The sequence below is a fragment of the Flavobacterium bizetiae genome, from assembly GCF_902804475.1.
GTDB lineage: Bacteria > Bacteroidota > Bacteroidia > Flavobacteriales > Flavobacteriaceae > Flavobacterium > Flavobacterium bizetiae.
The window spans coordinates 1-42,587 of record NZ_CADCSU010000021.1; the positions used below are offsets into that span (position 1 = coordinate 1).

The 42,587-nt window shown below is 35.1% G+C and carries 34 protein-coding genes and 1 tRNA gene; 9 read left to right on the plus strand and 26 right to left on the minus strand.

Going from position 1 to position 42,587, the window contains the following annotated elements:
• Positions 1-136 precede the first annotated feature (136 nt).
• The 5 genes from pyk to FLACOL7796_RS00495 all read right to left on the minus strand — a co-directional run bounded on the left by pyk (position 137) and on the right by FLACOL7796_RS00495 (position 4,667).
• Positions 137-1,567, minus strand: coding sequence for a pyruvate kinase (pyk, locus tag FLACOL7796_RS00475; protein ID WP_173968721.1), 1,431 nt, complete (start codon positions 1,565-1,567; stop codon positions 137-139).
• Between the two features lie 5 nt (positions 1,568-1,572).
• On the minus strand, positions 1,573-2,061 hold the full coding sequence (locus FLACOL7796_RS00480) for an IPExxxVDY family protein (RefSeq protein ID WP_173968723.1): 489 nt from the start codon (positions 2,059-2,061) through the stop codon (positions 1,573-1,575).
• Between the two features lie 125 nt (positions 2,062-2,186).
• Positions 2,187-2,927, minus strand: coding sequence for a ribonuclease III (rnc, locus tag FLACOL7796_RS00485; RefSeq protein WP_173968725.1), 741 nt, complete (start codon positions 2,925-2,927; stop codon positions 2,187-2,189).
• Between the two features lie 9 nt (positions 2,928-2,936).
• Positions 2,937-4,190, minus strand: a complete 1,254-nt coding sequence (fabF, locus tag FLACOL7796_RS00490) for a beta-ketoacyl-ACP synthase II (RefSeq protein ID WP_173968727.1) — start codon at positions 4,188-4,190, stop codon at positions 2,937-2,939.
• Between the two features lie 240 nt (positions 4,191-4,430).
• A complete protein-coding gene (locus FLACOL7796_RS00495; RefSeq protein ID WP_007137004.1) occupies positions 4,431-4,667 on the minus strand; it encodes an acyl carrier protein in 237 nt (78 codons plus the stop codon).
• A 175-nt stretch (positions 4,668-4,842) separates the two neighbouring features.
• Between FLACOL7796_RS00495 and purN the strand changes: the two genes are divergently transcribed.
• Both purN and rnhA read left to right on the plus strand, forming a co-directional pair.
• Positions 4,843-5,406, plus strand: a complete 564-nt coding sequence (gene purN, locus FLACOL7796_RS00500) for a phosphoribosylglycinamide formyltransferase (RefSeq protein ID WP_173968729.1) — start codon at positions 4,843-4,845, stop codon at positions 5,404-5,406.
• A gap of 87 nt (positions 5,407-5,493) precedes the next feature.
• Positions 5,494-5,970 (plus strand): ribonuclease HI, encoded by a 477-nt coding sequence (rnhA, locus tag FLACOL7796_RS00505; RefSeq protein WP_173968730.1) that lies wholly within the window; start codon positions 5,494-5,496, stop codon positions 5,968-5,970.
• 57 nt (positions 5,971-6,027) lie between these two features.
• Here rnhA and FLACOL7796_RS00510 read toward each other — a convergent pair whose 3' ends face one another.
• Positions 6,028-6,375, minus strand: a complete 348-nt coding sequence (locus FLACOL7796_RS00510; RefSeq protein ID WP_173968732.1) for a DUF6249 domain-containing protein — start codon at positions 6,373-6,375, stop codon at positions 6,028-6,030.
• A gap of 614 nt (positions 6,376-6,989) precedes the next feature.
• On the opposite strand from FLACOL7796_RS00510, the gene FLACOL7796_RS00515 reads away from it, so the two are divergent.
• The 4 genes from FLACOL7796_RS00515 (at position 6,990) to FLACOL7796_RS00530 (ending at position 11,100) form a co-directional block, all read left to right on the plus strand.
• Positions 6,990-7,574: an RNA polymerase sigma factor gene (locus FLACOL7796_RS00515; RefSeq protein WP_173968734.1), complete on the plus strand. Its 585-nt coding sequence runs from the start codon at positions 6,990-6,992 to the stop codon at positions 7,572-7,574.
• A complete protein-coding gene (locus tag FLACOL7796_RS00520) occupies positions 7,561-7,956 on the plus strand; it encodes a hypothetical protein (RefSeq protein ID WP_173968736.1) in 396 nt (131 codons plus the stop codon). The genes FLACOL7796_RS00515 and FLACOL7796_RS00520 overlap by 14 nt, the downstream gene beginning before the upstream one ends.
• A gap of 239 nt (positions 7,957-8,195) precedes the next feature.
• Positions 8,196-9,119 carry a PfkB family carbohydrate kinase gene (locus tag FLACOL7796_RS00525; protein WP_173968739.1) on the plus strand — a complete coding sequence of 308 codons (924 nt, stop codon included), beginning with the start codon at positions 8,196-8,198 and terminating at the stop codon, positions 9,117-9,119.
• Between the two features lie 82 nt (positions 9,120-9,201).
• A complete protein-coding gene (locus FLACOL7796_RS00530) occupies positions 9,202-11,100 on the plus strand; it encodes an amidophosphoribosyltransferase (protein ID WP_173968741.1) in 1,899 nt (632 codons plus the stop codon).
• 799 nt (positions 11,101-11,899) lie between these two features.
• Here FLACOL7796_RS00530 and FLACOL7796_RS00535 read toward each other — a convergent pair.
• The 4 genes from FLACOL7796_RS00535 to FLACOL7796_RS00550 form a co-directional block, all read right to left on the minus strand.
• The gene (locus tag FLACOL7796_RS00535) at positions 11,900-12,511 is read right to left on the minus strand and encodes a superoxide dismutase (RefSeq protein WP_191408266.1); all 612 of its coding nucleotides are present in this window, start codon (positions 12,509-12,511) and stop codon (positions 11,900-11,902) included.
• 138 nt (positions 12,512-12,649) lie between these two features.
• Positions 12,650-13,324, minus strand: a complete 675-nt coding sequence (gene pth / locus FLACOL7796_RS00540) for an aminoacyl-tRNA hydrolase (RefSeq protein ID WP_173968742.1) — start codon at positions 13,322-13,324, stop codon at positions 12,650-12,652.
• A gap of 597 nt (positions 13,325-13,921) precedes the next feature.
• Entirely contained in the window at positions 13,922-14,533 is a 612-nt protein-coding gene (locus tag FLACOL7796_RS00545; protein WP_173968744.1) for a 50S ribosomal protein L25/general stress protein Ctc, read from the minus strand.
• Between the two features lie 72 nt (positions 14,534-14,605).
• The gene (locus FLACOL7796_RS00550; RefSeq protein ID WP_173968746.1) at positions 14,606-15,547 is read right to left on the minus strand and encodes a ribose-phosphate pyrophosphokinase; all 942 of its coding nucleotides are present in this window, start codon (positions 15,545-15,547) and stop codon (positions 14,606-14,608) included.
• 230 nt (positions 15,548-15,777) lie between these two features.
• Between FLACOL7796_RS00550 and FLACOL7796_RS00555 the strand changes: the two genes are divergently transcribed.
• Together FLACOL7796_RS00555 and FLACOL7796_RS24610 are read left to right on the plus strand one after the other, a co-directional pair.
• Positions 15,778-15,857 (plus strand) — tRNA-Leu (locus FLACOL7796_RS00555).
• A complete protein-coding gene (locus FLACOL7796_RS24610) occupies positions 15,821-16,045 on the plus strand; it encodes a hypothetical protein (protein WP_232067254.1) in 225 nt (74 codons plus the stop codon). The genes FLACOL7796_RS00555 and FLACOL7796_RS24610 overlap by 37 nt, the downstream gene beginning before the upstream one ends.
• Positions 16,046-16,205: 160 nt before the next feature.
• Here FLACOL7796_RS24610 and FLACOL7796_RS00565 read toward each other — a convergent pair whose 3' ends face one another.
• From FLACOL7796_RS00565 to FLACOL7796_RS00630, 14 genes are all read right to left on the minus strand, one after another.
• Positions 16,206-16,475 carry a type II toxin-antitoxin system Phd/YefM family antitoxin gene (locus FLACOL7796_RS00565; RefSeq protein ID WP_173968751.1) on the minus strand — a complete coding sequence of 90 codons (270 nt, stop codon included), beginning with the start codon at positions 16,473-16,475 and terminating at the stop codon, positions 16,206-16,208.
• Positions 16,476-16,536: 61 nt separating this feature from the next.
• The gene (locus FLACOL7796_RS00570) at positions 16,537-17,001 is read right to left on the minus strand and encodes an OsmC family protein (RefSeq protein ID WP_173968753.1); all 465 of its coding nucleotides are present in this window, start codon (positions 16,999-17,001) and stop codon (positions 16,537-16,539) included.
• A 238-nt stretch (positions 17,002-17,239) separates the two neighbouring features.
• Positions 17,240-18,424 (minus strand): aldose epimerase family protein, encoded by a 1,185-nt coding sequence (locus tag FLACOL7796_RS00575; RefSeq protein WP_173968755.1) that lies wholly within the window; start codon positions 18,422-18,424, stop codon positions 17,240-17,242.
• Between the two features lie 296 nt (positions 18,425-18,720).
• Positions 18,721-20,229 carry an L-arabinose isomerase gene (araA, locus tag FLACOL7796_RS00580; RefSeq protein WP_173968757.1) on the minus strand — a complete coding sequence of 503 codons (1,509 nt, stop codon included), beginning with the start codon at positions 20,227-20,229 and terminating at the stop codon, positions 18,721-18,723.
• A gap of 84 nt (positions 20,230-20,313) precedes the next feature.
• Positions 20,314-21,015, minus strand: coding sequence for an L-ribulose-5-phosphate 4-epimerase (locus FLACOL7796_RS00585; protein WP_173968759.1), 702 nt, complete (start codon positions 21,013-21,015; stop codon positions 20,314-20,316).
• Positions 20,999-22,690 (minus strand): ribulokinase, encoded by a 1,692-nt coding sequence (locus tag FLACOL7796_RS00590; protein ID WP_173968761.1) that lies wholly within the window; start codon positions 22,688-22,690, stop codon positions 20,999-21,001. The genes FLACOL7796_RS00585 and FLACOL7796_RS00590 overlap by 17 nt, the downstream gene beginning before the upstream one ends.
• Before the next feature lie 168 nt (positions 22,691-22,858).
• A complete protein-coding gene (locus FLACOL7796_RS00595; RefSeq protein WP_173968763.1) occupies positions 22,859-24,844 on the minus strand; it encodes an alpha-L-arabinofuranosidase C-terminal domain-containing protein in 1,986 nt (661 codons plus the stop codon).
• Between the two features lie 422 nt (positions 24,845-25,266).
• The gene (locus FLACOL7796_RS00600) at positions 25,267-27,252 is read right to left on the minus strand and encodes a glycoside hydrolase family 127 protein (RefSeq protein WP_173968765.1); all 1,986 of its coding nucleotides are present in this window, start codon (positions 27,250-27,252) and stop codon (positions 25,267-25,269) included.
• 15 nt (positions 27,253-27,267) lie between these two features.
• The gene (locus FLACOL7796_RS00605; protein ID WP_232067255.1) at positions 27,268-28,248 is read right to left on the minus strand and encodes an arabinan endo-1,5-alpha-L-arabinosidase; all 981 of its coding nucleotides are present in this window, start codon (positions 28,246-28,248) and stop codon (positions 27,268-27,270) included.
• Between the two features lie 113 nt (positions 28,249-28,361).
• Complete coding sequence (locus tag FLACOL7796_RS00610) at positions 28,362-29,318, minus strand: glycoside hydrolase family 43 protein (RefSeq protein WP_173968767.1); 957 nt, start codon at positions 29,316-29,318, stop codon at positions 28,362-28,364.
• A gap of 217 nt (positions 29,319-29,535) precedes the next feature.
• Positions 29,536-31,158 carry an arabinan endo-1,5-alpha-L-arabinosidase gene (locus FLACOL7796_RS00615; protein ID WP_173968768.1) on the minus strand — a complete coding sequence of 541 codons (1,623 nt, stop codon included), beginning with the start codon at positions 31,156-31,158 and terminating at the stop codon, positions 29,536-29,538.
• 10 nt (positions 31,159-31,168) lie between these two features.
• Positions 31,169-32,716: an alpha-N-arabinofuranosidase gene (locus tag FLACOL7796_RS00620; RefSeq protein WP_173968770.1), complete on the minus strand. Its 1,548-nt coding sequence runs from the start codon at positions 32,714-32,716 to the stop codon at positions 31,169-31,171.
• Positions 32,717-32,866: 150 nt separating this feature from the next.
• Complete coding sequence (locus FLACOL7796_RS00625) at positions 32,867-34,429, minus strand: RagB/SusD family nutrient uptake outer membrane protein (protein ID WP_173968772.1); 1,563 nt, start codon at positions 34,427-34,429, stop codon at positions 32,867-32,869.
• A gap of 31 nt (positions 34,430-34,460) precedes the next feature.
• Positions 34,461-37,517, minus strand: a complete 3,057-nt coding sequence (locus FLACOL7796_RS00630) for a SusC/RagA family TonB-linked outer membrane protein (protein ID WP_173968774.1) — start codon at positions 37,515-37,517, stop codon at positions 34,461-34,463.
• 555 nt (positions 37,518-38,072) lie between these two features.
• On the opposite strand from FLACOL7796_RS00630, the gene FLACOL7796_RS00635 reads away from it, so the two are divergent.
• The gene (locus FLACOL7796_RS00635) at positions 38,073-38,762 is read left to right on the plus strand and encodes an NUDIX hydrolase (protein ID WP_173968776.1); all 690 of its coding nucleotides are present in this window, start codon (positions 38,073-38,075) and stop codon (positions 38,760-38,762) included.
• A gap of 427 nt (positions 38,763-39,189) precedes the next feature.
• Here the strand turns inward: FLACOL7796_RS00635 and fsa are convergent, their stop codons facing one another.
• Both fsa and FLACOL7796_RS00645 read right to left on the minus strand, forming a co-directional pair.
• Positions 39,190-39,846 carry a fructose-6-phosphate aldolase gene (gene fsa, locus FLACOL7796_RS00640; protein WP_173968778.1) on the minus strand — a complete coding sequence of 219 codons (657 nt, stop codon included), beginning with the start codon at positions 39,844-39,846 and terminating at the stop codon, positions 39,190-39,192.
• Positions 39,847-39,855: 9 nt separating this feature from the next.
• On the minus strand, positions 39,856-41,910 hold the full coding sequence (locus FLACOL7796_RS00645) for a transketolase family protein (protein ID WP_173968780.1): 2,055 nt from the start codon (positions 41,908-41,910) through the stop codon (positions 39,856-39,858).
• Positions 41,911-42,587: the final 677 nt, after the last annotated feature.

Here is a 42,587-nt window from a genome sequence, read left to right on the forward strand (position 1 = left end):
AAAACGCTTGCAACGGGTTAAAAAATCCTGTTACAAGCGTTTTTTTAATTCTCTAAAAACCAATCCCAATCAAAATAAGAGGTGTTTTTCAGTGCCCTCATATTGTCGAATGGCTTTTTTATATAATAATAAAGTCTTAGTCTATTTCAGAAACTCTCATGGTATTTACCATTCCTTTATCTTTAATTGGCATAGCTGCAAGATTAATTAAATAATCACCTTTTGTAGCATATCCTTTTTCAACTGCAATTGCATTTACATCAGTTACAGTATCATCTGTACTTACATCTTTATCATAGAAGTATGATTTAACTCCCCATAATAAATTCAATTGTGTTAAGATTCTTCTGTTTGAAGTGAACACTAAAATATGAGCAGATGGTCTCCATGCTGATACCTGGAAAGCTGTATATCCACTATTTGTTAATGTACAAATTGCTTTTGCTTTGATTTCGTTAGCCAATAAAGCTGCCTGGTGACAAACTGTTTTAGTAACAAAACGTTTCGTTTTAATTTGTGGTGTATTTTGTGGAACCTGAATTAGCGGAGAATCCTCTACAGCTTCACAAATTTGTGTCATTCTTTGAATAACTTGTACTGGATAATTTCCTGTAGCAGTTTCTCCAGACAACATTACAGCATCAGCTCCATCCATTACAGAGTTTGCAACGTCATTTACTTCAGCTCTTGTTGGTGTAAGACTTGTAATCATTGTCTCCATCATTTGTGTAGCAACGATAACAGGAATTCTGGCGATTTTAGCTCTACGGATCAAATCTTTTTGAACTAATGGTACTTCGTGTGCAGGAAGTTCAACTCCTAAATCTCCACGAGCAACCATTAAAGCGTCGCAATATGCTACAATTTTATCCATGTTCTCTAAAGCTTCCGGCATTTCAATTTTAGCCACAATCGGAATTTTATATTCAGAATGTTTAGCGATCAATTCTTGTAAGTCTTGTAAATCGCGAGGTGTTTTTACAAACGAAAGTGCGATCCAGTCTACTTTTTGCTCGATAGCAAAAATAGCATCTGCAATATCTTTTTCAGTTAAAGCTGGTAAAGAAATTTTAGTGTTTGGAAGATTAACTCCTTTTTTAGATTTTAATTCTCCACCCTGAATTACTTTAGCAACAACTTCAGTCTTTTTATCAGTAGAAATAATTTCGAAAATCAATTTACCATCATCAAGCAAAATACGCTCTCCCGGGTTCACATCATTTGGAAAATTTTGGTATTTCATGAACACTTTTTGAGCTGTTCCTAAAATATCTTCTGCTGTTGTAAAAGTGATTAAATCACCATCATGAACAACAGTTCCTTCTTCCATCACACCAACTCTAAGTTTTGGTCCTTGCAAATCTCCAAGGATTGCAGTTGTGTAACCAAACTCTTCATTTAGACCTCTAATAATATTAATTTTCTCTTTTACACCTTCGTAATCAGCATGCGAAAAATTAACTCTAAACACATTAACCCCTGCATCGATCATATCTTTGATGATCTCTCTCGTACCACATGCAGGACCAAGTGTAGCGACAATTTTGGTTTTTTTGTTTGTTAACATTTTTTTTAAAAAATTAGATTGTTTTTTGATTTTATTTTATCAGTATCTACAGCATAAATAGCCGCAATACTCTCGATGGTATTTAATTGTTGTTGAATTTCTGAAAAATCAATAGTCTCTTCACTATTCTCTATTTTCAGGAAAAAATCTACTTTTTTGAATTCAGGAAGTAAATGAATTGTTGTTGAAACCTCACTTGTTTCATTGGAAAACAAATCCTGGGAATCATTTCTACTCGTTGAAATGATTTCATTTTTATTCTGAATTAAATTCCATGAAACTGTTTTTTCAGCATCATAATAATAGAATCTCGAGAAATTTGCCTCGCCTTCTTTAGTCTGAGCATGGATCTCGTTTTTGCTCTTACTTAAGTTTATCGGAAGGTTTTTATTGATAAAATAGGCCAATCTATAATCTTCTAATGAAGTATGAATTGCCATTAAATAATAATCAATTTCGTCAAATTCGTCTAAATCCAATCTATGAATAGCCATGTCATGAAAAATCAAGGTGTAAATATACTATTTCTAGCGGAGCTTAAATAGTTAAGATGTGCTTGTTTTTATTAATTTATAAACGAAAACGTTATAGCTTTAAGATACTTACAACAAAATTGTAGCTATTTCTTGTCTATTTTTTCCTGAAATGCAAAATATGCTCTTTGTGAAGCTTTCTCTTCTGCTTTCTTTTTTGAAGTGGCTCGCGCTCGTGCGATTACTTTATCGTCTATACTTAATTTAACGCCAAATAAGCGCTGACCGTCAATACCGTTATCTTCAAAAATGTCGTAATGAAAGACTCTCTTTTCTTTCTGACACCATTCGATAACCAAACTTTTATAACTAATTACTTTGCCTTCAAGTCGTGCAATATCAACATAAGGAGCTACAACTCGTTTTTGAATAAACTTTTCGCAAAACGAATATCCTTTATCCAGATAAATTGCACCCACAAGTGATTCGAAAATATTACCATGAATATTTTCTCCAAAATGCTGAATTGGCACTTTGCTTTCTACAAAACGAACCAGGTTTAAATCTTTACCAAGCTCATTCAAATGTTCGCGGCTTACAATTTTCGACCTCATTTTAGTCAAATATCCTTCGTCGCCATTTGGTGCTTTATTAAATAAATGTGCTGCAATTACGGCACTTAACATAGCATCTCCTAAAAACTCTAATCGCTCATAATTTATGGGATGTCCTGATTCGTCGAGCTTATTAGAAGACCTGTGTGTGAAAGCTTTCTTATAAAATTCGATTGTAGCAGGCTGAAAACCAAGTATTTTCTGAATAGTGTCAAAAAAAATCCCGTCTTCTAGAGAACGGGATTTAGAAAATATTTTTTTGATAAAATTCATATACAGAAATTAGTCAACTAATTTTTTAAACAATACGCAAGCATTGTGTCCACCAAAACCAAAAGTGTTACTCATAGCAACATTTACTTCTCTTTTTTGAGGTTTGTTTAAGGTAAGATTCAATGATGGATCAATGTTTTCATCTACTACCGTATGATTGATAGTTGGAGGAACAATACCATATTTCATTGCCAGGATAGAAGCAATAGCCTCAATAGCTCCTGCTGCACCTAATAAGTGTCCTGTCATTGATTTTGTAGAGTTGATGTTGATGCTTTTTGCATGATCACCAAAAACAGCGCTGATTGCTTTTAATTCAGCAACATCTCCTAACGGAGTAGAAGTTCCGTGAGTATTGATATGATCAACATCTTCAGGGTTCATTCCGGCATCTCTTAATGTATTTTTCATTACTGCAATAACTCCAATTCCTTCCGGATGTGGTGCAGTTAAGTGGTAAGCATCTGATGACATTCCGCCACCGCCAATTTCGCAATAAATTTTTGCTCCTCTGGCTTTAGCATGTTCGTATTCTTCAAGAACCAAAGCTCCTGCTCCTTCTCCTAAAACAAAACCATCTCTGGTTGCATCAAAAGGTCTTGAAGCCGTTTCCGGACTTTCGTTTCTTGTAGATAAAGCGTGCATAGAGTTAAAACCTCCCATACCTGCAATAGTAATGGCAGCTTCTGAACCACCTGATACAATAACATCACACATTCCTAAACGAATGTAGTTGAAAGCATCAATTAATGCATTTGCAGAAGATGCACATGCAGAAACAGTAGTATAATTTGGACCCATATAACCATTACGCATCGAAATGTGTGCTGGAGCAATATCGGCAATCATTTTAGGAATAAAAAACGGATTGAATTTTGGTGTTCCGTCTCCTTTTGCATAATAAATAACTTCATCCTGAAAAGTCTCTAAACCACCAATTCCAGCTCCCCAAATAACACCAACTCTTGTTTTGTCGATATTATCATCAGTAAGTCCGGCATCTTTAATAGCTTCATCACTTGCAGCAACAGCATATTGAGCGAATTTATCTAATCTTCGAGATTCCTTGCGATCCATGTAATCTTCAATATTGAAGTTTTTTACTTCACAGGCAAATTTCGTTTTATGCTTCTCTGTATCATAATACGTGATAGGAGCGGCTCCGCTAACTCCATTCACAAGTGCCTCCCAATAATCCTGAATATTATTCCCGATCGGAGTAAGAGCACCTAATCCTGTTACAACAACTCGCTTTAACGTCATAAATATGTATTTTGTACTTTAAACAAATAAAACCCACGCTTTCTTAACAGTATTGTTACTTAAGAGCCATGGGCATTACAATATAAATATATCTTTTTGATTGAAAACCAATCGAAATTTAAATTTTAAAAAAATAATAACACCCGATTTTTTAAAATTCCAATTTTTTAAAAAACAAATCCCAATTTTGGAATTTGGGTATTCAAAGTTGGAATTTTAAAAAATTCGGGTGCAGTATTATTATTTTTTAGCTTCTTCGATATAAGAAATAGCTTGACCAACAGTAGCAATGTTTTCTGCTTGATCGTCTGGAATTTGAATATCAAATTCTTTTTCGAATTCCATAATAAGCTCAACAGTGTCTAATGAGTCAGCTCCCAAATCATTAGTGAAGCTTGCTTCTGTTACAACTTCGTTTTCGTCAACACCTAATTTGTCTACGATAATCGCTTTTACTCTTGATGCAATGTCTGACATAATCTTTAATTTTAGAATTTAATTTGTTGGCAAAAATAAAAAACTTTATTTTAAAACCACGATTTAGTTTATAAATGTAACACTAATTTATAAAATTAATTTCAAGAAAGCCCTTTTAATACTATTTATTTTGGATTTTTATTCCGTTTTTTGCATTCTAAAATTACATTCGATTATGAAAAAAATTATTGTTTTTGCCTCAGGATCAGGAACTAATGCTGAAAACATCATAAAATATTTTGCGAAAACCAAAATTGCAAAAGTCGTTTCGGTTTTTACGAATAATGCTGCGGCAAAAGTCATCGAAAGAGCAAAAAATCATCAAATTCCAACCGAAATCTTCTCAAAAACCGAACTTTTAGAAAGTAACCTCTTACAAAAAATACAAGAAATCGACCCGGATCTGATAGTTCTGGCTGGTTTTTTATTGAAATTCCCGGATCATATAATCGAGAAATATCCTAATAAAATAATCAACATACATCCGGCGCTTTTACCAAATTATGGAGGTAAAGGAATGTACGGCATGCACATACACAGGGCTATAGTAAATAATAAAGAGAAAGAAACCGGAATTTCTATTCATTATGTAAACGAACATTATGATGAAGGCGGTATCATTTTCCAGAAAAATGTAGCACTAACAGAAGAAGATACGCCGGAAACTGTCGCCGAAAAGATTCACGAACTGGAACAAAAGTATTTCCCGGAGATTATTTCGAGACTATTAGAGGATTAGACTTTAGATTTTTTAGATATAAAAATCTAAGAAATCCAAAAACAAAAATCTAAGAAGTCTAACAATCTAAAATCTAAGAAGTCTAAAATGAATCACGAAGTACATATATATACTGATGGCGCTGCGAAAGGAAATCCCGGAAACGGAGGATATGGTGTAGTGATGGAACTGGTGGGAACGCCACATAAAAAAGAATTTTACGAAGGCTTTCGTTTAACTACTAATAATAGAATGGAGCTTCTAGCTGTAATTGTGGGTCTTGAAAAATTAAAAAACCCAAATATGAAGGTTTTAGTAGTTTCAGATTCTAAATACGTTATTGATTCTGTGGTTAAAAAATGGGTTTTTGGCTGGGAGAAAAAAAACTATGCCGGAAAAAAGAATCCGGATTTATGGAAACGTTTTTTAATTATTTACCGCAAACATCAGGTTGATTTTAAATGGATCAAAGGTCATAACAACCACCCTCAAAACGAACGCTGCGACGAACTGGCCGTTATGGCATCAATGCAAAAAAATCTTTCTATAGATGTTTATTACGAAACTATAGGATCTAAATCATAAAAAAAACGCGTCAGAAACATTTGTTCTGGCGCGTTTTTCATTTTCATTACAATTTTTTTATTCTTTATCTAAATCTTTAGCTCTGTGAAATCCTACAAGCAAACCTACTCCTGACATTGTAATAATAGTTGCCGGATAAATCACATCTGAATTCATTTGTGTATAAGTAGAAAGAAATAAAGCAATAAAAAAACCAAGTCCAATACCGATTAAAAGAAAAGCCGTGTTTAAAATAAGGATTTTCCAGGCCGGAACCCCATTAGTTCTTCCTTTTAAAAAGATACTTGCATCGACTCCTTTTTCTATAAGTGCTAAACGTTCTCTGTTTCTTGTTGAATAAATAAGATAGACTATTCCGAAGATCATTAAGAAAAGACTGATTGGTACTAAAATTTGTGCTCCCATAATTTTTATGTTTTTATAATTGATTGATACTCCATATGACGACATGTTTTGAATTGAGGTTACAACTTTTTATAAAAAATTTCAATTTTTAAATTCCATCCCGAAGCCTCGGGACCAAAACTTGCTGATTATGAGTTAATTTTGAGTTTAAAATTATTTTCGAGAAACGATAAATCTTTTATATAAAGTAACCATAATACTGTTATTTAGTTTTTTTAGGAGCTAATCCCGCTATTCGTTCCAATCTTTTGTGGCGAACACCGCCACAAAAGGATTTCCACTTCTATCGGGGCTAGGGCAATCATTTTCATAACAAGCTTTTCGTGTAGTTTGTCATCTCGACGAAGGAGAGATCACACACGAAACTCGACAACGATTGGTGATTTAGTTTGCGGAGTTTCTATTGTGATCTCTCCTTCGTCGAGATGACAAGATTGCGCATAATGTAACGTCGCCGTAATCTTTGTCAAAGTTTAAAACTTTGACAAAGTTCTATACATATATAGATTAAAATTTAAACCATACATTTCAGTTGGAATTTGGAATTTTAAAAATATTGGAATTTATTTTAAAAATCTTGTAACCTAAACGCAAAACGTGTCGTCTTACATAATATGAGCACAATAACTGATCAACATTATATCGATAAAATTCTGCAGGGTGATGCGAATGCTTTTGCCGTGCTGGTAGATCGTTATAAAGATATGATCTTTACATTGTCTATAAAAATGATCAAAAACAGAGAAGAGGCTGAAGAGGTTGCTCAGGATACTTTTATTAAAGCGTATAATTCTTTAGTAAAATTTAAAGGAGATTCTAAATTTTCAACCTGGATTTATAAGATTGCTTATAATACGTGTTTGGATCGTTTAAAGAAAAACAAAAAAGAAGACAACAATACATCTATCGATGAATTTTCGGCTCATTTAATAAAAACAATGGATAATGCTTTGAGCGCTTTAGAGGATAAAGAGCGAAAGCAAACCATTCAGAATTGTTTGAATTTATTACCGAGTGAAGAGAATTTCTTGCTAACTTTATTTTATTTTGAAGATCAGAGTTTAGAAGAAATAGGAAAAGTCATGAACATTAATGCTAATAATGTAAAGGTAAAATTATTTAGAAGCCGACAGAAATTAGCTGTAATTTTGAAAAAGCAATTAGAACCAGAAATAATAGAATGTTATGAAAGAAAATGATAAAGAAATAGAAAATCTGATTGAAAAAATGATGAGCGAAAACACTTTGGAAACGCCATCTTTCGACTTTACTTCAAAAATAATGTCTCAGGTTTTAGTTGCTGAGAAAAGCAAAATCAAAGCTTACAAACCGTTGATCTCTAAATCGACCTGGATATTTATTGGTATCAGTTTAGCTGCTTTAACGGCTTATGCTATTTATTTCAATAACGACATTTCTAATTTTGAAATAGCTAAAACATATTCTGATAAAGCTTCTGCTCTATTTTCAGGAATTCATTTTTCTACAAATGTGCTTTACGCTTTATTGGTCGTTCCGTTTATGGTTTTAATTCAGATTGGGGTTTTGAAAAATTATTTTGATAAAAAGTATGAGTTGTAGAATTTATTTGAAAGAATCTTCTAACTAAAATCTTCAATGCTTTTTTCAAAAATAAATATTGTATTTTAAATCCAAAAAACATATTTTAAGCACTCAGGGCAATCAATTTTAATTCATTCATTTACAACAGTTTTAGCTCCGCAAACGATATTCTTTTTTTATGAAAATTTTGCGAACCTAAACCGTTGCAATATTGTAACTTATGAAGTATCTTTGCACCCTAATTCGAAATTCATAAAATGAATAAATTATTGATTGTTGGAACGGTTGCTTTCGACGCGATTGAAACTCCTTTCGGAAAAACAGATAAAATATTAGGTGGCGCTGCAACGTACATTGGTTTATCAGCATCATTTTTTAACTTACAATCGGCCATTGTTTCTGTAGTTGGCGACGATTTTCCTCAAGAACATTTAGATCTTTTAACTTCAAGAAATATTGATATCTCTGGTATCGAAATTGTAAAAGGCGGAAAAACCTTTTTCTGGAGCGGTTTATACCACAACGATCTTAACTCTAGAGACACATTGGTAACGGAGTTAAACGTTTTGGCTGATTTTCAACCAAAGGTTCCTCAAAACTATAAAGATGCTGATGTTGTGATGTTAGGAAACTTACATCCTTTAGTACAAAGCAGTGTTTTAGATCAATTAGAGAAAAAACCAAAATTAGTAGTTTTAGATACTATGAACTTTTGGATGGATTGCGCTTTACCAGAATTACTAGATGTAATTAAACGTGTAGACGTTATCACAATCAATGATGAAGAAGCAAGACAACTTTCTGGAGAATATTCATTAGTAAAAGCTGCCAACAAAATCCAGGAATTGGGACCAAAATATGTGGTGATCAAAAAAGGAGAACACGGAGCGCTTTTATTCCACAACAGAGAAGTTTTCTTTGCACCGGCTTTACCATTAGAAGATGTTTTTGATCCAACAGGAGCAGGAGACACTTTTGCAGGTGGTTTTTCAGGATTTATTGCACAAAGCGAAAACATTTCGTTTGGCAACATGAAAAACGCAATTATTTACGGATCTAATTTAGCTTCATTTTGTGTAGAGAAATTTGGAACCGAAAGGATGGAAACATTAAGCAAAGCAGAAGTAGCGATTCGATTACAACAATTTAAGTCGTTAACTCAGTTTGACATAGAAATATAATGCCCTGAAGCCTCGATAAAACGGGGCTTTTTTATTACGTTATTACGCACAACTTACAACAACAACACAAATACAAAAAACAATGAGCGACGCTTTAAAACACGAATGTGGTATAGCCTTAGTTAGACTTCTTAAACCGCTTGAATATTATAAAGAAAAGTACGGAACTGCTTTCTACGGAATTCAGAAAATGTACTTAATGATGGAAAAACAGCACAACCGCGGACAAGATGGTGCTGGTTTTGCAAGCATTAAACTAGATGTTGAACCAGGACAACGTTACATAAGCCGAGTTCGTTCAAATCACTCGCAGCCAATACAAGATGTTTTCAAACAAATCAACGAAAGAATCAGTGAAGAGCTAAAAGCAAAGCCAGAAATTGGTGATGACGTTGCTAAAATAAAATCTGAAATTCCGTATGTTGGCGAATTATTTTTAGGACACGTTCGTTACGGAACTTTCGGAAAAAACAGCATCGAAAGTGTACACCCATTTTTACGTCAGAGTAACTGGATGCACCGTAACTTAATTTTGGCAGGAAACTTTAATATGACGAATGTTAAAGAGCTTTTCGAAAATTTAGTAGAACTTGGACAACACCCAAAAGAAATGGCCGACACTGTAACGGTGATGGAAAAAATTGGTCACTTCTTAGACAAAGAAGTAATGCAATTGTACCAGGATTGTAAAGCCGAAGGTTATTCTAAAAGAGAAGCCTCTCCGGTAATCGCAGACCGATTGGATATTGCTAAAATACTAGGACGTTCTGCTAAAAACTTAGACGGAGGTTATGCAATGGCCGGATTACTTGGTCATGGTGATGCTTTTGTTTTTAGAGATCCAGCAGGAATTCGTCCAGCTTACTTTTATCAGGATGATGAAGTAGTGGTTGTAGCTTCTGAAAGACCGGTTATTCAAACTGTATTCAATGTACCTTTTGAAAGTGTTCAGGAAATTGATCCGGGAAATGCTTTGATTATCAAGAAAAGCGGAAAAGTTTCGATGGAACAAATTTTAGAACCAACGGTTAAAAAAGCGTGTTCTTTTGAAAGAATTTATTTCTCAAGAGGAAGTGATGCTGAAATCTATCAGGAACGTAAAAACTTAGGTAAATTAATTTTACCTGCAGTTTTAGATTCTATTGACAGCGATACAGACAATACTGTTTTCTCTTATATTCCTAATACTGCCGAAACTTCATTTTATGGTTTAGTCGAAGCAGCTCAGGATTTCTTAAATCAGAGAAAAAACAATTATATTTTAGCTAACAGAAATACACTTACAGCCGAAACTTTACAAGAATTATTAGCAGTAAAAATACGTACTGAGAAAGTTGCTATTAAAGATGCTAAACTTAGAACCTTTATTACTGAGGATAGTAGCCGTGATGATCTTGTTGCACACGTTTACGACGTTACTTACGGAGTGATCAAACCAACAGACAACCTTGTTATCATCGATGATAGTATTGTTCGTGGTACGACGCTTAAAATGAGTATTATAAAAATGATGGATCGTTTAAATCCTAAACGTATTGTAATCGTTTCATCAGCGCCACAAATACGTTATCCTGATTGTTACGGAATCGACATGGCTAAGTTAGAAGGTCTTGTTGCTTTTAGAGCAGCTTTAGCTTTATTAAAAGAAAGAAATCTATATCATATTGTTGATGAAGTTTACGCAAAATGTAAAGCACAGGAAAACTATTTAGATAGTGATGTTGTGAATTATGTTACGGCAATTTACGATCAGTTTACTCCTGAAGAAATTTCAGATAAAATTGCTGAAATGTTGAGTTCTCCTGAAATCAATGCCGAAGTAAAAATCATTTTCCAAAAAGTAGAAGATTTGCATATTGCCTGTCCTAAAAATTTAGGTGATTGGTACTTTACAGGAGATTATCCTACACCAGGAGGTAATCGTGTTGTAAACAGGGCTTTCATGAATTTCTACGAGGGAAAAGACGCAAGAGCATATTAAAAAAATACTAACAAAAGGTTAATTTGTGCATTTCATCGGTTTTTTTTGCCGTTCATCCTATATGTTTGGTAAAATTGAAAAGCTACAATACTTTTGAGATACCATAACATTAGTAGGTTAAGTTTATGGTAGATTTGGGGCAAAAAGGGTGGAAGCAATTCCACCTTTTTTATTGAAATAAACTCAAGTATTTCAATTTAAAACCATTATCTTCTTTTGGTCGGATATATTGACCATTCATCTGAAAAGTTTTTTAAACAAGAATAGCTATCATACATTTACTGAACCATAACAATAGTAGGTTAAGTTTATGGTAGATTTGGGGCAAAAAAGGTGGAAGAAATTCCGCCTTTTTTATTTTCTTTTTTTAGAGAATAGATTATAGAACATAGAATATAGACTCTACCCTCTTTGTTGAGTAATCTTTACTCTATTCTCTATTTTCTATTTTCTATTCTCTTATTCTATTCTCTATATTCTATATTCTTTTCTCTATATTCTATAATCTTTCCTCTATTTCGCTATCTTTCTCTTACTTAGTCGGATATATTTGCCATTCGTCTAAAAAGTTTTTTTCATAAGAACAGCTATCATACATTTACTAAACCATAACATTAGTAGGTTAAGTTTATGGTAGATTTGGGGCAAAAAAGGTGGAAGAGATTCCGCCTTTTTTATTTTCTCTTTTTTAGAGAATAGAAGATAGACTATAGAACAAAGACGAAAAATATAACGACAAAAAAAAGACGAGTACCATTTGGCACTCGTCTTTTTTATATAATCTTTACTCTATTTTCGACTATTTGTCTAAAGCAAATCTTCTTGCAACTTCTGTCCAGTTAATTACACTGAAGAAAGCTTCAATATAATCTGGTCTTCTGTTTTGGTAGTTTAAGTAGTAAGCATGTTCCCAAACGTCCATTCCTAAGATTGGAGTTCCACCGTTACCAGCAACTTCCGGCATTAATGGATTGTCTTGATTTGGAGTACCAACAACTTCTAATTTCCCTCCTTTTTGAACTGTTAACCAAGCCCATCCTGAACCAAATTGAGTTGCTCCGGCTTTAGCAAATTTAGCTTTAAATTCTTCGAAAGTTCCAAAAGAAGCTTCGATTGCTGCTAATAAATCACCTGTTGGTAATCCGCCACCGTCTGGAGACATTACAGTCCAGAATAAATTGTGGTTGTAGAAACCTCCACCATTGTTACGAACTGCTGCGTTTGTTTTATCTAAGTTAATTAAGATATTTTCTATTGTCTTACCTTCTAAATCTGTTCCTGCAATTGCAGCGTTAAGATTTGTAGTATAAGCATTGTGGTGCTTTGTATGATGGATTTCCATTGTACGAGCATCAATATGTGGTTCTAATGCATCATATGCATAAGGTAATTGTGGTAATTCAAAAGCCATGATATTATGATTTTATGATTTATAATAATTTATTTCAAATTTAGACATTTAACTTTGGAATAGAAAATACTATTTCGTTATAATTGAATATAATTAACTGATAATTTGATTATTTAACAGTTAAACAGCTGTAATTCTTTACTTTCCGTTAAATGTAGTCATCGTATTTTCTAAACCGGCGGTTCCAAATGATTTGATAATTTCTGAAGAAACTTCTAAACGTTCCGGCAATTTTGCTTTTTCTTCTTCATCCCATTCTCCTAAAACGTAATCAATTTGCTGTCCTTTTTTGAACTGATCGCTGATGCCAAATCTAAAACGGGTGTAATTTTGAGTATTTAAAACCAAGTTGATATTCTTTAAGCCATTATGACCTCCGTCGCTTCCTTTTGGTTTGATACGAATGGTTCCGAATGACAGGTTTAAATCGTCTGTAATGACCAGAATATTCTCTAAAGGTATATTTTCCTTGTCCATCCAGTATTTTACCGCCTTGCCGCTTAAATTCATGTAAGTGTTTGGCTTAAGCAGGAAGAAAGATCTTCCTTTGAATTTGTATTCGGCCAAAGCGCCCAGTTTTACGGTTTCGAATGAAAGCCCTTCTTTTTTAGCTAAAAAGTCCAGGACTTTAAATCCTATATTATGTCTTGTATTTACGTATTCGGCACCAATATTACCAAGTCCTACGATTAAATATTTTTTACTCACGCTTTTTATATTGTTTTTTGGGTGTTCGTGAACCTCCGGTTTCATATTGTCTGTGTTCTCTTCTTTTTGTATTGATGAAAACAGTTTTGTTATCCATTTTATCATGCTTGCAAAAATAGGGTTAATTAGGGAATGTGCCAATTGGTTGATTAGATAATTATTCTTAACCGCAAAGTTCGCAAGGGTTTTACGCAAAGCTCGCTAAGAAAAAGTTTCTCGCAGATTTTGCAGATTTTTTATCCACATTTTTTGTCAGGCTGAGCGAAGTCGAAGCCCGCGCAAAGTATTTCATTGTAGATTGTAGAGCTTCTGGTCGGGGCTTCGACTTCGCTCAGCCTGACATACTGCAAAATCGCTCTGCTTTGTTCCTTTGAACCTTTGCTCCTTTGAACCTCTCTTCTAATAAAAAACTAAACCTCTCGCTAGCCCTGACAGAAGCGGCATCCTTTTTCTTGCTTCTTTAGCAAGGAAAAGATACAAGTGGATGGCAGGAACGCTGGGTCTTGAAGAAACCGAAAATTTCTGCTTCAAAGAAAAATAAACACAAAACATCAGAAGGGGGCTTCGACTCCGCTCAGCCTGACACTGGATATTTTCTGAGTAGAAATCTTAGAACCTCAGCATCTTAGCAACTTAGAATCTTAAAGCAAAAAAAAAGCACCAATCTTTCGATTGATGCTTTTGTATTGAATTTGAAAAAAATTATTTTTTCTTTCCTTTTGCAGGAGCTTTTGCAGCTTTTGCAGCTTCTTGAGCAGCTTTCATAGCAGCACGAGAAATTCTTACCTGAGCAACAACTGTGTTCTCTGGGTGCATAACTTTGTATTCTGGTTTTCCAACTTTAGTAACGTATAATTTGTTACCCATTTCAAGTGGAGTAATGTCAGCTTCAACAAAATCAGGAAGATCTTTAGGTAAAGCTTTAACTTTTAATTTACGTTGATTTAAACGTAAAACACCTCCTGCAAGAACACCTTTAGATGTACCAACAATTTTTACCGGAACTTCCATAGTGATTTCTTTGTCATCAAATAATTGAAAGAAGTCAATGTGTAAAATTTTGTCAGATACTGGGTGAACCTGAATGTCTTGCAAAATTGCATTGAATGATTTTCCTTTTCCAAGCTCAATCACAACTGTGTGTGCGTTTGGAGTGTAAACCAAGTTTTTGAACGCTGCAGCGTCTGCTGAGAAGTGTACTGCTTGATTTCCTCCGTATAACACGCAAGGAACCGCTCCAGCATTACGTAAGGCTTTAGTTGACACTTTGCCCACGCTTTCTCTTTCTGATCCTTTAATTGTAATCGATTTCATTGTAAAAAAATATAGTTATTAATAAATATTCTAATTCTTATCGTAGTGAGATTGCTTCGTTCCTTGCAATGACTACATTATAAATTTTCCACTGATGGAATTGTTGTGGTGCACCATGTGCATAACTTCGGCAAAAAGAGGCGCACAACTCACTACTTTTATTTTCTTTGATTCTTTCTTTAACGGAATTGAATCGGTAACTATTAACTCGCTTAATTTTGAGTTTTCGATTTTTTCGTATGCGTCACCTGATAAAATGGCGTGTGTACAAATTGCCCTAACGCTTAATGCTCCTTTTTCGATCATTAAATCTGCCGCTTTCGCTAATGTACCACCAGTATCGATCATGTCGTCTACCAATATTACGTTACGTCCTTTTACTTCACCAATTAGTTCCATAGTGTCGATAACGTTGGCTGCTTTTCTTTGTTTGTAACAGATAACTACATCTGATTCTAAAAACTTAGAGTAAGCATATGCTCTTTTTGAACCTCCCATATCCGGAGATGCAATGGTTAAATTGTCTAAATTTAAACTTTTTACGTATGGTAAAAAGATTGTAGATGCAAATAAATGATCTACTGGTTTTTCGAAAAACCCCTGAATTTGATCTGCGTGCAAATCCATTGTCATTACTCTTGTCGCTCCGGCAGCATCTAATAAATTAGCTACTAATTTTGCTCCAATCGGAACTCTTGGTTTATCTTTTCTATCTTGTCTTGCCCAACCAAAATAAGGCATAACTGCTGTAATGTGTCTGGCTGATGCACGTTTTGCTGCATCAATCATTAGTAACAATTCCATCAAATTATCTGCAGTTGGGAAAGTTGAACACACGATAAAAACGCGTAAACCTCTTATTGATTCTTCGTATGATGGCTGAAATTCTCCATCGCTATACGTTGACATCGTTACTTTTCCTAACGGAATTCCGTATTGTTCTGCAATTTTTTCTGCAAGATAAACACTTTGTGAACAAGCAAAAATTTTAGCTTCTGGTTCTAGGTGCGACATTATAATTTGTTGTTTTGTAGTTAGTTGTGTGTGCTTCGTTTTAACGAGGTGCAAATTTAGAAAATTTATTGGACACTGAAAGAAAAAATTTAAGTATTTTTAGTAGAACATTTAATTTTATTTTTTACATTTGCACCGTGTTAAAGGAATAAGCACAGTTATGGCAACATAATTACTTATTCTATTGCGTTAGGATAATTGATTTATTTGATTATTTTTTCGTCTGCTAAGCCCGGATGGCGGAATTGGTAGACGCGCTGGTCTCAAACACCTGTGGGAAACCGTGCCGGTTCGACTCCGGCTCCGGGTACAAAAACCTCTTCGAAAGAAGAGGTTTTTTTGGTTTTATATGGTTTTATAATTTCAATTTTTCAGGATTTTGATACGTATTCCAAAATCTTAAAAGCTCAATTTCATTATCCTCTAAAACTTTATAATACAATGTTATCTGTTTTGTTACCGGCACTTGAAATACATCTTTATAATTCGATGGCTTAAATATCAAGTTTTGCTTCATTAATAACTGGATCAAATCATCCGTTTTATCCATAAAGTTATAGACATCTTGTAAAGTCCACTCACTTTCTAGATATTCAATATTTTTCCAATAGTCATTCCTAGCAATCGTTGTCCAAATTATTTGCACCATGTATTAGAATTATCTTTTGAATAAATGAGGAAACCGTTTTTTTGTTTCGTCCATAACTTCTTGATGAGAGTGCACTCTGCCATTTATTACATCTTCTAACGCTTCATCTATAGCTGCTTTTTGTGCGTTATTTAATAATGATTCATCTTCTTCTTCATCTAAAGGAATAACAACAAAAGAACGACCTTTTCCTCTATGGATAACAAGTTTTTCAGATTCAGCTATATCAAGATATTTCTTAATATTCCCTCTAAACTCTGTCACGCTAACTGTTTTCATAATAATTATTTTTTACAAATGTACGCTTTTCTGTACGTAATAGAAATTTATCTCATATCTATTAAATAACCTCACAACTCGCCTCATGCAAAACAGGAAAATTGCATGAATTGGCAATAAAACATAATTGATTGGCTTTAAAATGTAAATTTAAAGCAAGTTCGATTTGGTCTGGATTTGAGATTTTAACTTTTGGTTTTAATCGTACTTCTGTAAAACGACCGCTTCCATTCTCGGAAACTTCTAGAGTAGCTTCGGCGTTGTCTGAATATTCAAGTACTTCTATTTTATTTTGAGAACAAACATATAAATAGGACATCATATGGCACGAAACCAAACTACTCAAAAGCAAATCTTCAGGATTGTATAATTCCGGATCGCCTTTGAATGCTTTTGCGGCAGAGACATCTAAAACCGGTTTTCCTTCAATTTTTATTTGATGGCTTTTGCTGTAAAACTTTGACGTTGTTTCTTCTTCCTTTTTGGTTGAAGTCCAATTTAATTCTGCTTTGAATAGATGTTTCATTTTGTTTTCGTTTGCTCTTGCTAAATTAAGAATTTTATAAGCTGTAAATGAATTAATCGCGCAAAGCCGCAGAGGTGCAAAGAAAATAAAAAAAGCTCAAAAAACTTTGCGGCTTTGCGACTTTGCGCGATTTAAAAAAACTTACTTTAATTACATTCAAGTTACAAATAAAAAAACCTCGCAAGCGTCACTTACGAGGTTTCTTAAAATTACTAAACTAATAAACAGAATTCTAAAACTATTTTTTTACTGAGAATTTAAAAGTAGTTTTAGTTTTATAATTTTCTCCCGGGTTTAAAACCGTTGTTTGGAAATTTTTCTGATTTGGAGAATCCGGATAATGTTCTGTTTCTAAACATAATCCTGTTCTGTGTGCAAATGTTCCGCCTTTAGGTGTTGGCAAAGTTCCGTCAAGGAAATTCCCAGAGTAAAACTGAATTCCAGGTTCGTCTGTAGTCATTTCCATCACCCTTCCGCTTGCTGCGTGGTATACTTTTGCAATGATTGTTTTTCCTTTTTCAGGATTGTTCAATACCCAACAATGATCATATCCTTTTCCTCTTTCTAATTGTTCGTTTTTTACCTCGATATCTTTTCCAATTAATTTTGGAGTTCTGAAGTCGAAAGGTGTATTAGCTACATCTTCTAATTTTCCTGTTGGAATTAAAGTCGCATCAACCGGAACTAATTTATCAGCATTCAAAGTCAATTCGTGATCTAAGATCGTTTTTGTAAAATCTCCCGATAAATTGAAATAAGAATGTTGTGTCAAGTTTACAACTGTTTTCTTATCTGTTGTTGCCTCATACAAAACTTCTAATTGGTTATCATTTGTCAATGTATATGTTACAAAAACTTGTAGATTTCCTGGATATCCTTCTTCTAAATCCTTACTTAAATAAGATAATTTCAAAGAAGCTGTACTTCCTGATTTTACCTCATCGGCTTTCCAGACAACATTAAAAAATCCTTGTGGTCCTCCGTGCAAAGCATTTGGTGCATTGTTGATAGCCAATTGATATTCTTTTCCGTCTAAAGTGAATTTTCCTTTAGCAATTCTGTTTCCGTATCTTCCGATCAAAGCTCCAAAAAACGGATTCTCTTTTTCGTATTGTGCCAAAGAACTAAAACCAATTACTACATTTTCAGAAACACCGTCTTTATTGGGTACCTTCAATTCTGTAATTCTTCCTCCAAAAGTGATGATATCAACTTCCATCCCATTTTGATTTTTCAGCTTATAACTATCAACTTTTTCTCCTTTTGCAGTAGTTCCGTAAGAAGATTTTTCGATTGTAACTGTAGCTTTTTCATCAGAAGAAACTGTTGTATCATCTGTTTTTTTATCGCTTTTGCAATGAACTGAAATTGCTGCCAAACTCAAAAGGCTGATTCCAAAAAGACAACGTTTTAATACATTCATAAATGATAATTTTGTGGTTATTGTGAAATGTTAGATGTTAAAAGTAATCTGCTAGACGTAATAAAAAACGCTATATTTTGACGCGGATTAAACAGATTCGTTTCACGAAGACGCGGATTTACACGGATTTTTAATATCAAAAATCCGTTTTTATCTGCGCTTTTGCGTTAGCAAATCCGTTTTATCAGTGTTCTATTTTCAAAAAGTTAATTTATTACCCAACAAGTTAAAAGTAACAAAAAAACTTTAGTCCCGATAGCTATCGGGATAGCAACTTAGAATCTTAGTCTCTCAGACTACAATCCGTGTTGAAACAAATGATAATAAGCTTCGTTTGCATTGATCTTATCTTTAAAGTCTCTTACAGTAGTTTTTTCGTCGATAACCAATAATTCGATTCCGGCAATATCTGCAAAATCTTCCATATATTCTGTTGTGATCGCCTGGCTGTAAACGGTGTGATGCGCTCCTCCGGCAAGAATCCATGCTGTTGCTGCGATATCAAGGTTTGGTTTACAATCCCATAAAACTCTTGCAACCGGTAATTTTGGTAAATCTGCTAATGGTTTAATCGCTTCAACTTCATTTACAATCAAACGGAAACGATTTCCCATATCGACCAACGAAACGTTGATTGCATCTCCGGCTGGTGAATTAAATACCAAACGTGCAGGATCTTCTTTTCCTCCAATTCCTAACGGATGCACTTCGCAAGAAGGTTTTGCCTCTGCAATAGATGGACAAATTTCTAACATGTGAGATCCTAAAACATATGATTTTTGTGGAGTGAAATGATACGTATAATCTTCCATAAATGACGTTCCTCCTTCAAGACCCACGTTCATTACTTTTAATGCACGAACCATTGCAGCAGTTTTCCAGTCGCCTTCTCCACCAAAACCATAACCATCGGCCATTAATCTTTGTGTTGCAATTCCTGGTAATTGTTTCCAAACTCCAAGGTTTTCAAATGTATCTGTAAAAGCTCCAAAACCTCCTTCTTCAAGGAAAGCTCTTAAACCTAATTCTATTTTTGCTGCTTCAACCAATGAACTTCTTTGCGCTCCGCCTTCTTTTAAAGCATCAGTCAAAGAATAAGAAGATTCATAAACGGCTAATAAATCATTCAATTGCTGCTCTGTAACTTTCTCGATATGCTTGGTAACATCTGAAGAATCATATCCGTTAACCGACATTCCGAAACGAATCTGAGCCTCCACTTTATCACCTTCTGTAACGGCAACTTCACGCATATTGTCTCCAATACGAGCTACTTTTAAGTTCTGAAGTTCGTCCCATCCTAATGTTACTCTTGTCCAAACGCCAAGTTTGTTCAAAACACGAGGATCTTCCCAGTGTCCAACCACAACTTTACGCTTTTTACGCATTCTTGACATGATAAAACCAAACTCACGATCTCCGTGTGCCGATTGATTCAGGTTCATGAAATCCATGTCGATTGTTCCCCACGGAATTTCAGCATTATATTGTGTATGCAAATGGCATAATGGTTTCTTTAAAATACTTAATCCTCCAATCCACATTTTTGCTGGAGAGAAAGTATGCATCCAGGCAATAATTCCGATACAGTTTTTTTCTGTATTCGCTGCCAAACAAACATCTAAAATTTGAGCAGGAGATTTTACAACATCTTTATAAACCACTTTTACCGGAATACTAGATGATGCGTCTAATCCTTTTGCAATTAGCTGCGAATGTTCTGCAACTTTTCGTAGTGTTTCTTCACCGTATAATTCCTGGCTTCCTACTACAAACCATACTTCTTTTTGAGATATATCAATCATGCTGTTTAATCGTTTATTTGTTGAACTGTTTAATCGTTTGCAGGTTCTAAAAATCTAAAATCTGCATTCTAAAATCTAAAATTATTATTGTCCGTAATACGAATCTTTTCCGTGTTTACGATTGTAATGTTTTTTTATTAGCGAATCTTTTAATCTTGGTACGTTTGGATTTATTTGTAAAGTCAGATACGCCATTTCGGCAACTACTTCAAGAACTTTACTATTATAAACTGCTTTTGCTGCGTTTTTTCCCCAGGCAAAAGGACCATGATTTCCAATCAAAACCATTTCTACTTCTTCGTAAGAAAGATTCTTTTCTTTGAAACAATCCAAAATCTGAATTCCGGTATTGTGTTCGTAATTTCCTTCTATAAGCGCATCAGCCATTGGCGGGGCACACGGAATATCAGCTGTTAAATGATCTGCATGTGTAGTCCCGAAAATAGGAATATCGCGTTGTGATTGTGCCCAGGCTACGGAATATGTGGCGTGTGTATGTGCAACGCCACCGATATTTGGCCAGTTTTTATACAAATAAGCGTGCGTTTTAGTGTCGGATGACGGACGCATCGAACCTTCAATAATGTTATTATCAAAATCGACAATCACAATATCTTCGGGTTTTAAATCTTCATACGGAACGCCACTTGGTTTAATCGCAAAAACACCATTTTCTCTATCGACAGCACTTACATTTCCGAAAGTATATACTACCAAATTCAATGCATTTAACTGCATATTGGCTTCGTAACATTCCTGTTTTAAATCTTTATAAAGAGAACTCATGTTGCGAAATTTTAATAGTTGGATCTTCGTAAGCACTTAATTGATCGTATGCCAAAAGCAGTTTGTGATAAGCTGCTACTTTATCTAATTGAGGGAAATATTCTCCATCAAAATCGCTTCCTATTTTTTGACTTGCTTCAATTACGTTTGGATAAATTCCGGCTGCAACTGCTGCGTAAATTGCCGCTCCTAGAGCTGGAGTTTGATCTGAAGCTGCAATTTTAATTGGCTTGTTTAAAACATTTGCCAAAGTCTGCATGATAAAAGGAGATTTACGGGCAACGCCACCAATCCCGATTACACTGTCAATTTTTACACCTTCTTCTTCAAAACGATCCACGATTTTTTTCGCTCCAAAACAAATAGCATTTACCAAAGCTTTGAAAATATGTGGTGCTTTTGTTCCTAAAGAAAGATTCGAGATCGCACTTTTTAATTCCTGATTAGCATCTGGAGTTCTTCTTCCGTTGATCCAGTCTAAAGCAATTGGAAGACTATCTGAAACAGGAATTTTCTCTGCTTCTTTAGTCAATTCTACAATTAATTTATCACTGAATTCTTCTCTTAATTGTTCTTTTTGAGCATCATTTAAAACCGTCGAAGCAGTTAATAAATGATCTGTTGGCCAAAGCAATAACTCTTTGTACCAAGCCAGTAAATCTCCAAAAGCAGATTGTCCGGCTTCAAGACCAATATAACCCGGAATCACAGAACCATCAACTTGTCCGCAGATTCCGCGAACAGTTTTAGTTCCTACTTCTTCTTTCGAACCTACCAAAATATCGCAGGTTGAAGTTCCCATAACGCGAACCAAAGTATTCTCACCAATCTTAGCTCCAACAGCTCCAGAATGTGCATCGAAAGTTCCCACAGCCACAACTGTATCTGTAGAAAGTCCTAAACGATCTGCCCATTCTTTGCTTAGATTTCCGGCAACTACATCTGATGTATATGTTTCATCATAAAGATTACCACGAAGTTGTGCCAAATAAGGATGTAATTTTTCTAAGAATTCAACCGGAGGAAGTCCGTTCCAGTCTTCATGCCACATCGCTTTATGTCCGGCTGCGCAACGGCTTCTTTTGAATGTTTTTAAATCTTTATCTTCTATTAATAAATAGGTCATTAAATCGCAATGCTCCATCCAGGTGTGCGCAGCATTTCGAACTGCTTCATCTTCTCTTGCAATGTGCAGGATTTTTGCCCAAAACCATTCTGATGAATAAATTCCGCCCACATATTTCGTTACATTTTCCCCGCCCCAGCTTACCGCCAATTCGTTGATTTCGTTTGCTTCATTTATCGAAGTATGATCTTTCCAAAGTACCATCATCGCATTTGGGTTTTCTTCAAAACCTTTTGTCAATGCTAACGGAATTCCTTCTTTGGTTACCGGAACCGGAGAAGATCCTGTTGTATCAATACAAATTCCGCGTACTTGCGAAGGATCGACTTTACTTTCTTTTATAACGGTTTGAATGGTGATTTCTAAACCTTCAATATGGTCTAAAGGATGTTGGCGAAACTGATTTGCAGCTGCGTCACAATATTGCTTGTTTTTCCATCTTTTATAATGAGAAACATTTGATGCCAGCTCTTGCCCATTTTCAGTGTCTATTAGCATCGCTCGAACTGAATCTGTTCCGTAGTCCAATCCTATAACGTAATTTTTCATTCGAAATTCTTTTTATAATAATGACAAATATAATTATAAATAATTTATAAGTGTATAAAAAACACTTAATAAAAATAGACGCTTGAATTTTTACAAATAATGCATCAAAACAAGAGTTTAAGAGCAAAACAAAAAATAAACGTTGGTTTTACATTTATTCTGTTGCGATTATTTCATCTTAATTTTCAAAACGGTAACTGAGTATGCCGGAAAATCATATTGAACCTTGTTTCCGTTTACTTTAAATTCGCTTTCTTTTGGACTAATTTTAGTTGGAGATGCAAAAGAATTCTCATCATTTATTCCGTCTCCTTTTAAGATTATTGCCGTTCCTTTTGAATCTAATTTTGCTCCTTTTACATCAATTGAAGCATTTTGAGCCGTTGCAGAAGCATTCACAATTTTCAGAATTACTTCTTTAGAATTCACATCTTTTACTGCCGATGCAAACAAATCATTTTGTCCCGTAACTGGTTTTCCATCTTTTGTAATATTGATTAAATCTGTTCCTTTATTATTAGAGAATAATTTCTGAACATAATAATTTGGCGTTCCATAAGATTGTAAATTGTTGAACCAAATCATGTCCGGCGTCCATTGCCAACCTTCAACATGAGCTAATAAAGGCGCATAAGATGTCAATTGAACAACCTCAGCATTACGCTCCATTCCGGTCATAAAAGCAGCTTCAGAAAAAGCACATTCCCAGTTGTTTTTATTGTCCGGACTTGCAATCGCTACACTTTGCGCTGCATATTCTCCAGCAAAAATCTTTGGTCCTTTACGATCATAATTGTCGTAACGCGTTACATTTTTACGAAACCAAGCCGGATCTTTATAATAGTGCTCGTCAACAATTTCAGCATTTAGTTTTTTGAGCTCTTTCATGCCATAATCAAAATAATCTCCGTCAGGAAAAGGTCCTGTTCCAGATACAATTGTGATATTTGGATATTTGTCTTTTATCGCTTTTTGAAACACTTTGAAACGCTCGATATAATCTGGTCCCCATTGTTCATTTCCAACTCCAATATGTTTTAAATTGAATGGTTTTGGATGTCCCATATCAGCTCTTACTTTTCCCCAAGCCGTTGTTTGATCGCCGTTTGCAAATTCAATTAAGTCTAAAGCATCTTGTAAATAAGGATCTAACTGATCCATCGGAACTAATTCTCCTGTATTGAACTGACAGGCCATTCCGCAGCTTAAAATTGGTAAAGGTGCAGCTCCAATATCTTCAGAAAGTTGAAAATATTCATAGAATCCTAATCCAAAACTCTGGAAATAATCCGGTGCAGGTTTATGTGCAAATTCCGTGTTCCAACGGTTAATCATTGTTTCCCTGTCTTCAACATTTCCAATCGATTTTTTCCATTGATAACGCAATGCCAATGTTTTTCCTTCTACAATACATCCACCCGGAAAACGTAAAAATCCTGGTTTCAAATCATATAATAATTGTACCAAATCAGCACGCATTCCGTTCTTTCTGCCTTTCCATGTATCTTCCGGAAATAACGAAATCTGATCTAAATCAATTACTCCACTTCCTTCAAAAGTGATTTTAATTTGAGCTTTTGCTTCTGTTGCCGTTGCAGCCAATTGTGCTGTATAATTTGCCCAGTCTTTTGATGTTGGAACAATCGAAGTTTCGCCTAAAACCTTTTTATTTTTATCAATGAATTGAATTTTAATCTTCGAAACATTCCCTGATATTTTGGAAGCTTTTAGCGATAAATTATATTTCAGATCTTTCTTGATTCCCATTCCTCTGAAACCTTCATTGATCAATTCATAACCATTTGCATCGTTTATTGTAACTCGGCAATAATTATGATTTGTTCCTTTTTGAGAATACTGAATAATATTGGCAATTCCAGATTGCTGGTTTAATTTGTGTCGGTCGCTATTTGGTTCGTTCCATCCCATCATTGGAGTTTCGAATTCAAACGATCTGTTCTTGATCATTTCTGCATATAATCCTCCATCAGCAGCAAAATTGATATCTTCAAAAAACACTCCGTACATAGTTGGCTGAATTTTGGTAATCGATTTTGCAACGTCTACCTGAAGATTGTTTTTTTGTGCCGAAGCATAAAAGCCGTTAAGCATCAAACCGCAAAGGGTAATTTTTGTAATTAAATTGGACTTCATTTTTATTATGTTTGTGTTTTTATGGCTCGCGGATTATACTGATTCACTAAAGTGAAAACGCGGATAAAAACGGATTTTTATTTTTTTGTTTCACGCAGATTTTTGCAGATCTGAGCAGATTTATTTTCTAATTTTTGACGTTTTAAACACATAGAAACATAGCTTTTGATTTCTTAAAAAAGGCATTTCATTTATCTAAAAAAACATAGCTATGTGTGCAAATCCAGATTTGTTTTATTCTCTTTTTTATTCATTTAGAAATCTATGTTTCTATGTGTTTAAATATTTCTCTCGCAGATTTTGCAGATCGAGCAGATTTTTTAATCTGTGGCTATTTTTATTTCTATATGTTCAACGGATTAAAATCCGTCGCTACAATATGCTTCGTCCCTCCAGAACTTTTAATTTTTAATTCTTAATTTTTAATTGGTTTTATAATCCAACCAAACTTTCATCTTCCCAACTCCTCTATTTGACCAGCTGTAATACGGAATTGCTTTGAATTTTGAATTTTCAATTACATTTACGCCTTGCAATAAATTAGGTTCTTTTTTTACTTTGAAAGTATCTCCGGATGCTACATTTATTTTGTCGAAATTGTTTTTATTATCAGCTTCTTCAACAGCATAAACGATTGGTCCGTATTCTAAAGCGACTTTGTTTTTATTGGTTGCTACTTTTGCATTGGTTTCAACTTCCTGAACTTCCATTGGAAAATTAAGATTGATTTTGTCTCCTTTTTTCCAATTTCTTGTAATGGTGAAATAACCGTCTTGTGGCTGAAGTGCCAATGTTTCTCCGTTCAAATTAATGGTTGCTTTTTGAGTTGACGCTTTTTTATAAGAATATAAATCTCCCGGCAAAACTTCATTTCTTGCCCAACCCGGAACTCTCAATTTGATTGTAAATTGACTTTCTTTTTTCGGGTTAACCGAAATATTTACTTTTCCGTTCCAAGGATATCCGGTTTGCTGAGAAATCTGTAAATCGGTTTTTCCTAAAGTGAAAGAGGCGTTGTTTGAAGCGTACAAATTGACATAAAGCGCGTCTTTTGATTTCGAATAAATAAGACCCGGAATCGAAGGCACAAATCGGATTAAGTTTGTTGGACAACAAGAACAATCAAACCAAGCCTGACGTGTACAAGATCCTCTATTTGATTTAAAAACGCCATCAGATTCTAAGGCATTTGGATAGAAAAATTCTTTTCCATCTAATGAAATTCCGGAGATTAATCCGTTGTACATGGTTCTTTCGATTACATCAAAATATTCTGATTTTCCGTATAAATTGTGCAATCTGTGATTCCAGTAAACATCGCCAATTGCAGCGCAGGTTTCATTGTATGCGGTTAAATTTGGCAATTCATAATTGTCTCCAAAAGCTTCTCCTTCGTGTCTCGAACCAATTCCGCCCGTGATGTACATTTTTTTATTCACCATATTGCTCCATAAATTATTGACGGCATCTGTATAGCCTTTGTCTTTTGTCATCGCAGCAATATCTGTCATTCCAGCGTACATGTAAACGGCTCTTACGGCATGTCCAACCACTTCGTTTTGCTGAATAACCGGAATATGATCTTGTGCATATTCGCCATATAATTTATGATTGTTCGGATTTCCGCGATTGTCTAAATAATATTTTGCCAGTTTTAGATAATCTTCTTTTCCTGTAATTTGATACAATTTGATCAAACCTGTTTCTACAATTTGATGTCCGGGAACTCCTTTTACCTGACCTGGTTTATCACCAAAAGTTTTTACTAATAAGTCGGCATTTTTGATGGCAATATCAAGGAAATTTCTTTTTCCGGTTGCTTCATAATGTACCACAGCAGCTTCGATCAAATGCCCTGCATTGTAGCATTCATGGCTAATTTGTAATGATTCCCAACGTTTTCCTTCAATTACCGGAACCCAAGGTGCTGGTGGTTTCGCCGGATTTATGGTTCTCCAGGTTGTTAGATAACCATCTTTTTCCTGACCAATTTTTACAATGGCAATCAAGGAATCTAATACTTTTTCAAGTTTTGGATTTGGTGCACTAATTAAGGTATTTGATGCGCCTTCGATAATTTTATAAACATCAGTATCATCAAATGGCATTTCTCCTCTTACTGTTCCGGTTTTTTGTTTTCCTGCAATTAAGAAGTTTTCAAAACGTCCTTCTTCATTACATTTTTGAATGGCATATGCAATCGTAATTTCCTGTACTCTTTTTATAATAGGCAACCAAAAAGAATCGGTTAGTTTTACATTTTGAATGTTGACCGGTTCAATTTCGTAGCCTGCTTTTAGAGCCGATGTTTTATTCGATTGCACTACGCCATTCTTAGTTTCTTTACATGAAACAAAAATTAGAAATGATAGAAAAACTGCTACAATATGGAAAGTGTATTTTTTCATTATATTATTTTTATTCTATTTTAAAACGGGCCATAAATCATTGTCCCAAAGCATTTCTTTAACGACTAATCTTGGTGTTCCGTTGGTTTTCTTTTCGTAAGCATGATAAAAAATATAATCTTTGCCATCAAAAGTATAAGCGCTGTTATGGCCTGCGCCAAAGTAATTTTCATCGCCCTGAACGACTAAACTTCCTCCGCCTTCATTTAAAGATTTTCCGTCTTTATCGACATAAGGTCCTATTACATTTTTAGATCTTCCAACAACGACTTTATAGGTGCTTTTTTCTCCGCGGCAGCATAAATCCCAAGAAAGAAATTGATAATAATAGCCGTTTTTCTTAAAGATAAAAGGAGCTTCCAGCGCGCCATCTCCGGGATCTGAATCTGGTAATTCGAAGGTTCTTTTTCGTTTTGAAATCGTATGCCATTCTTGTGGCTGAGCAATTGATTTTAAATCGGGATTTAGTTTTACTAATTTCAATCCTTCCCAAAAAGAACCGAATGATAACCAAGGTGTATTGTTTTCATCGAAGATTAAATTCGGATCAATGGCATTCCACATATCACGATTGGGTTGCGATTGAATTACAATTCCCTGATCGACCCATTTGTACTTTTTGTCTTTTGGATCTAATGTTGTATTGGTCGCCACACCAATTGCCGATGTATTTTTGGCGAAAGCCGAAACCGAATAATACAGATAATAAACATTGTTGTGTAATGAAATATCCGGCGCCCAGATGTGGTTTTTGAAATCGGCCGCAACGCCATCTGCCCAAACGGGTTTGTCTTTGAAAACCTGCGGTTCCGGATTCCAGTTTTTTAAATCTTTCGAACTAAAAACACTGATTCCGTTTCCGGTACAATACAAATAATAGGTGTCTTTTTGTTTGATGACGACGGGATCGTGAACGACTATTTCCTGCGCAAATGAAACCGAACCAATCAGAAGGATTAGTGCGAAAATTGCGTGTTTTATGTTTTTATAAACCATATAAGTGATTTGTTTGTGAAATGTAAATTGTAAAATGTGACTGCGACTGCGACTGAAAACTTTTAAAATCATATAAGTCAGCTGAAAACTGCCACTGAGACTGAGACTAAAAACTACTGAATTCCTTCAGATGTCATTACAACACGTTTCATGGTTCCGTCTTTGTTATAGTATAATTTATCTACGCAAACTGATCTTCTGAAACTTCCACCATGCGGAATTGATGCTCCGTTGTGATAAATAAAATACGATTGTCCTTTAAAATCTATAATCGATTGATGATTCGTATTACTATTTCCTGCAATTTCATTCAGGATTCCTTTAAACTCCCACGGTCCGGTGATGGACTTACTCATAGCGTAGGCGATTTTCTCCGGAAACTCATAAGCGTATGATAAATAATACCAGTCTTTGTGTTTATGAATCCAAGGTGCTTCGGTAAAATGTGGCAGATCGATGTGCTGAATTGGCCCGTCTAATTCTAACATGTTTTCTTTTAGTTTGGCATAATGACAAGCGGTATTTCCCCAAAACAAATACGCTTGTCCATCATTATCGATATAAACTGTCGGGTCGATATCGTCCCAGCTTATATCGCTAAATTTGGTCATGTCGTTTGTAATTAAGGCTTTTCCTAAAGCATCTTTAAAAGGTCCTGTTGGACTGTCTGAAACTGCAATTCCAATCGATTTTCCATGTACTGAACCATGTTCAACAGTTACATACCAATAAAATTTTCCGTTTCTTTCAATTACCTGCGAAGCCCATGCGTCTCCTTTTGCCCAGGCAAAATCAGAGGCTTTTAGAGGCACCGGATGCGATTCCCATTTTTTCATGTCTGAAGAAGAATACACCACCCATTCATTCATTTTATAAAAATTAAAATCGTTTGGCGCTTCGTCATGACCTGCGTATAGATAGACTTTATCTTTATAAACCAATGCCGCAGGATCTCCTGTATATTGATCTTTGATGATCGGATTATTGAATTTTACCGGGTCAATTTGAGCAACTACTTTGCACGAAGTAATTAAAATTAAAATAGACAGGCTTGTAAGTAGATTTTTCATTCTGATACATTTGTGTTTTTTGCCACAGATTAAAAGATTAAAATGATTTTTTTAACCTTAGCTTTATTTTTTTTGCCACGAATTGCACCAACTTTCTCGAATTTAATTTTTGGAATTAGTGGCTTATTTTCTTGAGCAAATTTTTTAATCTTTTAATCCTTTAATCTGTGGCTATTATTTAATACTTGGGATTTAAGAAATTGGAATTTCTAATTTTCTAATTAATCTTTTTACCCCAAACCGGTAATCCTGTTGCTGTTAAACCTGAGTAACTCAAAGTCACTTTTCTGGTGGCTGATTCCCAATCCCAGGCATCGGTTACATTACATTTTATTCCGTTTATGGTTAAGATTTTTTTGGCGCTGTCGTAAGACCAGATTCCGTTAACATCTCCGCTCACTTTTTTATCTCCGGTTAAATAAACGGTAACTGATTTTTGAATGGCTTTGTATTGATAGTTCATGGTAATTTGTTCCCATGTTCCAATAAAACTAGCTTCAGAAATAGTGGTTGTCGGCACTCCTGCATAACGTTCTGCTTCTACTACAGGCCAGCCATCTTCTGTCCATTGAATACCGCGAACATGTCCCATCATGACTGCATTAGAAACTGCAATTCCGGGAACTCCCTCTGGCAAGCGGGCTTGCGATGCGTAATACCATTGTTTGGTTTCGGGGTTTTGAAAAATTCCGCAATGTGAGATTCCAACCCAACCGGTATGATTTTTAAAAGAGTATGGATGCGTTAACATTGGGAAACAATCGGCTCCGCTTGTAATGCTGGTTCCGCTAATGGTTTGATAAGGTCCCAGAATGTTTTTTGAACGTGCAACACGTGTATTATAAGCAACTGATAATTCGTCATACGCCAGAAATAAATAATAATATTGTGTGTCCGGATTATAAATAATTTCAGGTCCTTCGAGTGCTTGCCAACGATTTGAATTTACATTTCCGCGTCCTGCGATACGTACTCCGTAATCGTCAATTGTTTTTAATTTATCCGGTTTTCCTGTTGCCGGGTTCAGTTTTAAAGCTGCAATTCCGGAATGCCATGAACCGTAAATTAAATACTGATCGCCTTCGGGAGTCTGAATAAAACTGGGATCGATGGCGTTGAATTTAAAATAGGCATCCCAATCGTTTCCTCCGTTTCTAACATAACTTTTTACGCCATCGGGTTCAGAGCAAACGACCATTCCTTTGTCTACCCAATTGTTTGAAGCCAAATCACTTGTTTCGGCTAAGCCAATAAAAGCGCGTTCTGTCCAGGAAGTATTGGTATCTGTTCCTACGATAGGATTTGTTACTACGATGCTATAATACATTCTGTAAATATTGCCCACTTTTCGAACGCAAGGTGCCCAATATCCATAATTCGGATTTGTAATGGGAGGCAATGCAGGCGACATTCTGGCTCTTTTATTATTTAAAGAATCTTTTACCCAGGCAGGAGCTTCGGTCATTGATGATCCCATAAACTCCCAATTGATTAAATCTTTTGATCTTCTGTAAAAAAAATGTCCGTGACCATCTGTTGCATTTCCGTAAGAAGCATCGGTTTGATACATATAATAGTATTCGCCTGATTTTTCTACAGATGGATCGTGCACGTTGGCTAAATTCCATTGTGCTCTGCTTCCCCAACCTGATATTGACGTATAATTATCTGCATATGTTGGCCCGGGAAAAGCGGGTGTAACTATGGGAGGATCTACTACAACCGGAGGGCTTGTTTCATTTGTTGCAGGATCGTCTTTAGAACAACTCACCGCGGCAAGAGCAAATAAAACCAACCCGATGTACGAAGTGATTTTGATTATATATTTTGATTTTTTCATTTCTAGCTTGTTATTTTCCTTCTAACACGACTACTGAGAAAGGAGGAATTGTGATTTCTAATTTTCCTTTTTTATTTTCGAAACCTTTAAAAACTGTTGGTACAATTTTGTTTGGAGCATCGAATGAATTATAATCCTGTAATTTTGCCGATGTTATAATAGTTCCTGTAAAGCCTTTAACACCAAGATCCTTTACATCGATTTCTATTTTGTTTTTATTCTTGGCATCAACATTTACTAATGAAATATGAACCAATCCGCTTTTGTCTTTTGATGCCGAAGCTGAAACTGCCGGAAGTGATTCTCCGTTGAAAGTGTATAATGGTGACTGAAAATCGATTGGTAATAATTTAGCATCCTGATGAACGCTGTACATTTTCATAACATGATACGTTGGTGTTGTAATCATTTTTGCTTTATCTGTAAGGATTACAGCTTGCAAAACGTTTACACATTGTGCAAGGTTTGCCATACGAACTCTATCAGCATGATTGTTAAAGATGTTTAGTGTTGCTCCGGCCAAAACTGCATCTCTCATGGTATTTTGCTGGTACAAGAATCCAGGATTTGTTCCTTTTTCTACTTCGTACCAAGCTCCCCATTCGTCTACAATCATGGCTACTTTTTTCTCCGGATCGTATTTGTCCATAATGGCAGAATGTTTCGTTACCAATTCTTCCATTTTTAGCGCCGATTGCATGGTATGAAAATATCCGTCTTCGGTAAAGTTTACGCCATCTCCTTTTTTAGCCCAGTCGATTACAGCATAATGATGTACTCCAACTCCGCCTAACATATTGATCGGAATGTTTTTCATTAAAACTTCTGTCCAGTTATAATCAGCGCTGTTTGATCCTGATGCAATACGAGTGATTCCGCCTGTGTTTTCCCAATCCGACATAAAAGTGGCATATTTGCGGTATTCATTAGCATAATATTCTGCTGTCATGTTACCTCCACAACCCCAGGCTTCATTTCCGATTCCCCAGAATTTAACTTTCCATGGTTCTGTTCTTCCATTTTTTTTACGCAAATCACTCATTGGGCTTTTACCGCTAAAGTTGGTATACTGCACCCAATCTGCCAATTCCTGAACCGTTCCGCTACCTACATTTCCGGATAAATATGGTTCTGCTCCAAGCAATTCGCACATGTTTAAGAAATCATGTGTTCCAAAGCTGTTGTCTTCTGTTACTCCTCCCCACCATTGGTTTACAATTGTAGGTCTTTCTTGTTGTGGTCCAATTCCGTCTTTCCAGTGGTACGTATCGGCAAAACATCCGCCAGGCCATCTTAAATTTGGAATTTTTAATTCTTTTAAAGCTTTAACAATATCATTTCTAACTCCTTTTGTATTTGGAATTTTGGATGTATCTCCCACAAAAAAACCTCCATAAATAGAGCGTCCCAAATGTTCTGCAAAATGTCCGTAAATATTTTTGTTGATTGTTGGCGCGTCTGCATTGTTTTTAATCGTAACCACTGTGGTTTGATTTTGAGCGAAACTAACCTGACTGAAAAGGGTAAAAAGAAACGTGCTTAAAAGTACTTTTTTCATGATATGTTTAATTTATAAAATCATGTGAAAGTTTTTAAGCTCTCACATGATGTTAAGTATTCTAACTAATTCAAATAAATTCTATTTTTTAGTCGCAGTTTTCAGTCTCAGTTTTCAGTTTAAAGTGGGACTGAGACTGAGACTGAAAACTTAATAACTGTCATTCTGTTTTGTTCCCGGATTATTATCCATTTCTAATTGCGGAATTGGATAAAATTCTCTTCCAGGTGTATAAGAATTAAACTCAGCATCTCTCGATTTTAGCCATGCCAGTTTTGCTGAATTTTGCAACCATCCCCAACGACGAATGTCATCAAAACGGTGTCCTTCAAGTGGGAACTCCAGGAATCTTTCGTGACCTAGCTGCTCTCTCATTTGTTCTTGCGTCATATTTGGTTTTACTGTTGCCAAGTCCGGCAAACCCACTCTGTTTCGTACCATTTGGATATATCCGTATGCTCCTGGAGTATCGCCCGTTTCGTTTAGAGTTTCGGCATACATTAAAAGAATATCTGCATATCTTAATAAACGCTCGTTGATACCGGAACGCCAGTCGTATTCATCTGCAAATTCTCCATCAGAATTTTGGTATTTTCTACAAAATATGTCGTTTAAATCTCCGGGACTTGTAGCATAAAAAGCAGCAAAATCTTTTCCGTACAATTTCATTCCGCCTGGTTTGTTATAAAATATAGTAGCATCTAAACGCGGATCAAGATCTCCTGTTTTTGTTTTTTCATCATGAAATTCATTGAATAATGCCCATGAAGGCTGAACATCTGTCCATCCAAAAGCTCTTGGTGCATAAGTAATCGCACGCGCAGAAGTTTTTCCCCAACCTGATGCCGGAGCTCCTCCCCAACCTAAATCAACTCCACCTGCTTCTCGGCTAAATTGTACTTCGAAAAGAGATTCAGAATTGTTTTCGTTTGCAGTTGTAAAATTATCGCGGTAGTTGGATACTAAAGAGTAAACGCCTAAATCGATTACTTGTCTGAAAGCCGTTTTAGCATTCGCAAAATCTTTATTAAACAAATATGCTTTTCCTAAATATCCTAATGCAGCACCTTTTGTAGCGCGTCCTTTTTGACCTCCGTCTAAACCTGAAATATTATCATACGAAACAGGCAATAAATCGGCAGCAGCCTGAAAATCGGCAATAACCTGAGCCCAGCCTTCTGCTTCTGTTTTCTGCGGATAATATACTGCCAGTTCTGTTGGTACCGGTACATTTTTAAACAAGTTAACGGCATGAAATAAAAATAATCCTCTCAAAAAATACGCTTGTCCTAAAATTCTGTTTTTAAGCGCCTGATCCTGAAAACCTATTTCCGGTACATTTGTTAAAACCTGATTGGCACGGTAAATTCCCTGATAATAGGTTTCGAAAGCCCATCCATAAATGGATGCGTCGGCAACATTTGAGTTAAAGTGACCTGCATTATACATTGAACCCCAAGGGCTATTGGTACGCGCATCATCTGCTCTTGCGTCTAATAATAATGGTGTACTTCTCATGTACGTTCCATCTGTTAATAAACTTCCGTAAGCTGCATTTACTCCTTCAATAGCATCCTGATCTGTTTTCCAGAATGAATCTACTGCATTATTATTTGGGTCAATTTGGGTCAAATCTTCATTTTCAACACAGCTTGTTGTTACAACAGCCAATGAAAAGAAAATCGCTATATAATTATATATCTTATATTTCATTTTAATACGTTTTTAATGGGTTAAACCAGTTTTAGAAATTTACCTCTACTCCTAAAGAAATAGTTCTTGGATTTGGGAAAGATCCTGCATCATATCCTCTTGAAAGCAATCCGTCACTATTAAAGTCGGGATCATATCCTGTATATTTTGTAATCGTCCATAAGTTCTGACCATTAACATATACTCTTGCTTTTTGGATAAATTTGTCTTTCAACGGAATATTAAAACCTAGTTCCATTGTTTGCAATCTCACGTAGTCTCCACTTTGAATGAATCGGTTTGAATCTCTGTTATTTCCGTTAGGATCACCAATTACCGGTGCCGGAACATTCGTATTGGTGTTAGTAGTAGTCCAATAATTCAATTCATCTGTACTGTGGTTTCCGTATTGTCCTGTCATTAAATTACGGTACATGGCATTAAAAACTTTGTTTCCTCCGCTACCTTGCCAAAACATTGAGAAGTCAAAATTTTCATAAGAAGCACTGAAATTCAATCCAAAACCATATTTAGGAATCGATACTCCCTGAAAAGTTCTGTCAGCATCTGTAATAATTCCGTCTCCGTTTACGTCTTTAAATTTCACATCTCCCGGAGCTGCACCAGTTTGTGTTGGAGAAGCTGCAACTTCGGCTGCGTTTTGAAAAATACCAACAGCTTCCCAGGCATAAATTTCTCCTACAGATCTTCCTAATTGTGTTTTTGAAACTGCTCCGTAAAGAGGATTTCCGTTTACTCCAATTTTGGTTACTACATTTTTTAAAGTTCCAAAATTTCCTGAAATGTCGTATTTGAATTTACGGTGATGATTACTATATGACGCTGTAAATTCGAAACCTTCATTTTGCATATCTCCTGCATTAGTAAAAATACTAGCCGGGAAAGCACCATTAGAATATGGTAAAGGGACATTCACCAACATGTCTGTTACTTTTTTCATAAAATACTCTCCTGTAAATTGCAAGTCGTTATCTAAAAACCCTAACTCTAATGCTATATTTTTACTGGTTGTTTTTTCCCAATGCACATTAGGATCAAGTGCTGCAACAACAGTTGTTCCCGGAGCAAGTGAATTATTAAAATCATAACCTGCAAAACTATTTACTGTCGAAGCAAAGAAGTATTGCGGAATGGTATTATTTCCGATTGTACCATAACCTCCTCTAAGTTTAATATTGCTCACCCATTTTGGTAAGTGTAAAAACTTCTCATTACTAATTTTCCAACCTCCTGAAAAAGAGTAGAAGTTTGCCGAATTATTGATCTCACTAAAAAGAGAAGTTTTATCTTGTCTGAAATTTGCCTGTAGCAAATACCTGTCATCATAAGCATAGTTTAATCTGCTGATGTATGATATTCCTGTAATAGTAAATTTATATTCGCTCGCATTTCTTGCATCAGCAAACTGAAGCATTGGTATTTCTCCAGGCGTATAACCTACACCTCTTGAATTATATCTGTGATGGTCTCTTCTTTCCTGAATCAATCCTGCAAGAGCATCAATTTTATGTTTCCCTAATGAAATTTCGTAAGTCAATAAATTATTCCAGAACGTTCTTAACTCATTTCCAGTTTCTGTATCTAAAGAAGCCTCATCGTTTGTCGTGATATAATACCATCCTAAATCACTTGGCGGTATAAACTTTCTGTTTTCCCAATCTGTTCTGTCATAACTTACATCCAATTTGTATTTAAGCCCTTTAACAATTTCAATTTCGCCCCAGATGTCTCCAATAAAACGGTTTCTTTTACCATTATTTGTGATCAAATTATTATATCCAATAGGGTTCATTGAGATGGCTCTTTGTGTCAGGTTATCTGTTCCTCCGTAACCTCCTAATCTGTTAGCGTCGTAAACCGGCATTGTTGGTACAGCACCTAACATATCACTGATAAAGGTTTGTCCTGCATTATATTCGTTAAAAATTTCCTTATCAGATTGTGTATAGGCAATTTTCGCCCCGTATTTGAATTTTCCTTTTTTACCATTCAAATTCAAATTCGTTGACAGCCTTTCATAATCCTGTGGCGTTTTTAAGTAGCTGGTGTTTTTGAAATAATCAACATTAAAGCTGTACGCAATATTTTCAGCACCTCCAGAAAATGTAAGTGCCTGATTTTGTACCACACCCGTTTTCATCGATTCTTTTTGCCAGTCTGTATCAACATTTGAAATGTATGATGAACTTGCCGGATTGTTTCCGGGAGCAATATTTACAGGAACCCCTGCTCTAATGTCTCTGTTTCTTTCGGCCTCACTGGTAATTTGCTGATAACCCAAACGATCTGTTACATCCCATCTTTTAGTAACATTCTGAAGTCCCACAATAGATTTGAATTTAACGTCTGTTTTACCTGCTTTACCTTTTTTAGTTGTAATAATTACCACTCCATTTGCTCCACGAACCCCATAAATAGCGGCCGATGATGCATCTTTAAGAACCTGCATAGATTCAATTTCTCCTGGTGCAAAATCATTTGGAGCATCCACCATAATTCCATCAATAACAAAAAGAGGATTGTTATTTGTGAATGAAGTTATCCCTCTAATTTTGACATTTACAAAACCACCCGGCTCTCCTGAAGATTGTACCGTTACTCCCGGAACCTGTCCCTGAAGCATTTTTGCAGCATCGTATGTTACGTTTTTTTTAGCCGATTCCATATTAACAACACTTACAGATCCGGTTAGATCTGATTTCTTTTGTGTTCCGTAACCAATTACGACTACTTCATTTAGTTTGTTCGTGTCTTCGCTTAAAACTGCATTTACTTTAGATTGATTTCCTACCGTTAATTCCTGATTTTGAAATCCTATAAATGAAAAAACTAAAATATCGTTTGGAGATGCTTTAATCGAATATTCTCCATCAAAACCTGTTGTCGAAACGGTTTTGGTTCCTTTTATCATAATATTCACTCCCGGCAAAGGCAGTTTGTCTTGCGCCGAGGTAACAATTCCGGTAATCACTTTGCCCTGAGCCGACATTTGATTTACGGAAAATAATAGCATCATAAATGCTACAAGCCATTCTTTTTTTGGCAATAAAAAATTGCAGTAAAAAAATAATTTTTGGTTTGTTATCATACTGGTTAGTTTAAGTTGGTTAGCGTATAATTATAAGTGTTAATTTTACATTTGTAAATTTAACTAAAAAAAAAGCTTAAAAACAAATTAATATGGCAAAAAAAGGACTCAAAAAAAACGCATATCATAAATTAAGTGTAAAAACAACATTTAAAAATTAATGTTATTTTCAAAAAAAAGAGCTTTTTGATCTATAATTTGTGTAAAACCAACACTTTTTATTAAAAAGCAACTTTTTACTCAAAAAACGGCATTAGAAAAAAATTTCACATTTGAGTTATTTATTGAAGATTATGAGCATAAAATTTTGTTATTTTTGTAAATAAAATCCTCTTTAGGCTCTTTTAAATTTTGACAGAAAGATTGTTTTTTGATGAAATCGAAGTTTTTTCATTCCGAAAACGATTGAAAAAGATAAATCGTGATCTAAATTTGACTATAAAAAACTCATTATTGAACTTCTGGAAAAAGACTAATTTATTAAGTGTAAAATCTACATTAATAAATTATGAAACGTATTAGGAAGTTTATATATTTACCAATAAAAAATTGAATATGCTAAACAGTTATAGTTCTGCAGATAAAGTCTTATTAGCAGTAGATTGTATCATTTTTGGATTCGACAGCGAAGGGTTGAAAATCCTTTTGATCAAGAGAGACTTTGAGCCTGAAAAGGGAAAATGGTCTTTGATTGGAGGTTTTTTAAAGCGTGATGAAGTATTGGATGATGCTGCGATTAGAATCTTGAATACTTATACAGGTTTAAACGACATTTATATGGAGCAACTATATGCTTACAGCGAAATTGATCGTGATCCTGTCGAAAGAACCATTTCGGTTTCGTATTATGCTTTGATTAATATTGAAAATCATAATGCTGAACTGATTAAAAATTATCATGCACAATGGTTTAGTATTGCTGATGCTCCTAATTTAATTTTTGACCATAACGAAATGGTTCAAAACGCCATTAAAAGACTTCGTTACAGAACTTCGATAAAACCAATTGGTTTTGAGTTGTTGCCTGAAAAGTTTACCATGCGTCAGTTATTAGAATTATACGAAGCAATTTTGAGTAAGGAATTAGACAAACGTAACTTTATCAGCAAAATTAATTCTTTAGAAATTTTGAATAAACTGGATGAAAAAGACATGCAGTCTTCGCGAAAAGGATCTTATCTGTATACTTTTAATAAAGAAAAATATGAAGAGAAATTACTTAACGATTTCGTATTGAATTTGTAAAAAGTGGTTTGCCCACGGATTTTACTGATCGAACTGGTTTTCGCTGATTTTTTTTATAGGCAACTCTAAAAAATTCTCTCGCAGATTTGGCAGATTAATAGTTTAAAAAAAATCTGCTAAATCTGCGAGAGAAAAAAAAGAAAAAATCCGTGCTAATCTGTATCACCCGCGCAATCTGTGGGCCTATGATAAAAAACAAAACCCTGAAAGCCACAAACTTTCAGGGTTTTTTCTTCAAAAAAACTACAATTAAAAACTAACAAATTATCTTGTAAGTTTTGGTCACGGATTAAGCAGATAAACAGACTGATTTTATTTTATTTATCAATTGATCTGATAAATTTTAGTTTTGCTATCCCATTTTTTAAAATTAAAATCTGTGTCAAAACATTTACCGTTCAAATCCGTGCGCCAAAAAGTATTCTGATTAGCTATTTCCTTTTTGATAATCAGCAAGGAAAGTTGCAAGACCAATATCTGTTAAAGGATGTTTTAGTAAACCTTCGATGGCACTTAATGGGCCGGTAATAACATCTGATCCTATTTTTGCACAATTGATAATGTGCATTACGTTACGAACAGAAGCTGCCAAAATTTGAGTTTCGTATCCGTAATTATCATAAATTAGTCTGATATCTTCAATTAATACCATTCCGTCAGTCGAAATATCATCTAAACGGCCAATAAATGGCGAAACATAAGTTGCTCCGGCCTTTGCTGCCAACAAAGCCTGACCCACAGAAAATACCAAAGTACAGTTGGTTCTGATTCCTTTATTCGAAAAATACCTGATGGCTTTTACACCATCTTTTATCATCGGGATTTTTACCACAATCTGCGGATGCAATGCTGCCAGTTTTTCACCTTCAGCTACCATACCTTCAAAATCTGTTGAGATTACTTCGGCACTTACATCGCCATCCACCAATTCGCAAATTTTTATATAATGGTCTAAAATATTCTGAGCTCCGGTAATACCTTCTTTTGCCATTAAGGAAGGGTTTGTGGTTACACCATCTAAAACGCCTAAATCATTGGCTTCTTTAATATCTTTTAAGTTTGCTGTGTCTATAAAAAATTTCATGTCGTTCTATTATTTTAATAAGTTGTAATTATTATTTTCTAAATATTTCAGGATTTCTTTACGTGCATTTTCGCTGGTAAATCCAAATTTCTGATCTAAAACTGATGCGGGAGCCGAATAGCCAAAATGGTCTAAACCAAAGACTTTTCCTTTGGTACCTACCAGATTTTCAAGATTTACCGGAAGTCCGGCGGTAAGTCCGAAAACCAATGCGCCTTTTGGAATAACACTTTCCTGATATTCTGCCGACTGAGATCTAAAAAGTCCTTCAGAAATAATAGAAGCTACGTTTATATTTAATTTAAAATTCTGCTCCAGCTCATTTGCTGCCTCAATAAGTGTCGCTACTTCAGATCCGTTTGCAATTAAAGTAATATCAGGATTTGAATTTGATTTGACCAGATATCCTCCCTTTTTGGCCTGAGAAGCTTCATCAAATCTTGAATTTCCGCTTGTTGGAATATCCTTGATATCTTGTCTCGAAAGAATTAAACCTGTTGGTGTTTTTTTATTTTCGAGTGCCATTTGCCAGGCTACAGAAGTTTCGACAGCATCTGCCGGACGTAAAGCCAATAAACTCTGATCGCCGGAATGGTTTTTAATTTTTTCTAATAATCGAATTTGTGCTTCCTGCTCGATAGGCTGGTGCGTTGGACCGTCTTCGCCTACGCGGAAAGAATCATGTGTCCAGACATATTTTACCGGTAATTCCTGAATGGCGGCCAAACGAATTGCTGGTTTCATATAATCAGAAAACACAAAAAATGTTGCCACAACCGGAATTACTCCGCCGTGAAGCGCGATTCCGTTTGCAATTGCTGCCATCGTTAACTCGGCAACACCGGCTTGCAAAAATCCTCCGTGAAAATTATTCTTTTGTAAAACCGATGATTTTTTCAGGAAACCATCTGTTTTATCACTATTCGATAAATCGGCAGAAGACACGATCATATTCTCTACGTTCTCTGCCAGATATCCTAAAACTGCTGCCGATGCATCGCGTGTTGCTGCATTGGCTTTTTGAGCAATTGTACTGAAATCTAATGCCGGTAAATCTCCATTAAAAAACTGTTTTATCTTTTCAGCTAATTGTGGGTTTTGTTTTTCCCAGGCCGAAATTTGCATTTTTCTGGCTGCTGATTCTTCTGTTTTATTTTTTAAAATTGCTGCATAATGCAATGCTACATCATTATAAACCGCAAATGAATCTTCAGGATTCGCGCCTAAATTCTGTAATGTTTTTTCGAAATTGGCATTTGTAGCGCCAATAGGTTTTCCGTGCAATTCGCATTGTCCTTCGTACATCGTTCCCTCTGCGGTTACACAACCTTTGCCCATTATGGTGCGGCCAATAATTAAGGTTGGTCTTTCTAATTCGGCGTGGGCTGCATTCAATGCTGAACGAATATGAGTATGATTATGACCGTCGATAGTAATAACTTTCCATCCCCATGATTCATATTTCATTGCCGTATTTTCGGTCGTAACCTCATCTGTCATAGACGAAAGCTGTACATCATTCGAATCATAAAACATGATAAAATTGTTCAGTCCTAAATGTCCTGCAATTCGTCCTGCTCCTTGCGAAATTTCTTCCTGAACACCACCATCGGTTATGAAACCATAAATTTTATGATCGAATAAATTTTCAAATCTTGCTGATAAAAACTTAGCCGCAATTGCTGCTCCAACGCCCATTGCATGTCCTTGTCCTAATGGTCCTGAAGTATTTTCGATACCTCTTTTTACATCAATTTCAGGATGTCCCGGAGTTACAGAACCCCATTGTCTGAAATTTTCAAGATCTGTTTTTTCATAATTACCAAGCAAATGATATTGTGCATACATTAAAGCCGAAAGATGTCCGGCATCCATAAAAAAACGATCTCTGAAAATCCAGTTCATATCAGTTGGATCGTATTTTAAATATTCAGAATATAAAATATGCATGAAGTCTGCACCTCCCATAGATCCTCCCGGATGTCCGGAATTGGCTTTTTCGACCATCGAAATAGCCAAAGCTCTTATATTATCTGCCGATAATTGGTCTATTTTGTTGTTCATTTCTAAAGTTAATTTTAAGTTGGTTGGTTTATTTAATAGCAAATTTGTTTTTGTCTTTACTTCATTTTAAAACAACGCTTGTGCCATTTTTATAAAAGAAAAACAAAACAAATTATAAGTGTAAAATTTACATTTACAAATGTATGTAAAATAATTCCACAAAAACAAAAAAATTGTTTCCCCGTTTTTTTAATTAAAAAATTGGGAATTTAACAGATTATGTGTTTTTATTCTGAGACATTGATTTTTTAGATAATGGAGATTGGAAATTAAATGGGTATGTCTTTGTCATGGCACGCAGATGACACGGATTTGCTTCGCAAAAACGCAGATTAAAAACGGATTTTTATTCTTTTTTATTTTTTCAACATAAAATAACTACAATCTTGTCATCCTGAGGAACGAAGGATCACACTAGTAATTCCGCAATCTTTGTCATAGCCCACGGATGACACGGATTTGCTTCGCAAAAACGCGGATTGAAAACGGATTTTTATTCTTTTTTATTTGTTCGTAATCGCCAATCTTTGTGGAGTTTCTTGTGTGATCCTTCGTTCCTCCTTTAGATTTGTTTTTTGAAATTTAATTAAATTTATGATTGAGAAAGGAAGCAAAAGTAAACTGTTCGTTCCTGCGAGTTCGTGACTCATATCCTGATTAAGACTTTCGCTTCCTCT

Bases quoted from the DNA above. Each gene is read 5' to 3' on its own strand.
- pyk (WP_173968721.1), bottom strand. From the start codon at position 1,567: ATGTTAACAAACAAAAAAACCAAAATTGTCGCTACACTTGGTCCTGCA.
- FLACOL7796_RS00480 (WP_173968723.1), bottom strand. From the start codon at position 2,061: ATGGCTATTCATAGATTGGATTTAGACGAATTTGACGAAATTGATTAT.
- rnc (WP_173968725.1), bottom strand. From the start codon at position 2,927: ATGAATTTTATCAAAAAAATATTTTCTAAATCCCGTTCTCTAGAAGAC.
- fabF (WP_173968727.1), bottom strand. From the start codon at position 4,190: ATGACGTTAAAGCGAGTTGTTGTAACAGGATTAGGTGCTCTTACTCCG.
- FLACOL7796_RS00495 (WP_007137004.1), bottom strand. From the start codon at position 4,667: ATGTCAGACATTGCATCAAGAGTAAAAGCGATTATCGTAGACAAATTA.
- purN (WP_173968729.1), top strand. From the start codon at position 4,843: ATGAAAAAAATTATTGTTTTTGCCTCAGGATCAGGAACTAATGCTGAA.
- rnhA (WP_173968730.1), top strand. From the start codon at position 5,494: ATGAATCACGAAGTACATATATATACTGATGGCGCTGCGAAAGGAAAT.
- FLACOL7796_RS00510 (WP_173968732.1), bottom strand. From the start codon at position 6,375: ATGGGAGCACAAATTTTAGTACCAATCAGTCTTTTCTTAATGATCTTC.
- FLACOL7796_RS00515 (WP_173968734.1), top strand. From the start codon at position 6,990: ATGAGCACAATAACTGATCAACATTATATCGATAAAATTCTGCAGGGT.
- FLACOL7796_RS00520 (WP_173968736.1), top strand. From the start codon at position 7,561: ATGAAAGAAAATGATAAAGAAATAGAAAATCTGATTGAAAAAATGATG.
- FLACOL7796_RS00525 (WP_173968739.1), top strand. From the start codon at position 8,196: ATGAATAAATTATTGATTGTTGGAACGGTTGCTTTCGACGCGATTGAA.
- FLACOL7796_RS00530 (WP_173968741.1), top strand. From the start codon at position 9,202: ATGAGCGACGCTTTAAAACACGAATGTGGTATAGCCTTAGTTAGACTT.
- FLACOL7796_RS00535 (WP_191408266.1), bottom strand. From the start codon at position 12,511: ATGGCTTTTGAATTACCACAATTACCTTATGCATATGATGCATTAGAA.
- pth (WP_173968742.1), bottom strand. From the start codon at position 13,324: ATGATAAAATGGATAACAAAACTGTTTTCATCAATACAAAAAGAAGAG.
- FLACOL7796_RS00545 (WP_173968744.1), bottom strand. From the start codon at position 14,533: ATGAAATCGATTACAATTAAAGGATCAGAAAGAGAAAGCGTGGGCAAA.
- FLACOL7796_RS00550 (WP_173968746.1), bottom strand. From the start codon at position 15,547: ATGTCGCACCTAGAACCAGAAGCTAAAATTTTTGCTTGTTCACAAAGT.
- FLACOL7796_RS00565 (WP_173968751.1), bottom strand. From the start codon at position 16,475: ATGAAAACAGTTAGCGTGACAGAGTTTAGAGGGAATATTAAGAAATAT.
- FLACOL7796_RS00570 (WP_173968753.1), bottom strand. From the start codon at position 17,001: ATGAAACATCTATTCAAAGCAGAATTAAATTGGACTTCAACCAAAAAG.
- FLACOL7796_RS00575 (WP_173968755.1), bottom strand. From the start codon at position 18,424: ATGAATGTATTAAAACGTTGTCTTTTTGGAATCAGCCTTTTGAGTTTG.
- araA (WP_173968757.1), bottom strand. From the start codon at position 20,229: ATGATTGATATATCTCAAAAAGAAGTATGGTTTGTAGTAGGAAGCCAG.
- FLACOL7796_RS00585 (WP_173968759.1), bottom strand. From the start codon at position 21,015: ATGAGTTCTCTTTATAAAGATTTAAAACAGGAATGTTACGAAGCCAAT.
- FLACOL7796_RS00590 (WP_173968761.1), bottom strand. From the start codon at position 22,690: ATGAAAAATTACGTTATAGGATTGGACTACGGAACAGATTCAGTTCGA.
- FLACOL7796_RS00595 (WP_173968763.1), bottom strand. From the start codon at position 24,844: ATGAAGTCCAATTTAATTACAAAAATTACCCTTTGCGGTTTGATGCTT.
- FLACOL7796_RS00600 (WP_173968765.1), bottom strand. From the start codon at position 27,252: ATGAAAAAATACACTTTCCATATTGTAGCAGTTTTTCTATCATTTCTA.
- FLACOL7796_RS00605 (WP_232067255.1), bottom strand. From the start codon at position 28,248: ATGGTTTATAAAAACATAAAACACGCAATTTTCGCACTAATCCTTCTG.
- FLACOL7796_RS00610 (WP_173968767.1), bottom strand. From the start codon at position 29,318: ATGAAAAATCTACTTACAAGCCTGTCTATTTTAATTTTAATTACTTCG.
- FLACOL7796_RS00615 (WP_173968768.1), bottom strand. From the start codon at position 31,158: ATGAAAAAATCAAAATATATAATCAAAATCACTTCGTACATCGGGTTG.
- FLACOL7796_RS00620 (WP_173968770.1), bottom strand. From the start codon at position 32,716: ATGAAAAAAGTACTTTTAAGCACGTTTCTTTTTACCCTTTTCAGTCAG.
- FLACOL7796_RS00625 (WP_173968772.1), bottom strand. From the start codon at position 34,429: ATGAAATATAAGATATATAATTATATAGCGATTTTCTTTTCATTGGCT.
- FLACOL7796_RS00630 (WP_173968774.1), bottom strand. From the start codon at position 37,517: ATGATAACAAACCAAAAATTATTTTTTTACTGCAATTTTTTATTGCCA.
- FLACOL7796_RS00635 (WP_173968776.1), top strand. From the start codon at position 38,073: ATGCTAAACAGTTATAGTTCTGCAGATAAAGTCTTATTAGCAGTAGAT.
- fsa (WP_173968778.1), bottom strand. From the start codon at position 39,846: ATGAAATTTTTTATAGACACAGCAAACTTAAAAGATATTAAAGAAGCC.
- FLACOL7796_RS00645 (WP_173968780.1), bottom strand. From the start codon at position 41,910: ATGAACAACAAAATAGACCAATTATCGGCAGATAATATAAGAGCTTTG.